The following is a 57,671-nucleotide window of genomic DNA, read 5'->3' as shown; positions in this document are numbered from 1 at the left end:
GGCTTAGTTGCTATTCAACATAAATTATAAGAGAGCTTTTGGCTCTCTTTCTTTCTGAGGAGGGAGATCATGAGTTATCTCAATTTTAAAGAATATAAAGAGTTAGGTGGCAGAGCTTCAGAAGAGAAGTTTGCCGATTTCTACATGAAGGCTGAGGCTCTATTAGAAAACATTACCAACAATTTCTATATTAGAAATGATATCACCGCAGATGTAGAGTTTCGTTCGAGTCGTTTCAAGAAGGCTCTGGTAGCTCAGATAAACTACTTTACGGAAATGGATGCTGATACCTTCGAATCGTTAAACAAGATGCCACAGAGCTTCCAGATTGGCTCTACGTCAATATCAAACGGCAGCCGCTATAATTCCAGTGGGGCAAATGAAAGTAAGTCGCTTGTTCCTGATGATGTATATGTTTTCTTGGAAGGAACCGGCTTGTTGTATCGAGGTGTTCGCTCATGTTGATACCTAAGCCACCAAAAGAAACGCTTGTTGATTCGATGGTATATAGATCATATAAAGGTCAAGGGGATTACAACAAGCCTGAGTTTGAAGGTGATCAGCTAGTAAACTATGTTCGTATTGATCGTAACCCGTCGTACACCTTCGGCACACAAGGTAAGCAGCTGCTGTTTAATGCTACTGTCTTTTGCTACGACGGTCTAACCGAACCGCTACCTATCTTTAAAGAACAAGATGTACTCGTTTTTGATGGTGTAGAGCATACAGTTACCAGCGCTGCTGTTTTCAAAGAGCCATTCGTTGACCAAGTTTATTCGTATGAGCTGGGGGTGATGTAATGAGTGGAGTAACAGTTAATTTGTCGGGTGTTCGTGGAAAGCTAAGCAAACAAGCTTTCGAAAGAGGACGTTACGCGTTTGGTAACCAGGCGCTGGCTGATATGAATCCTTTTGTTCCCAAAAAGGATAATCATTTGCGACAGTCAGGACATCTTTCCCATGATGGCAGTAAGATACTTTATGAAATGCCTTATGCTAGAAAACGGTTCTATGTCCCAGCAAAAAAATACAGTACTCCTGGTACTGGTCCACGTTGGGACAAGAAAGCAAGATCAATGAATCTGCCAGCTTGGAAGCGCGCGTTCTTGAAGGGAGCTGGGTTGTAATGGATTTTATCGACCGATTGAAAGACTCGATCAACTCTATACCTGATTTGCCAATTAAACTTAAGAAAGGATATCTATTAGATGACTCACTAGTTATATATCCTTTACCTGGTGGCAGCGTAATTACTGAATATTACGACAATGTAAAAGACCAACAACTGAATTATGAAATAGCTATGAAGTCTAAAGATGGCAACTTGATCGAAAAGACTTTATGGACTATTTCTGATTATGTAGAGAAACTAGAAGAAGTAAAAAGTAAGGATGAATCGTTTGATTTCGATTCGATCTCAATAGCGAACAAGCCATTTATCAGCGCTGCTGATGAACAAGGCTGGTTCGTTTTTTTGTTTGATGTTCAAGCAAATCTAACAACTTATTAGGAGGAAAACTAATGGCACGACAAAAGAACGCGAAACGAGAACACTGGCTTGCGCCTTATGTAGATGGACAAGAAACGGCGCCGGCAGTAGCTGCAGAAGACTGGGTTCGTTTAGCGAAATGGATCAATACAATCGGTGATGATTCCAATGAAGAAACCGAAGAAGAAGGGTTCTATGATGGTGATGGTACGCCAGAAACAACTGTAATGTCAGTCGCTGGAGCATACACACCAGAAGGTTATTACGATGCCGAAGATAAAGCACAGAAAATGATTGCTGACATGAAGTATCTTACCGGGACTGGGCGTAAAGTCTGGCACAAAGTGGTTCAAACTAACGGAGATACTTTTGTTGGTAAGGCAACTGTGACCGATATCATTGCCGGAGCAGGCGACGCTGTTACCTACGAAGAGTTTAGCTGCACAATTACATTTGACCAAGCGCCAACGAAAACCCCAAAGTCGTAGCCCCTGAAACTCGTAACGCAAAAGTATCAACGAGCAAAGGGGTACCAAAAGAAACAGATGAAACTAAGGGAGAGTAGTCTCTCCCTTTTCTAGGAGGATAGCCTATGCAAGGTTTAAAGATTAATGTCGAAAGAACGGGTTTTCCAATTGAATTAGGTGGACATAAGTTCTTTTTCGATTGTTCAACGGAGCATATTGAGGAGTATGAAGAGAAGTTTGCTGCTGTCGGACCTAAATTAGAGAAGTTAGAGCAAGGCGATGACACTATCGAAGATTACAAAAAAGCTTTAACGATAGGGTATGATGCAATGCTTGGAGAAGGCACGTTTGAAAAGCTCTATGACAGTGTGCCAGATGTCGTAGCATGGATCAATGCATTTTACACGTTGGCTGAAGGAATCGCTGAGAAGGTTTCTGAAGTCCAAAAAGAACAAAGTAGTAAATCCGACGAATTGAAAAAACAGTATTTGAAAAAGAAGAAAAAGAAAAGTAAGAGGTGATTGTTATGCGGTTAAATGATCCGCTGGTCACTTCTATTTTTTTTCATGATCAAGAGTACGCTATTGATTTATCATTCGATAATGTTCTGGATGTTTTCGATGTACTGTCTAGCGACATGTTGTTAGGAGACAAGATCGATACTGTAATTACTTTGCTATTTGGCGAAATAATTTTAGAAGCGTCCTTAAAAGCAGAGCTGTGGCTCTTGGTAAGGGATAATTTCATTCTTTTAGGTAATAGCAACGAGCCAGAACTAGATGAGCTAGGCAATCCTATGCCAGTAGTGCATGGAAAGCAAAGTTTAGATATACAACAAGACGCTAAGTACATATACGCGTCTTTCAGACAGATAGGGATCAATCTATTCGAAGAGCAGGGGAAACTGACTTGGGTAGAGTTTCAAGCACTTCTAGAAAGCCTTCCTGAAGACACGATCATTCAAAAAATCATTCAAATCAGGAATTGGACTCCTCAAAAAGGTGATTCTGCAGAATACAGGAAAAAAATGAGAGATTTAAAACGAAAATTCGCTTTAGATGGAGAGGAGGAAACGGATGGCTGATGGAACAGTATCCATTGATGTAAAGGTTGATGGTAAAAATGTTTCTTCTCTGAACAAAGACCTCGATAATTTAGAAGGAAAGTCAAACAAAGCTAGCAGAGGGATAAAAGACATGGTAGCAGCAATGGAGCTTGTAAAAGTCGCCAGTGCTGCTTTTAATGTTTTAAAGAATTCTGTAGGTGATGCGGTATCCCGATTCGATACTATGCAGAAATTCCCCAAAGTCATGAATGCCTTAGGATTCTCCGCTGAGGACTCAACAAAATCAATTAATAAGCTTTCCGATGGTATTGATGGGTTACCTACTAAACTCGATGATGTTGTTGCACAAACTCAACAGATGACAGCCGTAACAGGTGATCTAGATAGGTCAACTGATACAGTTTTAGCATTGAACAATGCATTTCTTGCTAGTGGAGCATCAACGGATGACGCTTCAAGAGGTATGCAACAATTTAATCAAATGTTGTCTACGGGAACCGTTGACTTTGAGTCTTGGAAAACGCTTCAAGAAACAATGCCGTTAGCTTTGCAGAAAACCGCCGAAGCTATGGGGTTTACTGGGAAAGCAGCACAACGAGACTTATACGCAGCGTTGAAAGACGGAACAGTGACATTTGACCAATTTCAAGATAAATTAATCGAACTTGGTACTGGTACTGGACAACTTGCATCATTGGCTAAAGAAAATAGCTTGGGAATTGCTACTTCTTTTGGTAATCTGCGTAACTCAATATCAAAGAATGTAGCGAACATACTTACCAAGCTGGATGAACTGATTAAAAGTGTCACCGGAAAGGCTATCGCTCAGCACATAGATAGTTTAAAAGCTCTTATAAACAGTGCAGGGAACACAATAGTAAAATCGATGGACGGGATTATCCCGTTCGTAAACAAAGTTAGGGAATCTTTTGCTAATCTAAACAACAATACAAGTTTTAGTATGATTGTAACAGCTTTAAAAAGTGTTGGAAAATCTATAGGAGATTTAGTAAATAACTCAGACATACAGAGAATAGCCACTGACTTTGAGTTTGTCGGATATATGATTGTTAAGATGTCCAAAGAATTATTCTCAAAAGTGGCACCTTCTATCGTTGGAGTTATTGAAGTGTTTAAAAAATTAGCTTCATATTTATTACCTACTCTTTCTAATCTTTCGGGAGTAATTACCACTATAGCAGTTACGTTAATGCGGGAATTCGCTGAGAGATTACCGATTGCTCTAGACATTTTTAAAGGTGTATTCTCAGGACTGGTTAACTTCATTGGACCATTAATGGTAGAACTATCGGCGAAGCTTTTAGAATTCACCGTAACTGTGTCACAAGCGTTTCTTGATAAAGTCATACCTGCATTACAAAAATTTGGGGATTGGGTTAAGAATAATCAGTCCTCGGTTGAAGCGCTAGGTGCTGTTATAGTTGGACTCGTTGCAGGGTTTGCTGCCTTCAAAGTTGTGTCTACAATAATTAAGCTTTTTAACGGTTTAAAAGTTGCGATTGTTGCAGTTAAAAATGCTTTCGCAATACTAAATGCAGTTATGAAGGCAAATGCAATAGGTTTAATAGTGGGAGCGATTGTAGCCCTTGTAGCAGGGATTATATATCTTTGGAAAACTAATGAAGGTTTTAGAGATGCAGTTATCAAAATCTGGAATAAGATCAAGGAAGCATTCCTTACAGCAAAGGAAGTCATAGTGACCGCATGGGAATCAATTGGCGATTTCTTCTCTGGTATTTGGGAGAGCGTTGTCGGGGGAGTAGATGGTGCTGTAACAGGCATACAGGAAAAATGGACAGCCTTCAAAGAATGGTTCTCGTTATTCTGGGAAGGGGTCAAGACTTTTGTTAGTGAAACATGGCAACTCTTAGTGAATGCAATACTTATGATCGTAGCTCCGTTTATCGGTATTCTCATGATGAACTGGCAACTACTAAAATCTGGCATGGATGAAATATGGGCAGGTATACAGATGGTTGCTCAGGGAGCTTGGGAACTGATTAAGAATATTATACTAGGTCCTGTCTTATTAGTATTGGACTTAGTGACAGGTAACTTTGATCAAATGGGTAGCCATTTATCCCAAATTTGGGAAAATATCAAAGGCGCAGCCTCTACAATTTGGGAAGGAATAAAATCGATTTTTTCTGGAATTGTCAGTGCGATAGTTGATTTTGCACAGGGGCATTTCGAGAATCTGAAAAATATTCTATCAAATATTTGGAATAGTATAAAGGCAACTGCAGCCTCGATATGGCAAAGCATAAAAAATACAGTAACTAATTTGATTAGTACATTGGTATCCACCGCTCAGAATATTTGGAATGGTTTTAAGAATACCTTATCGTCAATCATGCGTGGTATTCAATCGACAATCACATCAGTATGGAACTCCATAAAGTCATCAGTCATCAATATTATTAATGGATTGGTTTCTGGTGCGCAGCAAGCTTGGAATAACATGACTCATGCTGTTTCAAACGCAGTTAATCGCGTCATGAGCCTATTCAATTCTTTGCGAAACATTAACTTGCTTGATATTGGTAGAAATATTATTCAAGGTTTGATCAATGGTGTAACTGGTGGATTAAATAGTCTATGGAATACAATTTCGAATATAGGGAATGGGATCAGGAATACAATAGCAAATGTGTTAAGCATTCACTCTCCTTCTCGTGTGATGAGAGATGAGATCGGAAAGTATATCCCACAAGGAATTGCGGTTGGTATTGAAGCAGACGCAGATACTGCGTACAACGCTATTCGGAGCCTTGGAGAAGGTATATCTAAGTCAATTAGCCCTGAAATGGCTTTAGGTACTAGCAGAATGGGCTTAGCGACTACTGGTAGCCAGATAATCAATAATAGTTATATTACAAAAAAATCTAGTGTTAATCGTGTTTATGAACTTCACACGACTGTAGATTTAGATAGCAGAGAAGTTGGCCGTAGTGTTTCGGTATACTCCGAGAAAGAACTAAATAGAAGAAACACAATCAAAAACGTTTTGGCAGGTGAAACATAATGGCAGAGTTTAACGTATATTTCAATGGTGAGAAGTTGCCTATCCGAGTGTTAGGCGGTTTCACACGCGGCCCGATGGTCGGAGAGTACGAAAACAAGACAATAGACATATCAGACATGGACGGAACCGAGGTAATCTCTTCACGTATTAAGGAGGGGGTTATTGAGGTTCCGTTTGTTATTCAAGGAGACTTGCACACGGCGCATGATGAAATGATGCGGATTCTGAACGTGGACGAACCCAAGAAGCTGCAGTTTTCCGATCAGATGGATAGGTTCTACTTAGCCATTCCGCAAGGAAAGCCGGACGCCGAGGAACTCGTGCAGTGGTTTGAGAAAGGCTCTATCTCGTTCCTAGTACCGTCTGGTGTTGCCTATGCCGAAGAGGAAACGATTGTGACGAATGACCGGGAGGTCGTGACTGAGACGTTTGTTATTGATGGAGTACAGGGAACGGGTAGTTTGTTTGATGGACAGATCAAAACATCCTTCGCTCAAGAACAATATGATGAGCTTGTTGATCCTTCGAGGTACGTACGATCTGAGACTAACATAGTAGATTGTGGCGCTGAAATTCAGTTTAAGTTCAATGTGATTCAAATACTTGAAACAAAATATCCGAATCTTTTTTCTGGACTTACGACAATAAAAGAAAAAGAAGCAAGACTTCATGATTTTATGAAAAATGTTACCCTAATAAGTTCTTGTAGAGGCGGTGGTATGAACGAAGCAAATATAGCAAGCTCGTTAAAATATTACTTGATTCATATCTTAGCATCTGACAATAAATCAACATGGAGAGTTACGACAGGAGCTGTCGGGGCAAATGACTTTAATAATAAGCAAGTGAAGTTAACGGGGTCATATCCTAAACAAATGAATGATGGAAACTATGTTATTTACATTTCATCCAAAAAGAATGGAAATAGTGATAATGGGGCCATTTCAGATGGAATCACACCAGCATGGGTTGAAGTCAAAGATGTCAAATTAGAAATCGAATTAGAACTTCCGAGAAAACAAACGCTGATAATTAATAATGAAGGAACACATAAAACAGCGCCTGAATTTTCTTTCGATTTTGAAGAAGATAATGGCTATATTGGGGTTGTTCACCAGGATGGCATTATCCAATATGGATCACCGAGTGAAGTAGATGGTGTGACAAAGCAGAAATCAGTTGTTTTGCTGCAAGATCGTTTTGACAACAACAAAGGTTGGGAAATCAATAGCAATAAAGCGGTGACTATGCTCCCAATGACAGCAAACGGAGCTGTAAAGTGGGACCCGAATCAAAGTTTTGTTTACCCGACTGATTTTGGAACAGGAACTGGATGGCACGGGGTAACACTAACCCAAGCGCTACCAGAAGAAGCAAACAACTTTACGCTAGAATCCCTATCAAGGATACAGGATATTTGGGCTGAGAAAGCTGGCCGTTTAGAGTTCACTATTTCTGCTGCAGATGGCACGAGATTGTTCACAATACAGTTTAGAGATGACTCAGTGTCTTCTTCTCAAAATCAATTTTGGGCGTATGTAGGCAACCAGGAAGTTGACCGTGACACTTCAACTTGGCGATGGCGATGGTGGCTAGGTAGCCTAACAGTACGCAAAGCTGGCAACTTGTGGGAGTGGACCATTCAAAACGGCCATAATAAATGGACTAGGCAATACTTAGATGGTGGGTATGCAGTCTCTAACAAAAAGGCAGCACGTATTACAATCGCTTTTGCTGCCTTCGGAGACAAGAAACCAATTGCTTGGGAAGATGTTGCTAAAAATAAAAGCGGCATGGGATGGTCAGAATTACGCTTCGTCAAGGACAACGTTGATTATTGGGTAGACTTGCCGAACAAGATGAAAGCAGGCGACACAGTGGAAATTAGGAGCACTGAGGGTAAGATATACAAGTACTGGCAGAACCAGGAACCTATACAAGACATGTTAGATGCTGACATAGGCAATAACTATTTCTTGCTGCCCGTTGGTGAGAGTGAAGTACAGTTCCATTTTTCGGATTACATGAGTGAGCCGCCGCTGATCACCGCAAAATATAGGAAGACATACAGATAGGAGGCAAAAGATGCAGTTAATTATAATTGATCGTCAAAGCAAACAAGTACTAGACATTTTGAGCAATGAAGCGCCTTTTGCTACGCCATTTGATGACTCTTTCAGCGGTGGCGGACTAACAGACAGTTTAGATACAGGTATGGCCACATACTCATTTGAAGTCTTGAAGAAATATGCAGCCGCTGACCATCTAGTTAAGGGTAATGAGATTGCCTTTCGTGACAAGAAGGGTCAAGATAGATTATTCCAGATCCTGATTGTTGAATCGGAGCATGATAAAAAAGTTATTCATTGTGTAGATACAAATCTGACTTTAAATAATACAATTGTACGACCTTATGAAGCTGAAAAAGATTACCGAATAGCCGACTACATTAACCGTTTCTTGCCTAGCAAGAGCGGTTTTTCTATTGGGATTAATGAAATACCTCATCTATCAAGAAAATTAGTGTGGGAAGGACATGAGACGGTAACAAAGCGTTTGCGGTCTGTAGCTACACAGTTTGATAATGCCTATATCGGCTTTCGTGTTGTGATGCAAGGGTCACAGGTTGCAGCTCGTTTTATCGACATCTATAAGAGACGTGGGAAAAGTATTGGAACCACTTTAGAGTATTCTAAAGAAGTCAATAATATTTATAAAACGGAAGACTTATCAGAACTCGCGACAGCTTTGATTGGTATTGGTGGTATGAAAGAAGGCTCAGAGGATCAGGAGAGCATAACTTTTAAAGACAGACATTATCAATCAGCTGATAATCGGTTTGTAAGTCCAGCGGGTGATGATCGAGTGTACGATTTGATCATGGGACCTTATTGGAAAGAAAACAAACCGGGAATGCAGACCTATGAGGGGTATATTGAACGAACGTTTGAATATGACACACAGAGTCCGCAGGAGCTGTTTAATCGTGCGGCAAATCGCTTAGCTGAGTTATCACAGGGAGCGAATACTTATGAGGTAGATGTAGCGTTACTTGACGATGATATTGGTTTAGGCGATACAGTCCGAATTGTCGATCATGACTATCAGCCGGAACTCTTTTTAGAAGCGGATGTCTTAGAGCTGACGCAGCACTTGTCAAACGAGGGAAGAAACACAGCGGTATTTGGCAACTTCATTGAGAAAGAGTCTAAGATTGATGCAGCGTTAAGAATGGCTCAGGAAGCGATGAAACAAACGCAACTGCAGGCTCTTTACGAATGGAGAGCCTATGCGGATGATGATCAAGGGAACGGCTTCACTCACCGATACAGTGAAGAGAAGGAATACATGGCGATTCTCTTTGTTAGAAACAAACCTGTACCTTCAGACGATCCAGCGGATTATCTTGGTCATTGGACAAAAATTCGTGGTAGCAATGGAATTGATGGTGATGATGGTAAGACTTATTATCCTTGGGTAGTCTTCGCTGACGATGCAAATGGTAAAAATATTAGTTTAGATGGAAATGGGAAACCTTATGTTGGCATTGGAAATGGGACAAATCCAGTTCCTTCTATGAATCCGGCTGATTATAAATTTCAATTGCGATATGATCAAGAATTGTATAAGCAAGTTCAAGATCAGATTGATAGTGTACCTGTTGTAACAGTTGGGACGATCAGACCGGAGAATCCGAAACATGGGGATCAATTCTGGCAACAAGACTCAGAGGGGGCATTAACCGGGTACTTTAAGTATGTGGTTAAGGATGGTATAGGAACCTGGGAACCCCAAATGGTTGATCAGGCCTTGCTGAATATCTACGAGTTGAATGCTGTTAATATCAACGGCTCTGTGATCAACGGTTCAAAGTTTACAAGTGAGTTCACTGGTACAGATGATTACGGTCGTCCTATCAACGGAGTGTTATCAATTGATGGAGGAGTTATCAAGTCTGACTATCTTTATCCAAACGAGCCGGGGCGTACAGGATTAATGCGACTGTCTCATGAAGGTTTAGCGAGTGTTGTTTCCAGAGACGGACAAGGAACCGCAAACGCCGGCTTCAACCTAAACACTGTTGCGATGAGAATTTATTCCGATCAATACGACGTTAATTTGTCGAAAACTAATCTGTCTTTAGTAGATAGTATCGCTTTGCGTGAAGCTACGTTAGCGTACGACAAATTAACATTGTTAGATAAAGCTGGAAAAAAATACTTTAAAGGGGGCTTTGAAGGAATATCAGTTGAGCAACGGTTAGGTATAAGCCTTACAAAAATGACCGTTCCTGCTGGTGGCGGACTTCCAAGTATTCAAGCGTGGGAAGTTTTGTCGGCTGGATTCAATGACTATAACAATCCGAGCGAAACATGGATGGATATCAAAGCAAAAGTTAATTTGCAAAATAATGTGATGAACAATCTAAGTGTCTTGAATTTCAAGAATGGTAATTCAAGCGTTTCGTCAACGGGAAATCGAATTTATGTAACCAGTGATAACCATTTAGTTGTTGGTGGTAACTGGGGTACTTATTTAGCAGCTTTCAACACAGGGACACCAGTCACTGTATTGCATGCTGATAGAAATGCAGTACAGGTATATAAAAATTTGAACATGAACGGCTACTCCATAACCAATCAATCTGATATTCGATTAAAGAAAAATGTTAAACCGTCAGATATTGATCCTTTGAAAGAATTTGAATGTATTGAATTTTATGACTTTGACTGGGACCCTGAAAACCCGAGAAACAAAGGAAAGAGTACTGAAAAACAATATGGTCTGATTGCTCAACATGTACCGTTTTTATCTGAACACTCTTCATTTGAAACAGACAATTATTTGGTAATTAATCAAATGAAACAGATGAATTTAACTACCCATGCTGTAAAGGTTCTGATTTCGAAAAACGAAGAATTAGAGACGCGGCTTGGTGTTTTAGAAGAAAAATTGAACAAGTTTCTGGAAAATGGATAGTTGTTGTCTAAAAGAGTTGGCCGTGTGCCCGCTCTTTTTTTCATATGATTGAAAGTGCCAAAATAAGAAAAGGAAAGTGAGAAAAATGGATATGAAAATGTTGCTTTGGGCTGAAACGATGATGAAAGATGAATATGGAAAAGTATTAATTTGGTTGGGATTTATATTGGTTTTAATGGCAATTGATGTGGCGACAGGGTTCATTCAAGCCTATGTTAACCATGATTTGAAGTCAGGGAAAATGAGTACGGGATTGTTGAAGAAATTCGCATTGATGCTAGTTTTAGTTGCGATTGTGCCGCTAACTATTGTATTACCGAATCTATTTTCAGTTAGTGTCATTGTCGCAGTATACGTTCTGGAAACACTTAATGAAATGGTTAGTATTGTAGAAAATTTAAATAAATTAGGGATTGCGACAGCGATGTTTGACCCGATCATTAAACGTCTGCAGTCAAGTAGCCAAAAAAACCAGGAAGGAGAAAACAAATAATGGACATGAAAAAAGCAAAGGAGCTTTATGAAAAGTCTAACGATAAAAATGTTGGCTTACAGCCTCAGCCCGAACATCCTGAGAAGAAGGAGGAAAAATAAATGGGTCTAAATATTGAAGCTGGTTTAGCTGTAGTCCAGAAGTACATCAACAATTGTTATTACAGTATGTACGGTTCACGGTATTACACCGACGGAACGTGCGACTGCTCAGGTTCGGTATATCGTATTTTACGCGAATCAGGTGGTTTCAACTACGGCTACATTCCAAGCACAGAAACACTACATGACTATTTATTAAAACTGGGATATGAATTAATTGCTGAGAACAGTGACTTCCCAATGCAACGTGGTGATGTGATTATCTGGGGTCGTAAAGGTTATTCCGCTGGAGCAGGTGGACATACAGGTGTAGCGTTAGATAACCAGCAATGGATCGAATGTACTGGTTGGAAGATGACCACAATTATTGCCAATCATGACGAACGTTGGGTCATGGCCGGATGCCCGTACTTTTATGCGTATAGACTAAAAGGTGCAGCTACGAACTCTGATAAAACCACCAGCAATACAAACGCGAATCAAACTGAAGAAAAAGCGAAAATCAAGGAGGAAAAACTAATGTATATTTACTGGAAGCAAAACAGCGTGAAGAAAGAACAATTTGACGGATTCTTTGTTAATGGCAATAAGAGAATGCACATGCCAAATGGAACAGTGTTAACCGAATGCCGTGAACTTGTGAAAGAATGGGGATTCAACACCTTTGAGCCTAAATACTCTCATGATAACTTCAGAGTTGCCACTATTGAAAAAACTACTGATTTAGTTAAGTGGTAAAAAAATCCCCATCCGTCCGGGTGGGGTTGTACATATCATTTGAGTTTATCCGTTGTATATTTTATAATATCCTACAAGTATCACTCATCTAACATATAAGCGTCATGATACGAATAGACGGAGCGGCAGAGATCAGACATTTGGGGAAGTGTGCTGGTGGGCAGATGCCGCTCCGTTTAGTTTTGCATTTGAAACTCTCTATGAGAAGGGTTTATTCTAACTATCGAAAAAAACTTTATTTACATTTTCAGAAAATGGACTACAATAGTTTTAAGACTAGCTTAACACAAGTAGTCTCTTTTCTATCTAGGACAACTGTTTGGGAAGGCGGTTGTCTTTTTTCCTTTAACAACAATTGAATACTTATGGTTAACGGATACGAGTTTAGTTTGATCAATAATATCATTGATTTCTTTTTGACTGTAGCTTTTTGCTTTACGACTATGCATTGATTTATTTGAAGATTGACGGCTTCGTGTTTGAGAAGGTGTTGGTTTTAACATTTTAACCACTCCTATAGATTTTTTTAATGGTAAGTTGGCCTCAATTTGCTTTACTCAAACAAATACATATGTTAAAATCAAATTACTAAAAAGTTATTACTTGGTTTAGCTCAGTTTCTGACTAGAACAAGTGGACATATTGTCTTAGGGATGGCTACCACGAGTAGCTATCCCTATTTTTATCTTATATTCAGGTATTTTAGTAGTCCGAAATGTACTACAAATTTGGTGCTTTCATTAGGGATTAATGGAGCGTTGCTTCTGTAATGAAATTGTGTCATACCTTTAGATGTTCTAATACCCAAAATACCTAAATTATACATTTCGCTTAATACATCAATCAAGTTATCCGGTATCTCAGCTGATTTGTCTCGTGCAAATCTTTCGGTTTTAGTAGATGTCAAGGTTCTAACACCTCTTAGTTGAATAATGTTTAAAACTTGCATAATGGACTTTATTCTAGGGTTGATGCTTATTTCAGCTAATAAAGAATCGTAGAACCATTTTGAATATTCCGGTAGACAATCTTGTAACATTTTTAAAGTAATCTTTGTGTCTTCAGGATAACGTTTTTGAACAATAGTGAAGTATTTAACCAGTTCTCTAGGACGACCGAAACTGTGGTTAAGAAAATAATTTAGAACATTTTCTTCTCTAAAAAAAATAGTATCATATAGGGCTCTATCGGATAAAGAGGAATAGGAATCTACACTCTTCCTTACCTTATGAAGGATCATTTTTATCAGTGGATGATTCTCTGGTTTTTTTTGTCTTTCGGCATACCAATCGATTTCAACACCATAATCAGATGTCGTTTTAAACAGATTGTAGGATTTAGATAGTACTAAGTTTTGAATGTCAGATCTTAGAGCATGTATCACTCTGCACTTATTTTTACCTTCTCTAAATCTTTGGTTCAGTGATTCTGACGCATAAAGCATTTGCTTTATTAACTCTAAAAAGTCTTCTCTATTCATTTGTTCATCAAGCTGATCCATATCATCATAGATGATATAGTATTCATGCTTAGTTCCAAGTAATTTATAGACACAATCTTCAAGTTTTCTTATGAGTTCAGTATACTCAGCTCTGACTTTTTGAACCTTGCTACTTTCGATCAATTCGCCTGATGAAACTGCTTGAATATTTGCTGAGTGTATACTTTCACTTGCTTCCGTACCTGCCTTGATTGAACAACCTTCTTTAGTTTGGTAGAAATCTTCTGCCTTGGTCATTACCCAATTAGCTTCTTCTAATAAACTGTCTAATACTTTAAGTCTGTTCTTCTGTGATATCCTTAGCCATAACGATTTATTTTGCCTTTTTTTCAATAGAAAGCCAAACTCTCTTAAAAAAACGTATTTCCAAAAAATTACTAATTCTTCCCTGGTTATTGGGGATTTACTAAAAATAAGCAATTTCTCCTGAATGAAATCAGTAGAGTTAAGTTTTCTAATCAGTGCCTTATTTTCTATTTCTCTTTTTTTAGAAAAATAATTAGAAAGTATAGTTTTTCCGGTCCCTTTATATCCGCTTATGATAAAACAATTATCATCAATCAGCTTTCTTGTATGATAATTATCATCATAAAACAAAGAAAGAAAGTTTTTTTGTTCTGCTTCAGACCTACCATCGGTTTTACCAAAATCTATTTCCTTCAGACAAACAATTGACATTATAACTCCCCTAACTTAATTTATTGTCTGGGGTTAATTCTATCACATATAAAAGTAAAAATCCCGAAAAGATCAGACTGCTTGAAAGCTTGATCTTTTCCAACAGCCCACCTTCTAACGAGGTGGGTATTCTTGTCGAGCGTATAAGTTTACAATTCTATTCTTAGATAGTAGTATACAGAAGTATCATCACTAAAAAATTTGTCATTCCCCGCTTCGAAAGAGGCGGGGTTTGTTTGTGTATACAACTATTTACAATCAATCATTCAAACTGTACAATACAGTGAATGGTTTGGGCTAAACCTTTTGTTTCTGGCCATTCCCACGATGCCTGGGAGTGGCTTTTTTTTTCGAGCTAGTGGTACAATACCAGTAGAAGAGTTGGTTCCTCTTCGTCATTATTCATCTTGGCCACTCCTACCTTGTCAGGGGTGGCTTCTTTTGTCTCAAATGTGATATATTATGTGAGGAGAGTTAGTTGCTCTCTATCATTTTTCTTCATAACCACTCCCTAAGTCGTCAGGGGGTGGCCTTTTTTATGCTATACTACGCTTGAGGATGATTACACCTCAAGTCTCTTTAGTTGCTGCTTCCTTAATGCAGGGAAGTGGCTTTTTTATTTGAAATAGTGTTATACTAGCAGTGGAGAATATTCACACCTCCGTTGTTATCTACGTGGCCACTTCCTAACTTGGCGGGGAGTGGCCTTTTTTATATTATTATAACGTGTTATTTTAGGAGTTTGGCTAAGACTTTGGCTAAGTTAAATAATATATTTTTACTATCGAAAAAAATACATGAAGTGCCGAACCCTTGGTATAGAGCTTTTTTAATTTCTTTTAGTACTTAAAAAATTACGTAAGCTATTCTCTGAATCGAGCAATTACAGGTTCGAACCCTGTTATCCCAATAATAAGGTTCTCAATCAAAAAAGCTTTTAGCAGGATTTTATGCTAAAAGCTTTTTTCACCATTGCTCGAGTTGATTTAATAGATAGGTAGTACAAAAATGTTGCTGTTTCAGTGAACAAAGTAAAAAGCTCTTAGAACCAGCATTTAAGCAGGTCTTAAGAGCTTTCTTAATGTTTTAACGAATCACACGAAAACGAAGATCGTCAGCGAGATATTCTTTCTCACCAGGAGTCCCCTCTTTGGAACCAAAGACTAATTGAGAACGTAGTTCCCAGTTAGCAGGAATATCCCATTCTTTAGCAACAGCTTCATCCACAACTGGATTGTAATGTTGTAGATTAGCACCTAATCCTGCTTCTTCTAAAGCCGTCCAAGTATTTGCAGTGGCAATTCCGTTTGATTGTTCTGCCCAAACAGGGAAGTTTTCAGCATACAATTCGAATTCTTCCTGTAAATGCTTAACAGTATCTTTTTCTTTAAAGAAAAGTACAGTACCAAAACCACTTTTAAAGCCAGATAATTTATTTTGGGTATTTGGGAAGGCTTCAGGAGGTGTCAATGGCTTCAAAGCCTCCTCAACTATTTCCCATAGTCTTTCATGAGCATCGCCAAACAAAATTACTGCTCTTGGAGATTGTGCATTAAAAGCAGTGGGGCTTTGCTTTACTGCTTCTTTCACAATGTTAGAAATTTCCTCTTCTGATAAATTTACTTCCCGTCCTAAAGCGTAAAAGGAACGGCGATTTTTCAGTGTTTCTAAAAATGTAGTCATCAATAATTCCACCTTTTCTATAGTTATCACAATATGAACTATATCACCTTACAAAAAGTAAGGAAAGGAATATGCTCATGGAAGAAAAAGTAATTTTTCCTAAAAGCAGAGCGAAAAGATCGCAAATCTAAAAGACTATGGTAAACTTATTTTATGAATTAGTTGGAGGAAAGCAATGAAAGCAAAAGAATTAATTAAAACCATTCTCTATTTTGTCATTTTGGCAGCAATCTTATTTGCCCTTCGTCAATTTGTATTTACTCCAGTTGTAGTAAAGGGAGACTCAATGGATCCTACATTGATTGACGGTGAACGAGTAATTGCTTTAAAAAATACGAATGTGAAGCGATTTGACATTATTACTTTTCCAGCACCCGATGATCCAGGCAAGAACTATATTAAGCGAGTAATCGGTTTGCCAGGAGATAAAGTCGAATATCGTGAGGATCAATTATACATTAATGGAGATAAAGTTGATGAGCCTTATCTTGATGAGTACAAGAGTGAACTGACGGATAGCCAGCCCTTAACAGCTGATTTCACTTTGAAACAGCTATTTAATAAGGAAGAAGTGCCTAAAGGCGAACTATTCGTATTAGGAGATAACCGCCGAATATCCAAGGACAGCCGAATTATTGGTATGATCAATGAAAAGGATGTTATGGCCGATGTGAAATTTGTTTTTTGGCCAATTACTCGAATCGGAACTATTGACTAGCTGGAAAGCTAGTCTTTTTTTTTATTTTTTTGTTATAATAAGCGGAGACCATTCATTTATGAAATGAGGGAAAAAGATGTCTTTACAATTTCTATTGGGTACTGGACAGAATAATGCACAGGAAAAGATGGTTAACACTGCACGGAAGTGGTTAGATAAAGCTCCAGAAAATCGTGTTTTTTTCATTGTGCCTAACTATAATAAATTCGAGCAAGAAATTCAATTGCTGGAAACGATGAAAAGTCAGGATGAATACAGTTCCATTCGGGCACAGGTTTTTAGTTTTGAACGATTGGCTTGGTACTTTTTACAAAAACAGGGAAAAATTCCTGGCAATGTTTTAACAGATTCGGGTAATGCGATGATTTTAAGAAAAGTATTGCATGAACAGCGAGAAGAACTGGTTATTTTTCGCGGTGAAACCAACAAGACTGGATTCATTCAACAACTGGTCCAATTCTATCAGGAAATGCAGATTGGGAATGTAACTGTTGAGGACTTGGCTAAAGTAACTGGAAACAAGGATGAACAACTGAAGTTATCGGATTTGCGTTTGATCTATCAGGAGTATGAAACAGCTTTAACAAATTACCAGGTGAAAAATGAAGACCCATTATTGATGTTGCACAATTTGCTGCAGGATCAATCGATAAAAAATAGTTTGTTTATTTTAACCGGTTTTAGCCGCTTTAATGCCCGTGAATTGAATATTCTGTCTACTCTGATGAACTGCGGACATTTACTGGTGTCGTTAGAGTTGGATCGTGGATATTCCAACGAAGAACCGCATCCGTTGAATTTGTTTGCTGATTCAGGAAAAACTTATTTTCAATTGAAACAATTGGCTGATCAGCAGCATGTACCTGTTCATCACGATCAAAAAGCTGATGCGCAAGATACACAATTGAATCTTCTGAGTCAGTTCTGGCAAGGAAAAAAAATACCGAGTATAAACGAGGATTCTACTATTGCAATTTGGAAACAGCTCAGTCCGTCAGATGAAGTTCGTCATGTAGGCAATGAGATTCGCCGCTTGGTCTCGGAAGAAAATTACCGCTATAAAGACATTCAAATTTTGATTCGTAATTTTGATTGTTATAGCACTGTTTTGCCTTCATTATTTGAGCAATTAAATATTCCATTTTATTTAGATGAAACCCAGAAAATGATTAGTCATCCATTAGTGGAATTTTTACAGGCACTTTTTTTGGTTGATTCTTACAATTATCGAATTACTGATGTATTCCGATTGTTGCGAACAGAATTGTTGGTTCCTTTTAATTGGAAGGAACAACGTCAGATTAAGTTAATTGAATTGCGAGAGAAGATCGATCAAACAGAAAATGTTTGCTTAGCATACAATTTCCGCGGTAGTTTTTGGACGAAAGTTGAAGACTGGGTTTTTGTCGACTATGATTTTGAGGAAGAAACTTTCAATGATGCGACTGATTTACAGGTTGTTACCAATCAAGTTAGACATATGATTCAGGAACACCTGCCAGATTTCTTTTCCAGCATGAAGAAGGCTGAAAATGGATTATCTGCTGCTAAATATTTCTATCAATTCTTGGAAGATGCCGGAGTTAAACAACAGCTCCTATTCTGGCGGGATAAGGAAGTGGAAAAAGGAAATCTGGAAAAGGCGCGAAACCATGAACAAACGTGGCAGGCTTTAATGGATTTGTTAGATGAGTATGCGTTGATTTATGGCGAAAGCAGATTTAATTGGGAAGATTTTCAAGAAATATTTTTGGCAGGTTTAACCAATTTAACTTATGGAAAAATACCAACAGCAATTGATCAAGTGAAGGTCAACAACTTGGAATTGGCTCGGGCTGATCAAGCTAAAGTGACCTTTGCTATTGGCTTGAATGATCAAGAGTTCCCAGCACGTTTTGATGATCGCGGTCTTTTGTCTCCGGAAGAACGTGAAGGAATTAATGCCGAATTGGCTGAAGGAAAATTTTTACCGGAAAATAACAGTTCTAATGTTAATCGGGAACCATTTTTAGCTTACCATGTTTTTTTATCTGGTAGTGAAAAGCTGTATTTAACAGTCGCAACTACGATTGATGGTGAGAAACAATTGGCCATTTCGCCTTTTTTACGACGAATTAGCGAAAACTTGGGTATTCCAGTTAAAGCGTTTAGTGGATTGAACCTTACTACTCTACCAGAAAATTATGTTGGAACCTTAAGAACGCTGTTGTCGGATTTAATTCATTTAAATCGCCTTTCGTTAGATCAGACTGAACCCATGCGCTCCGGTTGGCGGCAATTAATACATTTTATTGAGACTACTGAATTGACCAGCTTAACTAAACGAGTTTTTTCGAGCTTAGAGGCTTTAAATATTCCTCAGTTTTTGCAGCCGCAAACGGCTGAAAAGCTGTATGGTAAAAATCTTTATGTGTCAGTTTCCCGAATTGAAAACTTCTATAATTGCCAGTATAAGTATTTTGCCCAATTTGGTTTAGGTTTGAAGGAGCGAACAATATATGGTTTAACACCCGCAGCAGCAGGTGACTTTTATCATGAAGCCTTAGACCGATTTTTCCGGATGATTCACCAGCAAGGGTTAGCTTTGATTGACTTAACAGAAGCGCAACGTACGGTTTTAGCTGATCAAGTACTGGAGGAAATCTTTGGAGAAGTGAAGTTTGCAATCTTATCCAGCTCGGCTCGCATGAACTATATACGCTATCAGTTGTCGCAAACAATTCAAAAAGTGAGTTGGGGGTTGGTTCAGCAAAGTTTAAAGACCAATCTGCGACCGCAACGTACGGAAGTCTTATTTGGTTCTTTAGCTGGAGAAAAAGGTATTCCTGGTATCCAGCTGCCTTTGAAGAATGGTGGTGAGCTAGCAGTTCGCGGGAAAATCGACCGCTTGGATCAAATTAAAGGCAATCATGCTGACTGGCTAAGTGTTGTGGATTATAAATCAAGCGATCGTAGTTTTAATATTGTGGATGCTTACTACGGAATTGCCATGCAATTAATAACTTATTTGGATGTAGCAGTCAGTGATTTTAATTTAACCAGTGATAAATTAATTAAGCCGGCGGGGGCTTACTACCTGCATGTACACAATCCAGTTTTAACTGATACGAAAAACTTGGAGCGAGAAACTTTAAAAGCCTATAAATATGACGGGTTATTTGTGAAGGATGCTGAGCTATTTAAAGAGATGGATTACAGCTTAGAAGAAAAGGAAAATTCTTTATTATTTCCATTGCGAAAAGACGCCAAAGGACAAATTTTACCAGCTGGACCTTCGAAAGATAAGTTTTATGATCAAGCTGAAATTGATTTATTGCGAGACTATAATCGCAAGAAAATCCAAGAGGCAGGGAATGAAATTTTATCTGGTGAGATTAAGCTTGATCCAACATTCAAAGACAGTAAGCGAGTTGCTTGCCAGTACTGCCCTTTCCGCAGCGTTTGCAAGTTTGATGTTATGTTAAAGGAAAATAATTATCATCGATTAGAAAAAATGCCTCGTGAAGAAGTATTGAAACGAATGGAGGAAGAATTGCATGATGAATAAACTTACGATCCCTCCAAAAGCACCCAACGAGATGTATACCGATGCCCAATGGCAAGCAATTTATGATCAAGGAGATAATCTCTTAGTTTCCGCTTCAGCGGGCTCAGGTAAGACAGCAGTGTTGGTTCGGCGAGTGATTGAAAAAGTGAAACGAGAACGTTTATCAGTAGACCAACTGTTAGTAGTTACTTTTACGGAAGCAGCTGCTAGTGAAATGAAGGAACGAGTTCAAAGTGCTTTGCAAGAAGCAATCAATGAAGAAACAAATCAAGACCTCAAGAATCATTTTACCCGACAGTTGACTCTTTTGCCGATGGCGAATATTTCAACCTTGCACTCTTTTTGCTCAAAGGTAATTCAACGATTCTTTTATTTGATCGATTTAGACCCTAGTTATCGCATGCTAACGGATGCCACCGAAACAATTCTACTAAAAGAAGATGTTTGGGATGAACTGCGAGAGGAATGCTACGAACAAAACGAAGAAATTTTCTATCGATTAACTGAAAATTTCTCTAACGACCGCAGTGATCAGGGTCTCGAAGATTTAATTCTAGCCATGTATGAATTTGCCCGAGCAAATCCGTCGCCCTTTGATTGGTTGGATTCACTACTAAAAAACTACAGTATCACTAACTTAGTTGATAGCAACCTTTATCAGGAAAGTTTGCGTCCACAGCTTGTTCAAGCTGTAGAGGATGCTAGTGAGCTTTATCAGGAAATGCTGGAGTTAAGTGAAGCAAGCAAAGAGTTGGAAAAAATATTTATTTTAGCTGAGACTGAGAAGCAATTTGCATTAGATTTACTTCAGACAATTAAGGAAAATCGCTTAGCTGATGCTTATCAATTAATGGAAGTCTTCAGTTTTCCAACATTCCCGACACCCCGTAAAAAAGAGGTGAAGGAACTATACGGCGAAACAATCGAGCGACTGAAAGACAAACGTCAAACAGCTAAAGATTTACTGACACAATTAAAAATCGGATTTTTTGCAGCCACTCCTGAAGAACATGTAGAACGACTGCAGGCTGTCCGACCACTTGTTGAAGAACTGGTGAGAGTTGAGAAACAATTTATTGAGCGTTATTCTGCTAAAAAAAGGGAAAAAGGTTTGCTGGATTTTAACGATCTAGAGCATTTTACGTTACAGATTTTACGGACTAAGGTGGATGATTCTTTTCCAGCTGAAAGTTATTATCGTTCTCGCTTTAACGAAGTTCTAGTGGATGAGTACCAAGATATTAATCAACTGCAAGAAACGATTTTACGAGCCTTAGCTTCAGAAAATGAAGACCGTGGGAATTTATTTATGGTAGGGGATGTAAAGCAATCAATTTATGGATTTCGCTTAGCTGATCCAACGCTATTTATTCAAAAATACCATGATTTTGCTCAACAAGACGGTGGTCGACGAATTATCTTAGCAGAAAATTTTCGTTCTCGAAAAGAAGTTCTAGATTTCACCAATTTAGTTTTTAAACAGCTGATGGATCAAGAGGTAGGACAAATTGCTTATGATCACGAAGCAGAGTTGATTAATGGCTTTACAGCTTTTCCAGCATCCGAAGATTTTAAAACGGAGTTGCTGGTTTATGAAAAAGACGAAGAAACTCCGGAATGGATCGAAGACAAAGCGACTGGTGAAGTCGTTATGGTTGCTGCTAAAATTCGTCAGTTAGTTTACGAAAGCTTCGAGATTTATGATAAGAAGCAAAAGAAAATGCGCCCGATTGATTACCGGGATATTGTTTTGCTGACGCCGACTAAAAGTAATAACTTAACAATTTTAGAGGTTTTTAAACAGTTGGAGATTCCTTTGTCAATCAACGATACGCAAAATTATTTTCAGTCGACAGAGCTGCGAGTGATGATTGCATTATTGCAGATCATCGATAATCCGTATCAGGATATTCCACTAGCAGCAGTGCTTCGTTCACCAATTGTCGGCCTGACAGAGGAAGAACTCGCACAAGTTCGTTTATTGCAGCCAAAGAAGGAATTTTATCTGGCTACGAAGCAATATATGGCGGAGAAAGACGATCGAACCAGTGAAAAACTAAAGAACTTTTATCAGCTTTTTCTTGATTGGCGAGAATTCTCTCGGCAAGAGGCATTGTCTGATTTAGTAATGAAAATTTATGATGAAACGGCCTATCTTGACTATGTGTTGGGAATGCCCGCCGGTCAGCAAAGATACGCCAATCTTCTAGCTCTGATTGAACGCGCAAAGGATTATGAACGAAGTAGTTTCAGAGGCTTGTATCAGTTTATTCGTTTTATCGAAAAAATGCAGGAAAAGGACAAAGATTTAGCTGAACCGCAGAGCGAAGAAATTACCAATGCAGTTCGGGTAATGACAATCCACGCCAGCAAAGGGCTGGAGTTCCCAGCGGTATTTGTCATGGATATGAGCAAAGCCTTCAATTTGGCGGACACTCGACGTAGCTATGCGTTTGATGAAAAATTAGGGCTGGGAGTAAAATATTTAACTCCTGAAAGCCGTATTCGTTTTTCAACCCTAGCTTTCGATGCTGTTCAACAGGTGAATTTACGTAAGCTGCTTTCCGAGGAAATGCGCAAGTTGTATGTTGCTTTAACCCGGGCGGAGCAAAAACTATTTTTGGTAGGCTCATACAGTAACCAAGAGGAGGCCTTGAAAAAGTGGTCAGCTACGGCTAATAACCCAGAATTAGTTCTACCAGTTTCTTCTCGTACCAAAGGGACCTTTTTTGATTGGGTAGGGCAGACATTGATTCGTCATCCTGAGATGGAAGGATATCAATTGGCAGGGACTACTGCTTCGCAACCAGAAGTTGCTCAACAACCAGCTAGATTTTCGATTTCTTTTATTTCGCCTAATTCAATAGAGAAACGGATTGCCAAATTTATGCCAAAGAAAAAGCAGCGTGAGATTGAAAAATTAATCGATGTGGATATTTCCGCCGTCAAAAAAAGATTGCTTTATCAGTATCCTTACCTAGAAGCAACCAAAACAACTAGCTACCAATCTGTATCAGAGCTTAAACGTATGTATGATGACCCAGATAACCGCGAGGCTATTTCTCTTGATTTCGGAGAAAAAGGATCCCCGGAACCGATCTACCGCTTTACTGAAGAAGGCTTAAGTAAACCAAAATTTTTGGAGACCAAAAGTCAACTTTCAGCAACAGAAATTGGAACGGCAACGCATCTTATTATGCAACTGATTTCGTTGGATAAACAACCGACTGAGGAAAGCATTCAAAGCTTAATCGATGAATTGGTTGCAGGCGAAACCCTAACTTCGGAATTAGCAGAAGCGATCTCTATTCAGTCATTATTAGTATTTTTTAATAGTGAGCTGGGACAAGAGGTTTTAGCGAACTCAACCCAAGCATATCGGGAGGAACCTTTTGCCATGCTGTTGCCAGCAAATGAAGTATTCAAAGAATATCAAGCTAAGGATGATTTGCTAATACACGGGATTATTGATGGCTACATCGAGTTTTCCGATTATTTAGTTTTGTACGATTTTAAAACGGATTATTACACAATTGAAAGAGAGCAGGACTTAATTGATCGCTATCGAGGACAATTATTCCTCTATAAAGAAGCGTTAGAAAATGCTAAAAATAAACCAGTGGGTTCCCTAAATATTGTTTTTCTGCGAGGAGAAAAGGTGATAGACTTATTAGAAAATCACTAGACCCAAGCAAACTATACTTATCATTTGTAAGTAATATGCTATACTTTCAATAACGAGGTGAGAAAAATGGAACAAATACAACAAACTAAATTTTCTCTATGTCCAAAATTTGAAAAAGGCTTTACGATTTTAGGGAAAAAATGGAACGGCTTGATTATCGATGTATTATTGGAAGAAGGCCCTCAACGTTTTGTTGATTTGGCCGCCAAGATTCCTCATGTAAGCGATCGTGTTTTAGCGGAAAGATTAAGAGAGTTGGAACAAGAAGGATTGGTCACACGTATTTCAGGTAATGAAGGCCAAAAACGTTTAGATTATTGTTTGACTAATAAAGGTAAAGCGTTGGACAGCGTGATGAAGGAACTTCATGAATGGGGAGAAAAATGGATTACTGAGCAAGAATGTAGTTGATAAAATCGTCATTTTCTTGTAGTATGAAATAGTCAATTAAATAGTTAAAAAGCGTTGATGGAAAAGAGTAATCTTTTAGGATCTTTTAAGGGAATATCTGCCACAGACTGGAAGCAGATTAGGAGATAAAAGGTGAAGTTCACTTCCGGAGTTTGTCGTAACTGACCGGCTGTGGCCGTTAAAAATGTGAGTGCGCCAAAAATTGGCGAATTAGGATGGTAACGCGAGACCTCGTTCCTTTACGGAACAAGGTCTTTTTTTTGTGGAAAGGAAGTAGAAAGATGAGTTTACAAAATCAATTAGAAGAATTGAAAACCCAGACTTTAGTGAAGATTTCCGATGCTGAAGAACTTCAGGCAGTTGAGCAGATTCGGGTTGAAACATTAGGTAAAAAAGGGCCAATAACAGAAGTTCTGCGAGGAATGCGCGATTTATCGCAAGACGAAAGACCAAAAGTTGGAGCTTTTGCTAATGAAATTCGCGATTTGCTGACTGAAGCAATCGAGGCTCGCAAAGTCGAGTTAACCGAAATTGCTTTAGAAAAGGCCTTGGAGGAAGAAACAATTGATGTGACTCTGCCTGGTAATCAAATGGTTCAAGGAACCCGTCATGTGATTACACAAGTGATGGAAGAGATTGAAGACGTATTTGTTGGAATGGGTTATCAAGTAGTAGAAGGTTATGAAGTTGAAAGCGATCATTATAACTTCGAACGTATGAACCTGCCGAAAAATCATCCAGCTAGAGATATGCAGGATACATTTTATATCTCTGAGGAAATTCTGATCCGGACGCATACTTCACCAGTACAGGCTCGCACAATGGAAAAACATGATTTTTCAAAGGGTGCTTTGCGAATGATTTCTCCTGGGAAAGTATTCCGTCGAGATACTGATGATGCGACTCATAGTCATCAGTTCCATCAAATTGAGGGACTTGTAATTGATAAAGGAATTACGATGGCTGACTTAAAAGGAACGTTGGAAGTCTTTATTAAGGAAATTTTCGGTGCGGATCGCAGGATACGTTTACGTCCAAGCTATTTTCCTTTCACTGAGCCATCGGTTGAAGTGGATGTTAGTTGTTTTAAATGCGGAGGCAAAGGCTGCAATGTTTGTAAATACACTGGTTGGATTGAGATTTTAGGCGCTGGTATGGTGCATCCTGATGTATTGTCAATGTCTGGTATTGACCCAGAAGTATATTCGGGTTTTGCTTTTGGTATCGGACCAGACCGTGTATCAATGCTGCGTTATGGGGTTAACGACATTCGAAACTTCTATCTAAATGATGTTCGTTTCTTAGAACAGTTCAAGGGGGAATAACAGATCATGCTTGTTTCATATAAATGGCTAAATGAATATGTCGATTTAAAAGGAATTACACCGCAGGAATTATCAGACCGTCTTTCCTTAACTGGTATTGAAGTTGAAGGTGTTGAAGTCCCTGAAAATGGACTTAAAAAGATTGTGGTAGGCGATGTAAAAGAGTGCATTCCACATCCTGATTCCGATCATTTATCAATTTGTCAGGTGGATATTGGGGAAGAAGAACTATCACAAATCGTTTGTGGTGCTCCGAATGTAAAAGCTGGAATTAAAGTGATTGTAGCTTTACCAGGTTCACGAATTGCTGGAAATGTCAAAATTAAAAAAGGTAAAATGCGAGGTCAAGTATCCAATGGGATGATTTGTTCTCTGCAGGAATTAGGCTATAGTGATTCGGTAATTCCTAAAGAATTTGCTGATGGTATTTACTATTTACCACAGGATGCGGTAACAGGTGAACCAGTCTTTTCTTATTTAGATATGGATGATGGTATTTTAGATTTATCGGTAACACCTAACCGTGCCGATGCATTAAGTATGCGTGGAGTGGCTTATGAAATTGCTGCAATTTATGGTAAAAAAGCAATATTTCCTGAAGTTGAACTAAAGGAGATGGCTAAAAAGGCAGCCGATCATATTAAAGTAGCAGTAGCTGACGAAAAGGATGCTCCTCATTATGAAATTCGTATCATTGAGAATGTTAAGATTGGTCCAAGTCCACAATGGTTGCAAAATCGTTTAATGAACGAAGGCATTCGTCCGATTAGCAATGTTGTAGACGTAACCAACTACATTTTATTATTGTTCGGTCAACCGCTGCATGCTTTTGATTATAACAAATTGGGTAGTCAAGAAATCTTGGTTCGCCGAGCGAATGATCAAGAAGTGTTGACTACTTTAGATGGCGTTGAACGTAACCTAAATCCAGAAAACATCGTGATTACCAACGGTGAAATTCCAGTTGCTCTAGCTGGTGTAATGGGTGGTTTGGATTCAGAAATTACCGATACTACAACGACTGTTGCACTAGAATCTGCAATGTTTGACACTGTTTCTATTCGTCGAACTTCTCAAGCTTATAATTTACGCAGTGAATCTTCTGCTCGTTTTGAGAAGGGGATCAATCAGGCAACAATCAGTTTGGCTGGCGATGTTGCTGCAGCAATGATTGCTGAGCTAGCTGGAGGAGCGGTATTGGAGGGTGGCGTTTTAGGCAGCAAAGTTGACCCGGAAAATGTCGCAGTCACTACCAATTTGGAAAACGTCAATCATTTTCTGGGAACATCATTAACAATTGCTGACATCAATGCAGTATTTGATGCTTTGGATTTTGCTTATGAAGAAATAAATAGTAATTATACTGTTAGTGTTCCTCCGCGTCGCTGGGACATTACGATTGAAGCGGATTTGATGGAAGAAATCGCTCGTATTTACGGCTATAACAATATTCCATCAACACTTCCAAGTGGACAAACGGTTGCTGGCAGATTGACTGATGCTCAAAAGAATACTCGTAAAGTTCGTTCTTTATTAGAAGCGAGTGGTTTGCATGAAGCAATCAGTTATGCGTTAACAACCGAAGAAAAGGCTGGGCAGTTTACAATACGCAAAAGCAAGTTTACTCGTCTGGATTGGCCAATGAGTGAAGAACGCTCAGTGTTACGTTTGAATCTAGTCAGTGGTTTATTGGAAGATTTATCCTACAATGCAGCTCGTAGAAATAATGATATAGCAATGTATGAAATCGGTCGAGTATTTTATCAAGACAATGATCCGAAAAAGGATTTGCCTTTGGAGGAAAAACACGTAGCAATTGCTTTAATGGGTAATTTTGTAGACAGAACCTGGGCGGAAAAAGCCGAACTGGTTAATTTCTATACTGCTAAAGGAATTGTTGAAGAATTAATTGATGGTTTAGGTTTGAGTGAAAAAATCAGCTATCAGGCCAGCTCAGCAATGTCAGATATGCACCCTGGACAAACGGCAGCCATCTATCTAGAGGATAAAGTGGTTGGTTTTGTGGGACAAGTTCATCCCAAAGTAACTAAAAACTATGAAATAAAATCAGCCTTTGTTGCTGAATTGAATCTGGATGCCTTACTAAACGTAGAAAAAGAACCATTAGTTTACTCACCAGTTTCTAAATATCCATCAGTTAGTCGGGATATTGCAATTTTAGTAGAGGAATCAATCTCGAATGCACAGATCAGTCAAGTTATTCGTGATTCAGCTAGCCGTTTCTTGTCAGATGTTCATGTTTTCGACGTATATCAAGGTGATTCTATCGAAACGGGCATGAAATCAATGGCTTACAGCTTAACCTTCGTTAATCCTGAAGCAACCTTGACTGATGAAGAAATCAATCAATGGATGAGTAAAGTAACCAAAAGCTTAGAGAAAGAAGTCTCAGCGGTTATCCGCTAGACAAACTAAAAGACCGGCTGTAAGAAATTCTTGCAAACCGGTCTTTTTAATTGTCTCATTTTAAGAAAAATAGGAAATACCCATGGCTTTTTTGACTTCAGACATTGTTTGTGCAGCCACAGCTTGGGCTTTTTCACTGCCTTCTTTCAGCATTGCCATAACTTGGGCAGGATCTTTGGCAAATTCTTCTCGACGAGTACGGATAGGTAGCAGTTCTTCTTCCAGTACTTCGATTAAGTAACGCTTAATCTTCACGTCACCAAGACCGCCCCGACGGTAATGAGCTTTAAGCTCTTGGATTTTTTCTTTATCCTTACCAAAAACATCTAGATAAGTAAAGACCATGTTGCCTTCCACCTGGCCTGGATCTTCCACATGAATATGATTTGGGTCAGTGTACATGCTCATGACTTTTTTAGCTACGGTTTCGGCCGAATCTGCCAAGTAGATACCGTTGCCAAGTGATTTACTCATTTTTCCGTTGCCGTCAATACCTGGCAAACGTCCCATCCCTTTATCTGGAAAAACGCCCTTAGGTTCAACCAATATTTCACCGTAAGTACTGTTAAAGCTGTGCACTATTTCTTGCGTTTGCTCCAGCATAGGTTTTTGATCTTCGCCAACGGGGACTAGGTTTGCCTTAAAGGCAGTGATATCCGAAGCTTGAGAGACCGGATAAATGAAGAATCCTGCTGGTACGCTATCGCCAAAGCCCTTTTGTTCGATTTCAGATTTCACTGTTGGGTTGCGGCGCACACGGCCAACACTGACCAAGTTTAAAAAGTACATGGTCAGCTCTGATAATTCAGGAATCTGAGATTGGATAAACATGGTTGTGCGGGCAGGATCCAAGCCAACTGCCAAGTAATCCAAGGCTACCTGTAAGATATTGGAAGAAACCTTTTCCGGATTTTTAGCGTTATCTGTCAAAGCTTGCATATCTGCAACCATGATGAATAATTCATTTTCCGGGTCACTTTGCATAGTTACGCGATTTTTAAGAGAGCCTACGTAATGTCCTAAGTGTAATTGACCTGTCGGACGGTCGCCTGTCAGGATAATGTTTGTCATTTGTTCCACCTTTTCATCGTATATTTAGTCTTCAACCTACCTTAAAATAGTACCTTTTTTTCGCCATTTAAACAACTGCTAATTCTTTAAAGCGATATTTGTCCAGGAGTGTCAATGTGACTAAACCTCACATCAATTGGTAATGTTTTGAAATTGTTTTTCTATAGCATGAGATTTTTTTCTTTACAAACAAAAAAAACTTAGCATATAATTAGAGCTAGGTCTGAAAAATTAGAATTAAATTAGGAAGAGTAGGGGTGTTCATACATGGCAATGGTCGAATTTAAAGAGGTTGAGAAGTATTATGGAAAGTTTCATGCCTTGAAAAATATCAATTTGGCTTTTGATAAAGGTGAGGTAGTTGTGGTGATTGGCCCTTCAGGATCCGGAAAAAGCACGATGCTTCGCTGTATCAATGGTTTGGAACAGATTTCATCCGGACACTTATTAGTAAATGGGAAAGATTTACATAGCAAGGATGTGAAGTTAAAAGACATCCGTAAGAACATTGGAATGGTATTCCAGCATTTTAATTTATATCCCAATAAAACGGCGTTAGAAAATATTACTTTGGCACCGATCAAGGTACTGAAGCAATCAGAAGCTGAAGCCAATAAAACCGCAGAAAAACTATTGAATCGGGTAGACATGCTAGATAAGAAGGATTCCCATCCATCCATGTTGTCTGGTGGTCAGCAGCAGCGGATCGCAATTGCTCGGGGACTGGCAATGAATCCTGATTTGCTTTTATTTGATGAGCCAACCTCTGCGTTGGACCCGGAAATGATTGGTGATGTACTGAACGTTATGAAGAAAATTGCCAAAGACGGCATGTCCATGATCGTAGTTACGCATGAAATGGGCTTTGCTCGTGAAGTAGCCGATCGGATTATCTTCATGGCAGAAGGCGAAGTCTTAGAGGATACTCGCGATGTTGAGGGATTCTTTGAAAAACCTAAAGAGGTTAGAGCACAACAATTTGTAAGCAAAGTAATTAATCACTAGGAGGATGACTATGTCAAAAGTGAAAAAAATTGTCTCCTTCTTTCTCTTAGTATTGGTAGTCTTTGGACTATCAGCCTGCAAAGGGGACAGTGTCGCAAACGAAAATATTGCAGAGCGGATCAAAAAAGATCCGGTTATTACCTGGGGAGTCAAATACGATACCCGGTTATTCGGAATGATGAACATTAAAACTCGAGAAGTTGAAGGTTTTGATATTGATATTGCCCGAGCAATCACTAAAGAAATTCTTGGTAAGGAAGGCAAAGCGGAATTCGTCGAAGTAACTTCCAAAACACGAATTCCTTTATTAAAAAATGGAAATATCGATGGGATTATTGCGACCATGACCATCACTGAAGAGCGGCTAGGTCAAGTTGATTTTTCTGATATCTATTTTGATGCCGGTCAGTCTCTACTAGTAAAAAAAGGAAGTCACATTAAAAGTATCACGGATTTAACAGATCAGGATACTGTTTTAGTGGTAAAAGGGTCAACTTCTGCGGTAAACATTCGTGAACACGCACCTCAGGCCAATATTCTGGAGCTTGAAAATTATGCAGAGGCATTTACAGCTTTGCAATCGGGCCAGGGAGATGCTATGACTACTGATAATGCAATTTTGCTGGGTATGGCTTCTGAGAATGATAATTATGGTTTGGTTGGTGGTACCTTTACTACAGAACCTTACGGAATCGCGATCAATAAGGGTCAAGAAGATTTTCTTAATGAAGTGGATAGTGCATTAAGAAAAATGCACGATAATGGCACCTATGATGAGATTTACGATAAATGGTTCCCTAATGATCCAGATGGAAAAGCAGCAAAGGGGGCTAAGTTTAATGGCTGAGTTATTTAGTAGTTATTCCAGCGAATTTTTTGAAGGGTTTAAATTTACCCTGTATGCCAGTTTTCTGGCATTAATTTTTAGTTTAATTATCGGTACACTGATGGCAATTTTGCAATTGTCACATAACAGTGTGATTCGGAACCTAGCAAAGGCCTATGTAGCTTTCTTTAGAAATATTCCATTGTTAATCATCGTGATGTTTTTCTATGTAGTAGCACCGATGTATTTTTACAGTTTTGATGGTTTTCAGGCTGGTACAATTGGCTTGACCATTTATACCTCAGCCTTTATTGCAGAAACAGTTCGTTCTGGGATTCAAACTGTACCAAAAGGACAAATGGAAGCTGGGCTGTCTTCAGGTTTTTCTTATGCGGAGACAATGCGTTACATTGTCTTACCACAAGCTTTTAAGATTGTGGTTCCGCCATTAGGAAATCAATTTATTAACCTGATTAAAAATTCTTCAATTTTGGCAATGGTAGCTGGATTGGATTTGATGTATCAAGGAGATCTGATTGCCAGCACAACCTTTAATACATTCGGTACGTATATCATTGTTGGATTGTTCTATTTAATATTAACCTTGCCATTGTCATATCTAATGAATTATTTGGATAAACATTGGGCAAGCGTCTAGAAAGGGAGGAAAGTAATGGACTTTAGCGGTGCATTTTCTTGGATCAATATCCGATTCCTTTTAGACGGGCTTTGGGTTACGATTCAAGTATCAATTGTTTCAATTATTTTTAGTATGATTTTAGGCGGGATTGCCGGAACGGTGCGCTACAGTGATATTCCAATTGTATCAAAGGTAGTTGGAGTAGTAGTTGATATTATCCGGAATCTTCCGTTACTCTTAATTATCTTTTTTACCTACTTTGCGTTACCACAAATTGGGATTAAGCTGAATATTTTTTGGGCAGCGGTGGCAGCTTTAACTATCTTTGAGTCGGCGATGCTGTCTGAAATCTTCCGGGCGGGTTTAAACGCTGTACCAAAAGGACAAACAGAAGCAGGCTTGTCATCTGGATTAACCTATGTCCAAACCTTGACAATTATTGTTATTCCACAGGCCTTTAAATCAATGCTTCCAGCAATTTTAAGCCAATTGATTTCCTTAATCAAGGACACTTCATTGGCAGTCATTATCTCATTGCCAGAACTGATGCATAATGCCAGAATTGTTTATGGTCAAAATACCAACTATGTCATTCCCATGTTTATTGTGATGACAGCGATGTATTTTGTAGTTTGTTATGCCTTATCTTTGGCTTCCCGTTATTTGGAAAACAGCAAGTATAATTATTAAACAATATCCAGAGAAAGCTACGAGCTTCTCTGGCTTTTTTTGCAGAAAAAGGTGCTAATAAAATTTATATCAGCACCTTCAATTTACTATTTATTATTGTCCATTTGTTCTTCAGTTTCCTCTTGTGTTTTTTCCATAGCAGGATCCTCATACATGGCACCGGCGACTGTTTTACCTAAGCGTTCGGTAAAATTGAAATCTTTTTCAGTAGAATTCTTAGGATGTTTTTTCTTCAAAATCTCGCTATTATTCTTAGTGGTAGGATCTTCATTGATATTTCCAGCAGAAGTTTTTCTTAGGTTTTCCGCTAATTCTTCTTTTTTCATTTGAATCACCTCTTGTCTTATTTTACCATCAAGGGATTATTCTACCAAAGAAAGCGGCTTCTTAAGGAAGAAGCCGATAAAAAATCTAGGACTTGAAAAAAACGCCTAAAAAGTACAAAATAAGATGAAACTTGTAAAAGATAGGATGAGAAATGTTGTCTAATGAATTACCCATCGGTTTTATTGATTCTGGTGTTGGCGGTTTGACCGTTGTAAAAGAAGCGATGCGACAATTGCCTAACGAGCATATTCTTTATTTTGGAGATACCGCACGCTGTCCTTACGGACCTCGTCCGGCCAAACAAGTAATTGAATTTACTTGGCAAATGACTCAGTTTTTGATTAAGCAAGGAATAAAAATGTTGGTAATTGCCTGTAATACAGCAACAGCAGTCGCATTAGAAGAAATAAGAGAAAAAGTGGATATTCCCGTCATTGGCGTAATTCAGCCTGGATCACGCTCAGCTTTGAAGGTCAGTAAAACTGGATTAATTGGTGTAATTGGCACTGAGGGAACGGTAAAAAGTGCGATGTATGAACAGGAATTACAGGAGAAATCTCCTGAAGTCAAAGTTCACAGTCTACCTTGCCCTAAATTCGTCGCCTTGGTAGAGAGTAATCAATCGGCTAGTCCAGTTGCCAAAAAGGTTGTGGCTGAAACTCTTACACCTTTCTTATACGATAAACCTGACACTCTAATTTTGGGCTGTACCCATTTTCCATTATTACGCCCAATCATCCAAAATGTGATGGGCAGTGAGGTAACACTAATTGATTCTGGTGCAGAAACAGTCAATGATTTAAGCACATTGTTGGATTATTTTAGTTTGAATAACTATGATCGTAAAGAAGCAAAAACCTGTAAATTTTATACAACGGGTTCGCCTAAGATGTTTCAAGACATTGCTGGTGAGTGGTTAGGACTTAAAACATTAGAGGTTGGACATATACATTTGGGAGGGAAATAAATGCGACATGACGGTAGAAGTCAACAACAAGTAAGAGAAGTGACGATTGAAATAAATGTTTTTAAACATCCAGAAGGTTCTGTAATTATTTCTTTTGGAGATACTAAAGTTATTTGTTCCGCAACTGTAGAAGATTCTGTTCCCCCCTTTTTGCGAGGTAAAGGAACCGGTTGGGTAACTGCTGAGTACAGTATGTTGCCTCGAGCAACAAATACTCGTAATCGCCGAGAAAGCGCTAAAGGCAAACTTTCAGGAAGAACTATGGAGATTCAGCGATTAATCGGTCGAGCATTACGAGCTGTTATTGATCTGGCTAAATTAGGTGAGCGCAGTATTGTGATTGACTGTGACGTGATCCAAGCTGATGGTGGAACCCGCACAGCTAGTATTACTGGCGGCTTCGTTGCTTTGCGCTTGGCAATTAATAAATTATTGGCAGCTGGTGAATTAACTGAGGATCCAATTAAAGAACATCTAGCAGCAATCAGTGTCGGTATTTTACCAACGGGTGAGGTAGTAACTGACTTAGATTATGTCGAAGATTCCTCAGCTGCCGTTGATATGAACATTGTAATGACTGAATCCGGTCGTTTCGTTGAGATTCAAGGAACTGGTGAAGAAGCAACTTTTGATGATAATGAACTAAATGCTTTGATTTTACATGGTAAAGCTGGAATAGAAGAATTGATTAATTATCAAAAAGAATCGCTGTATACTAGTGAATCTGAAGAGGCTCCAGAGAAAACAATTGTTGTAGCTACCGGTAATCCAGGAAAAGCGAAGGAATTTGCCGCTTTATTTGCAACAGCCGGCTATCAGATCAAAACATTAGCAGATTTTCCCAATTTACCAGATGTTGAGGAAACGGGTACAACCTTTGAAGAAAATGCACGTTTGAAAGCTGAAACTATTGCTCAGATCCTTCAACAGCCAGTTTTAGCAGATGATTCAGGCTTGGCTGTAGATGCCTTAAACGGGATGCCAGGAGTTTATTCAGCACGTTTTGCTGGGGAACATAAAAGTGATGCCGCCAATAATGCAAAGCTGTTACATGAATTGACAGAAGTATCAGATGAAAAGCGTACGGCACATTTCCATTGTACATTGGTTTTCGCTGCACCAAATAGAGAAAGTTTAGTTGTGGAAGCTGATTGGCCAGGGCGGATTGCACGTATTCCGCAGGGAGATAATGGTTTTGGCTACGACCCGTTGTTTTTTGTTCCCAAATTTAACAAAACAGCAGCTGAAATGACGGCGGCTGAAAAAAATGAAGTGAGTCATCGAGCAAAAGCAGTGAAAAAAATGGAAAAAGTATGGCAAAATTGGTTGGAGGGATAAGCAAATGAAATATTTGGTAGTTAGTGACAATCATGGGGATCGTCAGATTTTAGTCGATTTATTGGATCGTTATGATGGAAAAGTAGATGCCATGTTCCATTGTGGCGATTCAGAATTGGAGGCTAAAGATGTCCTTTGGGATTCCTTTATCGTAGTGGCTGGGAATTGTGATTACGATCCTGGCTATACACAAGAGCAGGTAGTAACAATTGGACAAGATCGTATTTTCATGACGCATGGTCACCGCTCAAATGTTCGGTTTGGTTTAACGATGCTTTCACTACAGGCACAAGAAGAAGACGCGACTATAGCCTTGTTTGGTCATATCCATCAAGCAGTTGCTGAAATGGATAAAGGAATTCTTTTCGTGAATCCTGGAAGTATTTCTCAGCCGCGGGGACCGATTCAAGTACCCAGCTATGCACTTATTAACAGCACAGAATCAACCTATACTGTCCAATATTATAATCGGGCACATCGACCGATAGAAGAGCTGTCAGCAGAATTTGTAAAATAGTTTCTAATTTTTGCTTAACATTGAGCGAAAAAGCCCTTACTTTTTAGATATTTCAGTAAAATAGAATTGGAAAGTAGAAACGGAGGCTGTTGTATGATTAGTCGTGCAATCGAAGAATTAATGTCTGAAAAGAAAGACGCAATGATGATTCCGGCTGAAAATGTAGCGAATGTCATGGTTGGCAATCCTTTAGAGCATGCTTTATTAGTACTCTCAAAAGTTGGATATTCAAAGATTCCGGTACTTGATAAAGGTGATCGCTTTATTGGTTTACTAAGCCTAAATGATGTAGTCAACAAAATGATGGATCTTAACGGAATAGACACTAAAAATTTAAGTAAGTATACTGTAGCAGATGTTATGAATACTGAAATCGATGTGGTAAAAGAAAATTGTGAATTGGAAGATATTATGCATTTGTTGGTAGATGCTGCGTTTATCCCCGTTTTAGATGATGACGGCGTATTCAAAGGAATTGTAACACGGCGTGAGATTTTAAAAGCTGTTAACCATACCTTCCATGAGTTAGATAAGAAACGACCTGTCTCTGGAAAATTCGTGTTGCAGCCAACAGCATCAAAATAGATCAAATCAAGAAGCAGCCAATTTAAGGTTGCTTCTTTTTTGAGCTTATTTAGTCCGTAAGAAAACTAAGGAATGAACGACTTATTTTGTTTTGCATGACACGATAAATACACAATGGTTGACTTTTTTTCAACAAATGAGTATTTTGTTTTTAGTCGTTAAAAGAAATCATTACGATTTAATCCATAAGAAGACTAATTGAGAGGAAGTATAAGGGTGGCAAAAAAATTAAAAATTGTGAAAGCTCAGAAGCAGCGAGCAATCATTGGAAAATATGCAGAACAACGTCAGACTCTAAAGAGAGTAGGCGATTATGAAGGCTTAGCTAAGTTACCGAAAGAGTCAAATCCAAATCGGTTAAAGCAAAAAGATTTAATTGACGGACGCCCTAGAGGCTATATGCGTAAGTTTGGTATGTCTAGAATTCATTTCCGCGAGTTAGCTCACAAGGGGCAAATTCCAGGTGTGAAGAAAGCTAGCTGGTAGTTAAACAATTATTAATTAAAAAGAAGGTGACTTACACTATTGTTTCCAAGTCACCTTCTTTAGTTAGATCTTAATTGGATTATTAGGAATGGTAAAGCCATGCTCCGTAAGCTCCTTAACATAAGCAGCTAAGAATTCTTCCTTTAACAGCAGCTGTTTACCATTGGTTACATACATGACGGTTCGAATAGCAAAATTACCGTTACCCAGATCCACCATCCCAAAAAGATTAGGGCCATCAAAAATATCCTTTTTATAGTTTTCGCCTAAACGGTTATTTACTGTTTGAATTAATTGGTTTATTTCTTCATAGCCTTCATTAGGCTGAATCCTTACGTCAATTAAGACTTGCATATGAGCCCGAGACAAATTACTGATCGTCGTGATGTTTCGGTTCGGGATAAAATGTACAGTTCCGTCAGCAGCCTTTAGCTGAACCATACGAATACCCACGGAGGTCACTGTACCTTCAATTTGCAAATTCACAAGTTTTATATAATCCCCTACATCAATTTGTTGCTCCAAAATGATAAAGAAACCGGTAATGATATCGTTCATAAAACCCTGAGCACCAAGACCAATAGCAATCCCAGCAATCCCAGCACCTGCCAGAAGTGATCCTACTGGAATACCAATCGTATCTAGGACTGAATAAAGAAAGAAAAAAAACAAGGTATAAGAAAAGATATTAGCAGACAATGTATGAATCGTTTCAATTCGTGTAGTGTTACCTGCAACCTTCCGCTTTTGTCGTTCAAAAGATCGGGTAATTAAGAAATTCCCGGCCTTTTTTATAATGCCAAAGAGTACTAAGATAATAATTAAAGTAATTCCTTTTTGAATGAAGGTCGAAAAGACAGTATCCCAATCAATTGATTGCCAATAGCGTTGCCAGGTTGATAATTTTTCAGTGGCTTGATCGACTACATCAAGGCCTGTAGAGTCGGTTGTTTGTATTGCTAAAAAAAGCATAAAGGACTTCCTTTCTTTTGCTGAATTTTATTCTAACAAGTTTTAAAAAATATGTCGATAGTCACGCTAAAGATAAATATCCAGAAAATTCCAAAAAGTATGAAAATATTCATGACAAGCTTCCAACAAAGTGGTAGACTAACTTTTATATAAGAAGGAGATGGTAGAATGGTTAGCATAAAATGGGAAGAGCTGGGGTTTAACTATATGAAAACTCCTTATCGCTATATCTCAAATTGGAGAAATGGTGAATGGGATGAAGGCCATTTAACTGAAGATAATAAAATTACGATTAGTGAAGGCTCAACTTGTCTGCATTATGGACAAGAATGTTTTGAAGGATTAAAAGCTTACCGACGCAAGGATGGTAAAATTAATCTTTTTCGCCCAGATGAAAATAGCAAACGCTTGAATCGCAGTGCTGAAAGAATGTGCATGCCTGGGGTTCCAGAAGAAAAATTCATCGATGCAATCAAACAGGTTGTTTTGGCTAATGAAGAATATGTGCCTCCTTATGGAACTGGAGCAACTTTGTATATTCGTCCATATCTGATCGGAATAGGCGATAACATCGGTGTAGTAGAAGCTCCTGAGTATTTGTTCTCAGTCTTCTGTATGCCAGTAGGGCCTTACTTTAAAGGTGGAATGGCACCAACTAACTTTATTGTGTCTGAATACGACCGTGCAGCGCCTCAAGGTACTGGTGCAGCCAAAGTGGGGGGGAATTATGCCGCGAGCCTTCTACCTGGGTATCAAGCTCATAAGGGGAATTATTCTGACTGTATCTATTTAGATCCCGCGACTCATACTAAGATTGAGGAAGTTGGCTCAGCCAATTTCTTTGGGATTACGAAAGACAACAGGTTTATTACACCAATCTCTCCATCAATTCTACCAAGTATCACTAAGTATTCATTGTTGCACTTGGCAAAGGAACGATTTGGTATGGAAACTGTTGAAGGAGATGTGTATCTAAACGAATTAGATCAATTCGCGGAAGCAGGGGCGTGCGGTACAGCAGCAGTTATCTCGCCAATTGGCGGTATTCAAAACGGAGATAATTTCCACGTCTTTTATAGTGAAACAGAAGTTGGCCCAGTAACTAAAAAGCTTTACGAAGAATTAGTCGGTATTCAATTTGGTGATGTGGAAGCACCAAAAGGATGGATTTACGAAGTGAATTAAGCAAACATAAAAAGATCCTAACAATCAATTCCCGAGTAAAATATCGGTGAGAGATTGCTAGGATCTTTTTTATTTCTAAAATTTCGCTTAGCTCAAGTGAACACCCTTGTCGACATAAATAATGTCGCCAACGATTCCACTTGCTAATGGGCTGATTAAGAAGGCACAAGATTGACCAACTTCGTCGATTGTAACGCTGACTTTATCAGGAGTACGTTCCTCTGAAAGTGAAAGCAGAGATTGATAATCCTTTACACCAGTTACTGCTAAGGTTTTAATTGCACCTGCTGAAATGGCATTTACTCGAACTCCTTTAGGTGCTAATTCAGTCGCTAAATAGCGAACTTCAGCTTCTAAAGCAGCTTTAGCAATTCCCATCATGTTGTAGTTAGGAATTGAACGCTCTGATCCCATGTAAGTCATAGTAACAATGCTGCTGTTAGGATTCATGATCGGTAAAGCATATTTAGTCAATGCTAATAGGGAATAAGCACTTACGTCTTGAGCTAAGCTGAAACCGTCTCTAGAAATTTCGGAAACACTTCCTGATAGCTCCTCTTTATTAGCATAAGCAATCGAATGAACAAAGCCATCGATGTTTCCTACTAAGTCTTTAATCGTATTCATAGCAGTTTCAATATTCTCATTTTTAGAAACGTCCAGTTCAACCATTGGTGCATCTTCACCAACTAGTTTAACTAATCCCTTTTTCATGCGTTCGTTTTGGTAAGTATAAATGACTTCTGCTCCTTGATCGGCAATAGCTTTCGCACAGCCCCAAGCAATACTTCGTTTATTAGCGACACCTGTCACCAGTATTTTCTTTCCAGTTAAAAATGACATGCGGTTGACACACTCCTACTTAAATTTTCGTATGAACACATTATGTTGGAAATTTGTTTGATTGTCAAACTATTTTTTCATCAATCTAATAGTGCTTGAAAAAAAAGAGATTCTATGATAGTTTGATAATCAAACAAATAAGATGCCGAGGTGCAACCATGGAAAAATTAATGAATGTTGAAGAAATCATGGAAATTATTCCCAATCGTTTCCCAATTTACTATTTAGATGCTGTAGTAGAATTTGAAGACCAAAAACATATTACTGCTGTAAAAAATCTAACAATGAATGAAGACTTTTTTCAAGGATATTTTCCAAATGAACCAATGATGCCAGGAACACTGATCGTTGAAGCGCTAGCCCAGGCAGGTTCATTGCTAATTTTAAAATCTGAAGCTTTCCAAGGGAAGACAGCCTACATTGGTGGAATCAATAAAGCCGTTTTTCATGAAAAAGTAAAACCAGGGGATTCTCTCTATTTGAACTTTGATATCGAAAAAATGAAGGGAGCAGTCGGTACAGCGAAAGCATGGGCGACAGTAGGGGATACTACCGTAACTGATTGCGAATTTACCTTTATTGTAGGAGATAAAGAACAAAAATAGCGCAAATAAGCCGAAGTCAGATGAATCCATCGACTTCGGCTTATTAAAAACTTAAAGATTATTTTTTAGGTTCTTGTAAAATTTTTATCTCGTTGATCTTCACAGGTTCGACTGGAGTAGAATTTTCACCTTGGCTGTTAGCTTCGGTCTCAGCTCCTGCAATCTTGTCCACAATATCCATACCTTCAGTCACTTGACCAAATACAGCATGTTTGCCATCCAAACCGGGTGTACCACCATTTTTGTAAGCTTCGATCATTTTTTCTGGTGTATACTGAATCGCTAAACCATCACTTTGATCATCTTTATTCTGTACGATGAAGAACTGACTACCATTAGTATTTTCACCAGCGTTAGCCATCGAAAGTGCTCCGCGAATGTTGTAAAGACTTGGTGAAATTTCATCCTCAAATGGATCGCCCCAAATACTTTCACCACCGGTTCCATCGCCCTTAGGATCGCCACCTTGAATCATGAAGTCATTTACTACACGATGAAAGGTAGTTCCATCATAATAGCCATCCTTAGCATGAGTAACGAAGTTTTCTACTGTTTTGGGTGCTTCTTTAGGAAACAGTTTAATCTTGATGTTTCCTGCAGTGGTATCCATTTCCACTAAGTATTCATCGTCAGTTACTTCATTGGAAAGCTGTGGAAGATCTACTTTACTTAGGTCGACGCTCGATTTCTGCGTTGAGCTGGCGGTACTTTCTGAAGAACTATCACTGGCGTTATTACCAGAGTTGCAGGCAGCAAAAATTCCGATCGATAGGATTAATGAACTGCTTAATAATATTTTTTTTAGTTGCATAAAAATCTCCCTTCAAATTCTTTCCTTTCTATCATAACAAAAAAAGTCGCCGCTTCCTATGAAAATAATTTGATTTTTCCTATAAAAAAAGAGGAGATCGAAATCTCCTCTTACATCTAAACAATTAAATATGCAGTTTCTTATAAGTTGGCGAATTTTTCCAACAATCGAATCATCTGACAAGTGAAACCATATTCGTTATCATACCAAGCAACAGTTTTAACCAGTTGGTAGTCTCCAGCAGAAGTTACTTCTGTTTGAGTTGGATCGAAAATTGAACCTTGAGTTGTGCCAATAACATCGCTAGAAACAATTTCGCGATCATCGTAGCCAAATGAAGGGTTGTCAACTGTATGTTTTTTGATTGCTTCGTTAACTTCGTCAGCAGTAACCTTTGTTTTTAATACTGAAACCAACTCGGTTAGTGAACCGTCAACAACAGGAACACGTTGTGCATGTCCTTGCAATTTGCCCTTTAATTCTGGAATAACCAAGCCGATTGCTTTAGCAGCACCAGTTGAATGTGGAATAGTATTATCAGCAGCTGAGCGAGCAGCACGCAAATTACCACCCTTAACCGGTCCGTCTAACAACATTTGTGTTGAAGTGTAAGCATGAACAGTAGTCATGGTACCAACTTCAATTCCAAAGTCTTCATTTAAGAAGTAAGCCATTGGGGCCAAGCAGTTAGTTGTACATGAACCAGCTGAAATAATCTTGTCGTCTGGAGTTAAAGTGTCATCATTTACATTATAAACAATAGTTTTCATTTGACCAGCCGGTGCTGATATAACTACACGTTTCACGCCGGCATCCAAGTGAGCTTGTGCTTTTTCTTGAGAAGTATAAAAACCGGTACATTCTAAAACGATGTCTACACCGTTTTCTTTTGCCCAAGGAATTTTGCTTGCATCAGGTTCTGCGTAAACGCGAGTTTCTTCACCGTCAACTACAATTGAATTTTCTGTTGCAGTAACAGTTCCTGGATAGGTGCCATGAGTTGAGTCGAACTGTAATAATTGAGCCAACATTGTAGGGCTTGTTAAGTCGTTAATTGCTACGACTTCAATATCATCTGATACTTCTTTGATACGACGGAAGGCTAAACGACCAATACGTCCAAAACCATTAATACCTACTTTTACTGTCATAACCAAAAGTTCCTCCTTTGTTTTAGAGAAATGAAGTACGAAACGCACTTATTCCTTACACGTTTATTTTGCATCGGATGTTTTTTTTTGTCAAAAGATTGCACTTCAAATTGGTAATCGGTTCACTAGCTGCAAGCTTCTATTATGTATAGGAAGCGTAAAAATTTATTAGATTCGCCGCCAGCAATGGACAATAGGGAGAAATACCGCTAAAATAAGGAGACTTTGTTTGTGTGGAGATTCAGTAGTCAGAAAATAAATGATACGAGGAGGACGAAAAATGTCTATGTTTTTAGATCAGGTAACAATTGACGTTAAAGCCGGCAAGGGCGGCGACGGCATGGTTGCTTTTCGTCGTGAAAAATATGTACCGGATGGTGGGCCTGCTGGTGGTGATGGCGGACGTGGCGGAGATGTCATTTTAGTCGTTGAAGAAGGTTTGCGTACCTTGATGGACTTTCGCTTCAATCGTCATTTCAGAGCAACTCCTGGTGAAAACGGGATGAGTAAAGGGATGCACGGTCGTGGAGCCGAAGATACTTTTGTTAAGGTGCCTCCAGGAACAACCGTTCGAGATGCTGAAACAGGTGTATTGATTGGCGACTTAATTGAAAATGGTCAAGAACTGCGGGTAGCTAAAGGTGGACGTGGCGGACGGGGAAATATCCGTTTTGCCTCGCCAAGAAATCCAGCACCGGAAATTGCTGAGAATGGTGAACCAGGTCAGGAACGCAAGATTGAGCTGGAATTAAAAGTGTTGGCTGATGTTGGTTTGGTTGGATTTCCTTCAGTAGGTAAATCAACTATATTGTCAGTAATATCTTCTGCTAGACCTAAAATTGGTGCTTATCATTTTACGACCTTAGTACCTAATCTGGGCATGGTAACTACCAATGATGGTCGTAGTTTTGTGGCTGCTGATTTGCCCGGACTAATCGAAGGAGCTTCTCAAGGTGTCGGTCTAGGAACCCAATTCCTACGACACATTGAGCGTACTCGAGTTATTCTGCATGTTATTGATATGAGCGGCATGGAAGGCCGAGATCCTTACGAAGATTATGTGGCAATCAACAAAGAGCTAGGCTCTCACAACCTGCGTTTATTGGAACGTCCACAAATTATCGTAGCTAACAAAATGGATATGCCAGAATCTGAAGAGAATCTGGTGAAATTCAAGGAGCAGTTGGCGAAGGACAAAGAAGATGAATTTGCGGATGATTTGCCAATCTTTGCAATTTCTGCTATCACAAAACAAGGAATGGACAACCTTTTAAGTGCAACAGCTGATTTGTTGGAAACAACTCCAGAATTTCCGCTGTATGAAGAGGAAATTGAAGAAGAAACCGTTCAATACGGTTTCCAAAGCGAAGATCCTGGCTTTACGATTACCCGTGATCCAGATACAACTTGGGTATTGTCTGGTGAGAAGCTGGAAAAATTATTCAAGATGACTAATTTTGATCATGATGAAACCGTGATGCGTTTTGCCCGTCAATTACGTACGATGGGTGTCGATGAAGCACTGCGTGCCCGTGGAGCTAAAGATGGTGATATCGTAAGAATCGATAAATATGAATTTGAATTCGTTGAATAAGGAGCAGAATTTCTGCTTCTTTTTTGTTTTCATGTATTTAGTTAACATAAAAAAGTTATTGTGTTTCGAAAAAGAGTGACTAGTTCACAAAAGCTCTATTTACTGATAAACTTGGATTAATCATAAAGGAGCTGATTTTTGTGGAAAAACGAGTAATAATTATGAACTTTGAGATTCCGTCTCAAGCATATGAGGCTTTTTCAAAGGTCAAGAAATTGCAGGCAACCCAAGCTTTCAAAGGAGAACAGATGGCAGTGGTTCATCATTCAAATGACGGTGCGCATCAATTTCAAATTGAAGATTTCTTGGACTTTACCGGCAATAATAAGAGTGCTACTGGTGGTCTAATTGGGATGCTGGTAGGAATTCTAGGTGGCCCAATTGGTATTTTATTGGGTTGGTTTACTGGCGGTATGATTGGTGCTTCACGAGACGTTAAAGAAATTCGAGATGCTCAAGGTGTATTTTCCTTTCTAATCGATAAAATTAAGGAAGACGATACGGGATTACTTTTAATTTCGGAGGAAGATGACAATCGCGCATTAAATCAATTGGTAATGAATGAGCTAGGTGGAGAAATTACCCGTTTAAGCTATGAAGAAGTTGAAGAAGACGTTAAGAAGGCTCAAGAAATGGCTAAAAAAGAAGGTAAACAGACTGCTGATAGCACAAATGATGAGAAATAATCCGATTTCTGTTTGCAGAAAGTCTGACTTTCTTCTAGAATAAAGATAATTTGATAGAAAGTCAGGATGATTATGGAATTAGAATTTTTAGGGACCGGAGCAGGTGTTCCGGCTAAACATCGAAATGTCAGCAGTATTGCTTTAAAATTATTAGCAGAACGAAATGCCATCTGGCTATTCGACTGCGGCGAAGGTACGCAAATGCAGATTTTGCGTACCAGTATTCGTCCGCGCAAAATTGAAAAGATTTTTATTACGCATTTGCATGGAGATCATATTTTTGGTTTGCCAGGCTTATTAAGTAGTCGTTCTTTCCAAGGAGGCGACGAAGAACTGGAACTTTATGGGCCAGCTGGTGTCGAGTCTTTTGTAAAGACTGCGTTACAGGTTTCTCAGACACGCCTTTCATACCCGATTAAATATATTGAGGTAAAAGAAGGCATTGTTTTCAAGGATAAACAATTTTCTGTGGAATGTCGTCTGCTGGATCATGGAATTGACAGTTATGGTTACCGTGTTATGGAAGCTGATCTTGAAGGAACACTTCAAGTAGAAAAGTTGGAAGCGCTAGGCATTCCGGCTGGTCCAGTGTATGGAAAGATCAAGCAGGGTAAAACGATCACTTTAAAGGACGGCCAGGTGATTGACGGTAAGGACTTCATTGGTGAGAAGAAGCGTGGTCGAGTTGTTACCATTTTTGGAGATACCCGCTATACGCCCGTTTCTGTGGAATTGGCCAAAAATAGTGATGTTATGGTTCACGAGAGTACTTTCAAAAGAGACGAAGAAAAAATGGCCCACTCTTATTATCATGCGACTACCAAGCAAGCAGCTAAAATCGCTAAACAAGCGCAAGTGAAGCAGCTGATGTTAACGCATATTTCAGCTCGTTATCTAGCTAGGGATGTTCAAGAGCTAGAAAAGGAAGCGCAAGATGTGTTCAAAGATACAAAAATAGCTAAGGATTTTGATATTATAGAAATTCCTTTGAAGGAGTGAAGAGAATGGATTTAACCAATAAAGTGGTAGTGGTTACCGGAGGTTCGGCCGGATTAGGCGAACAAATTTGTTACGAAGCTGCTAAGAAAGGGGCGATTGTCGTTACTTGTGCCCGTCGAATTCAGTTGATTGGGCAAGTAAAGGAACGCTGCAAAGAATTAAGTGGCAAGGAAGCTTTTGCTTTTCAATTAGATATCTCTGACCCAGACAGTGTTGACGGTGTTTTAGAAAAAATTGCTGAAGAAGTCGGCAATGTTGATGTGTTGGTTAATAATGCTGGTTTCGGCTTATTCAAGGACTATTTTGAAATTGACTTCGAGACAACTCGAAAAATGTTTGAAGTGAACGTTTTAGGAATGATTTACTTCACTCAAAGAATTGCAATGGAAATGGTTGAACGCAAAAATGGCCATATCTTTAATGTTGCATCCATGGCTGGAAAAATGGCTACGGCAAAATCCACTATTTATTCAGCTACTAAATTTGCGGTTTTAGGCTTTTCAAATGCATTACGCCTAGAATTGAAACCTGCCAATGTATATGTAACTACTATTAATCCTGGTCCAATTGAAACCAACTTTTTTGATCTTGCTGATCCAAGCGGTAGTTATTTAGCTAATTTGGGTAGTATCGTTTTAGATCCGCAAAAACTGGCAAAGGCAATTGTTAAACGTATGGGTGAACCAACTAGAGAAATTAATCGGCCACGGGCGATGGAAGCAGCGTCACGATTGTACACGCTATTCCCACATGTTGGTGATTTTTTAGCTAGTAGTATATTCAATAAAAAATAAGGGTGAGCAGTTTGAAAAGACAGTGGAAGGTTATTTTAGGATTTGTGTTAGTCCTGATCATCGTAGTATTCGCGGTGTTAAACAATCAAGAGGTACCAGTGAACTTTGGCTTTAGCAAACTGTACAGTCCACTGATTTTGGTTATTATTGGTTCGGCAATTATAGGTGCTTTAGTGATTTTTCTTACCTCTAGCGCGACGATGTTTCAACAAAAGCGTCAGGTAAAACAGCTGCAAAGTCAAATTGACGAGTTTGAAACCAATAATCAGGAAAAATTGGCAGAAGACAAGGCGCGTTATCAACGAGAAAAAGAAAATGAACTTGCGGCATTAAAAGCAGAGTATGAACGCTTGTTGAACGAAAAGGATGTCTATATACAGCAACTGACCGGCGAGGAAGCTCCAAAAAGTGACCCCAATAATCCACCTTTGGATTATTACGATTAAATGAAAGAGAGTGATTCTCTAAAAAATGAGGATCATTCTCTTTCATTTCTTTTTTTGTCTGGAAAATTTTGCTATACTGATACGGTTGGGAAGTGATGTTTTGAAAAAATCAAACTTTAAGTGGCAACTAAAAGAAAACACTTCTGTCTCTCATGAGTTTTCAGAAGAAATTATGGGGATGGGACATAGCCAAACCTTCGCTAATCTGTTATGGCAGCGAGGTATTCAAACGAAAGAACAATTTGAGGGCATGATCTATGCCAGTGTTGATAATTTGAATGACCCTTTTCTAATGCATGATATGGAAAAAGCGGTAGAGCGGATTCAGGCGGCTATTTTGGAAGGTGAAGCGATCCTAATCTACGGGGATTATGATGCAGATGGGATTACCAGTACCTCAATTATGAAAGAGACCCTTGAAATGTTGGGAGCGGATGTGAGGTATGTCTTACCCAACCGCTTCATCCACGGGTATGGCCCGAACAAAGAATTGTTCGAAGAAAAGATCAACGAAGGCATTCAATTGATTGTGACAGTCGATAATGGTGTGGCGGGAAACGAAGCAATTGCTTATGCGAATTCACGACAGGTAGATGTAATCGTGACAGATCACCACGAAATGCCGCCAGTTTTACCAGAGGCATACTGTATTGTCCATCCAAGACACCCTGAAGGAGCATATCCCTTTGGTGAATTGGCTGGAGCAGGGGTAGCCTTTAAGTTGGCAACGGCTTTGCTGGAAGAGCCACCTTTGGAATTGTTAGACTTAGCTTGTATCGGAACAGTTGCGGATCTAGTATCAATGACTGGAGAAAATCGGACGATTGTTCAGCTAGGGCTGGAAATAATGAAGCAAAATCAACGTATGGGTTTAAATCACCTGTTGAAGGTTAGCGGAGTCGATGTTCAGAAGTTGGATGAAGTTAGCATCGGTTTTGGGATCGGTCCACGCTTAAATGCGATTGGGCGGTTAGGCGATCCTAATCCAGCAGTAGAACTCATGACTACTTTTGATGATGCCTATGCTCGTGAACTAGCGAATAAATTAGACGAGATTAATAATGAGCGAAAACTAATTGTACAAACGATTACTCAAGAAGCAGCTGACATGCTTTCGGAAGATGCACCAGTTCATGTATTAGCTAAAGAAGGTTGGAATCCTGGTGTATTGGGAATTGTGGCAGGAAATGTTTTAAAACAAACTGGGAAGCCAGCGATTGTTTTATCTATTAATGAAGATGGAACAGCAAAAGGCTCTGGTCGTAGTAATGAATCTCTAGATTTATACGGTATGCTGACGACTATGCGCGAAAATTTCACACACTTTGGTGGTCATGAGGCAGCAATTGGTGTCACTTTACCCAGTGAAAACTTGTCAAGCTTGAAACAGCAAATTGCCATTTATATTGATGAAAATCAGATCGACGTTCAACAGGGAGCCACCCTGTCCATCGATCAAGAGCTTTCCTTTAATGAAGTGAATTTAGCTTTTGTCGAAGAGCTAAAACAGTTGGCACCTTTTGGAACAGATAATCCAGCACCACATTTTTTATTGGAGGAAGCAAAAGTTGCCCAGTTGAAAACTATTGGTGCTGAGCAGCAACATGTGAAATTCATGCTGACAAATGGCGACAAACAGTTAGATGTCATTGGTTTCGGCTTTGGTTTGAAATCTGAAGAATTACAACAGGAGAATACTCGTTTTGTCGGTGACTTAGAAGTTAACGAATGGAACGGACAAAAGAAAGTTCAAATGAAGCTGCTTGATTTTGCAACAGAAGGCTTACAGGTTATTGACCGTCGAGCGAAGCATAGCTGGAATCAGCCCGTAGAAACAGTTAGTACGCTGTATTTGGCTTTTCATGAGAGAAGTCGGGAGGTGCTTTCAAGTTCGTTGCAACAACATGTGCAGGTCTATCAAGAAACACGTCTTTCTGAGTATGCGGAATATCGGCAGTTAGTAATTGTTGATTGTCCAAGCGATCAAGAAACCATCAAGTCTTTAGTGAACCATGGTAAGTTTGAACGAGTTTACCTGTTTCTTTACAGTGCTGATGAAGCGTATCTGAACGGAATGGCAAATCGTGATCAGTTTAAAAGTTTGTATCAATTTTGCATCAAACAACAGCGTGTGGACATTCGCTACAAGTTGAAAAATATTTCAAATTATTTAAGAATATCAGAAAAGCTGTTAGTCTTTATGATTCGCGTGTTTTCTGAATTGAAATTTGTTACAATAGATGACGGTGTTTTGGAAATCGTGCCAAACCCGCAAAATCAATCGATTGAAGAAAGCGACAGCTACAAAGAGCGTTTGAAGCAAATCGAGAGTGAAGAATTTTTATTGATGAGTGACATTCAAACTATAAGAAATTGGCTGAAAAGCTAGGAGGAAATGCAAGATGGATTTAAAAGATTATATTGCCAGTATTCCTGATTACCCGCAAAAAGGAGTTATCTTTCGTGATATTTCACCTTTAATGGCGGATGGAGCTGCTTATCGTGAAGCAACTCGACAAATTGTTGAGTATGCCAGCAAAAAAGAAATCGACATGGTAGTAGGGCCTGAAGCACGTGGATTTATTGTAGGATGTCCGGTAGCTTTTGAACTAGGGGTAGGTTTTGCGCCAGTCCGTAAGCCAAATAAATTACCAAGAGCAACAATTGACGTTGAGTATGATAAAGAATACGGCACAGATATCTTGTCGATCCATAAAGATGCAATCCTACCTGGCCAACGTGTGCTCGTAACAGATGATCTATTAGCAACGGGAGGTACAGTCAAAGCAACTATTGACTTAGTTGAAAAACTAGGCGGAATCGTGGTTGGTTGTGCATTTTTAATCGAATTAGAAGAATTACACGGCAGAGACAAGATTGAAAAATACGATATCTTAACCTTAATGGACTATTAAAACGAAAAAAGCTCGAAAATCAAATGATTTTCGAGCTTTTTTATGCGGATTTGTGATAGTGATGATCGTAGTAATCATAAGATTCTATATAGTAAACCTCTTCAGGTTCTCCATTGTCGTAATAGTCGTCTTCCCAATAGTCTTCTTCTTGCTCGTATTTTTGGGCGTATTTTTTTTCGTCCCATAGCATGAACCAAACGATGAACAAACCAGAGAAGACAACAATCGTAGCTAAGGAACCAAGTTTGCCGATCAACAATCCAACTAACAAAAAACCAATGATTAAGCCAAATCTTCTTACTGCTTTCATAAATAATTCACCCCTAATAGAATATGCGAACAAATGTTTGTATATGTATTATACGAATGTTTGTTCGATTTGTAAAGAAAAAAATTAACCGGATAAAATCCGATTAATAAACGTGGTTTCGATACAAACCGACAACCTTGCCGAGGATAGAAACATTATCTAAAATGATTGGTTCCATCTGGTCATTTTCAGGCTGCAAACGAATATGATCTGTTTCGTGATAGAATCTTTTACAAGTCGCTTCGTTTTCATCGGTCATGGCAATGACAATTTCACCATTAATAGCAGTTGCTTGTTTTTTGACAATAACGTGATCTCCATCATAGATGCCAGCGTTAATCATACTTTCACCGCGAATTGTTAGCATGAAAAGGCTGCCCTCTTCACTAGATAAATCTGGTGGTACTGGGAAGAAATCAGAAGCTTCTTCAACAGCTAAAATTGGTTCACCAGCTGTAACAACTCCCAGCATGGGAATTACCTGAGGTTGAGCACCAATTTTTTCAAGCCCGGTAATCGTTAATTCAATCGCTCGGGGCTTTGTTGGATCTCGTAGAATCAAGCCTTTTTTCTCTAAACGAGCTAAGTGTCCGTGAACAGTGGAGGTAGACGAAAGGTTCACTGCTTCACCTATTTCACGAACAGTTGGGGGATAGCCTTTATTTTCAACGCGTTCATGAATAAAACGCAGAACTTCTAATTGTTTTGTTTCGGTTCGTTTTGCCAATGCGCTCACCTTCTTTTCTTTTTTTTCAGTTTAGCATAATTTTTTTGATAAATCAAACAAGCGTTCGCTTTTTTTGCTTTTTTTTCCTAGACATTTTAAGGTATAATAGGGAACGGAAGCGAGGTGCATAAAATGATTTCGGATGAAAAAATTGCTCGTATCAATGAATTGGCAAAAAAGAAGAAGTCTGAAGGACTGACAAATGCTGAAGAAAAGGAACAAAAGGTTTTACGAGAAGAATATTTATCAACTTTTCGCAGCGGCATGCGCCATCACATTGAAGGAATGAAAATCGTTGATCCTGATGGAAAAGACGTCACACCAGACAAGCTGAAGAAAATTCAGCAGCAAAAAGGCTTACACAATCGAAAATAATTTGAATATTTGCTATTTCTGATTGAAAACGATAATTAAATCGGTTACAATGAATGTGGAATAAAAGTATTTATCACCGAAAAGGAGGACGAATTATTTTGTTTGATAAAATTGATCAGTTAGGTGTTAACACGATCCGTACATTAAGTATTGAAGCAATACAGAAGGCTAACTCTGGGCATCCAGGTTTACCCATGGGGGCTGCGCCAATGGCATACGCTCTTTGGACTAAGCATCTAAATGTAAATCCGGCTACGTCATTAAACTGGCCTAACCGAGATCGTTTCATCCTATCTGCAGGTCATGGTTCTGCAATGTTATATAGCCTGTTGCATTTAGCAGGTTACCAGGTAACGATTGATGATTTGAAAAGCTTTCGTCAGTGGGAAAGTAAAACGCCAGGACATCCTGAATTTCAACATACAGATGGTGTCGAAGCAACAACTGGACCATTAGGACAAGGTATTTCAATGGCAGTAGGTATGGCAATGGCTGAAGCACATTTAGCTGCAACTTATAACCGTGACAGCTTCAATATAATGGATCATTACACTTATACAATCGTCGGTGATGGAGACTTAATGGAAGGTGTTTCTCAAGAAGCTAGCTCAATGGCTGGACATATGAAACTTGGTAAATTGGTTGTTTTATATGATTCAAATGACATTTCTCTAGATGGACCAACGAATAAAGCCTTTACTGAAAATGTAGGTGCGCGTTATGAAGCATATGGCTGGCAACACATTCTTGTAAAAGATGGTAATGATTTAGAAGCAATCAGCAAAGCGATCGAAGAAGCAAAGGCTGAAACTGAAAAGCCGACTTTGATTGAAGTTAAGACTGTAATCGGTTTTGGTGCACCAAAAGAAGGAACTTCTGCTGTTCATGGAGCTCCAATTGGGGACGAGGGTATCACAGCTGCTAAAGCAGTTTATGGTTGGGAATATCCTGATTTTACAGTGCCTGATGAGGTTGCTGAACGCTTTAAAGCAGATATGCTTGATAAGGGTGCTGAAGTAGAGGGTCAATGGAATGACATGTTCAAGAACTACGAAAATGCGCATCCAGAATTGGCGAAACAATTCAAAGACGCTTTTGCTGACAAATTACCAGAAAACTGGGTAGAAAGTTTACCAGTCTATGAAGAGGGTTCAAGCCAAGCGAGCCGCGTATCAAGTAAAGAAGTTATCCAAGCAGTTGCTAAAGCTGTACCAACAGTTTGGGGAGGCTCTGCTGACTTATCTGGCTCTAACAATACAACAATTGCAGATGAAGAAGAATTTCAACCTGGTTCTTACCAAGGTCGTAACATTTGGTTCGGAGTTCGTGAATTCGCTATGGCTGCGGCAATGAACGGGATTCAATTGCACGGTGGCACTCGCGTTTATGGCGGAACATTCTTTGTATTTACTGACTATCTTCGTCCAGCAATTCGTATGTCTGCAATCCAAAACTTACCTGTGACCTATGTGTTAACTCACGATTCTGTTGCGGTTGGGGAAGATGGACCAACTCACGAGCCAATCGAACAATTAGCTAGTGTACGATGCATGCCGAATGTTCAAGTGATCCGTCCTGCAGATGGCAATGAAACTTCTGCTGCTTGGAAAGTTGCATTAGAATCAACTGACAAACCAACTTTACTTGTCTTAAGTCGTCAAAATTTGCCAGTATTGCCAGGAAGTAAAGAGATTGCAGTAGAAGGCGTTGCTAAGGGCGGGTATGTCATTTCTAAAGCTGCATCTGACACACCAGATGGTATCCTGATTGCTACTGGTTCAGAAGTGAATCTAGCGGTTGAGGCACAAAAAATCTTGAAAGAACAAGGTAAAGATGTTTCAGTGGTCTCTCTGCCTAGCTTTGATTTATTTGAAGCACAAGACGAAGCTTACAAAGAATCTGTACTGCCAAAAGCAGTAACTAAACGAGTAGCAGTGGAGGCTGCTTCATCATTTGGTTGGGAACGTTACATTGGCTATGCAGGTAAAATGATTAGCATTGATCATTTTGGTGCTTCAGCGCCTGGTGATTTTGTTTTAGAACAATTTGGCTTCACAGTAGAGAACGTAGTTTCTACTTACAACGAGCTGTAAGAATTAATAAAATGATCAAGTGCAGAGATTTATTTCTGCACTTTGTTTTTTTGTTACACATATTACGCTGATTTAACAAATGAGTGAAGAAGCTATGTTTAAATTGTTTAAGAAAATATTATAGCGTATAATTTTATTGTGACCAGATCTGAAGAATTGAAGCAAGGGATATTTGGAGGTAAATAATGAGCCAATTTAAGACTCGCAGTGAAAGACATACATATGAAAAGCAGCAACGACAAAAGAGAGTGAAACGTATCATGCCTGTATTGGGTACAGCTTTGGCTGTAACACCAGTGGCAATGGGAATGAATACTGTCAAAGCTGCCGCAGCTGAAACAGGGCAAACGCAAGACCAAGGAGCCTTTATTGAGCAACTAGGTGCCTCAGCTATGCAAGTATCTGCATCAAATGACTTATATGCGTCAATTATGATCGCGCAAGCACTAGTTGAAACGGGTTTCGGCTCTTCAACTTTATCTGCAGCACCTTATTATAATCTTTTTGGTGTGAAGGAATACAATGGCGGACCAAGCGTTTATATGAATACACAAGAATACCTAAACGGGCAATGGGTAACTATGTCAGAGCCTTTTGCAGTATATGGCAGTTATGCAGAATCATTTTTAGATCATGCCAATATTATGCGTAATTCTTATTATGCAGGAGCTTGGAAGAGCCATACATCAAGCTATCAGGATGCAGCTGCCTATTTAACAGGTCGCTATGCAACTGATCCAGGCTATGCTGGTAAGCTGATTTCCTTGATTCAGATGTACAACTTGACACGTTTCGACACTCCTGGAGCTGGTACTGCCGTTCAAACATCCGCAGTTGCTGAAGCACAAACGCAGCAAGCTCAGGCGGCTCAAACGCAAACTCAAGGAACTACCCAAGCTACTGGACAATCTTATACTGTTCAAAATGGTGATTCTCTTTGGGCAATCGCCCAGCATTTTGGAATTAGTGTAGATCAGTTGTTAGCAAACAATGGACTAAGTTTGGATTCCACTCTTATGCCAGGACAACAATTAGCAGTATAATCTGAAAGAAGCTGAGAAGCTTCTTTTTTTTGCAAACTTTATCTTACCAGTTAAAATTAATCAGTTTTTTAGTTACTTTTTTTAAAGATATCTGCATAGTATTGATTTCAAATTTCAGCTTGTCCCAAATCAATGTTGAGTGCCAGAAAAGTACATGAAAGAAGACGATAAAATAAAACTAAACATTGTGGGTAAAGCAATCATCTCTGGTCCTTTTTAGAGATAGATTCAAAGTTCAATACAGGGAAATTTGATGAGAAGTTTTATAGTAGGCACCTAAATTTTATTTAAATGGTGACTCTGTGTCTGTTGGTACCTTAGAATAAAACAACTGAGAGGTATTCATTTTGAATTAGTAATACACAGGAAAAAGTCCGGCCAGTAGATGAGGCAGTTCACTTAAACATTATTCTAGCATGAGGACTTAACAAGAAACATCAAAAAAACTTGACAGAATGATTTTTGCATAGTACATTAGTAATGAAATCGATATCATATAGTTTGGAAAATTTTTCTTTCTAAGTAAAAAAAGTTACCGAAGTTAAACGTAATAGTAAAGTCGAATTTTTTAAACATTAAAATGGTATCGATATCACAAAAATCACACAGGAACTTTTTATGAATGATTTTGAGAAATATGATTCTCAAATATCCGTTAATAAAAAACGGATCGAAGTAAGACTTTTTGTGGTATCGATATCACTGAGTGGAGGACAATCATGGAAAAAGAAAAGAATTGGTGGAAAAAGGAAATCATTTATCAGATTTATCCGAAGAGTTTCAAGGATTCTAATCATGATGGAATCGGTGACTTAAAAGGAATTATCGAAAAGCTGCCTTACTTAAAAGAACTAGGAGTAACAACTCTGTGGATTTGTCCAATTTTCTCTTCGCCGATGGTGGATAATGGGTATGACATCGCCGATTTTGAAGACATTAATCGTCAGTTTGGCACGATGGAGGATGTGGATCTTCTGCTGGCTGAGGCTAAGAAATTTGATTTGAAAGTAATGCTGGACCTAGTGATTAATCACACGTCGGATGAACATGTTTGGTTTCAGAAAGCCTTAGCTGATAAGGATAGCCCTTATCGCGATTATTACATTTTCAAGGAAGGTAAGGAGCCGCCGAACAATTGGCGTTCGATCTTTGGTGGTTCAGTATGGGAAAAGGTACCTAATGAAGAGTGCTATTATCTGCATATTTTCGACAAACGTCAGCCAGATTTAAACTGGGAAAATCGTGAGATGCGCGAAGAGTTGTATGCTATGATTAATCGTTGGCTGGAAAAAGGAATCGCGGGTTTCCGTATTGATTCTATTACTTTTATCAAAAAGGATCAAGATTATGGTAGTCTGCCAGCAGATGGAGTAGATGGATTAGTTTCCTGTAAAGAAAAAACCCGAAATCGTCCAGGAATTGAGATCTTTCTGCACGAGCTAAGAAGGGAAACTTTTGATAAATACAATTGCGTTACGGTTGGCGAAGCGCCAGGTGTTAGCTATGAAGAATTTCCAACCTATGTCGGAGAAGACGGGTATTTTTCAATGATTTTTGATTTTCATTATGCCGACATTGATGTGGAATCAGGTTCTGATTGGTTTAAACGAACGAATTGGACTACAGTCGAGTTTAAGGACCTGCTGATGCAATCACAAGCAGCACTGCAAAATGCCGGTTGGGGAGCGAATTTTATTGAAAATCATGATCAACCTCGAGCTTTGTCAAAATTCGTTGCACAAGAATTCCAATCAGCAAATTCTGCTTTAGGTTTAGGGGCCATGTACTTTTTCTTGAGAGGAACTCCCTTCATTTATCAAGGTCAAGAACTAGGGATGGTGAATGCCGAAAGAACATCTATTTCACAGTTTGATGATATCTCAAGCATTGATAACTATGCTCGCAGTATAAAAGAAGGTTTTTCTGGAAAAGAAGCATTACGCTTTGTTAATCAAAGAAGTCGCGATAATTCTAGAACACCTATGCCTTGGAACGATAGTCAGTATGGTGGTTTTTCAGATCAAAAGCCTTGGTTGTCGATGACAGAAGAATATCCTAAGGTAAACGCCATAGGTAATTCAGTTTTCAAAGGGTATAAAAAAATGATCTCTTTACGACAGCAATCAGCTATTTCGGATATTTTACAAGTTGGTGATATTGCATTTATTGATAATCTGCCTGAAGCTGTAATTGGCTATCGACGAATAGCCAAAACAGGAAGTCTGATTTCTTATACGAATTTCAGTTCTGAAAAGGTTGTGTTTGAGTTAGAGAAACCAATCAACAAGCTACATTTTGATTCGCATAACAAAACATTTTCAGGAACAAAGATTGAATTATTGCCTTACCAAAGTATTTTGATTAGCGAATAAAAAGGGAGTGTACAACAATGGCGATGGATTACAAAAAAATTGGGGATGAGATTGTTGAAATTGTTGGGAAGGACAATATTCTATCAATGACTCATTGTGCTACTCGTTTAAGATTGGAAGTGAAGGATCGGGCGGCGATTGATGATAAGAAGACCCAAAATGTTGATCAGGTGAAAGGTGTTTTCTTTAATGCTGGTCAGTATCAAATCATTTTAGGAACCGGGACTGTCAACAAAGTTTATGACGCATTAATTCAAGATGATGATGAACTGAGACAAAGGGAAACTAGCCTGGAATCAATTAAGCGTGAAGGGAATCCCGTCAAACGAGGAATTCGAACTTTAGCTGACATTTTTATTCCAATTATTCCGGGCATTGTAGCAACGGGGTTATTTTTAGGGCTTAAAGGTGTAATATTAAACGAAAACGTACTAGGTTTTTTCGGAACATCGACTGCTCAAATTCCTGAATATATTTTAACTTTAATGAATGTTCTGACGGATACAGTCTTTGTTTTCCTGCCAGCTTTAATTTGCTGGTCAGCCTTCAAAAAATTTGGTGGTACTCCAATCATTGGTTTTGTAATTGGGTTAATGTTGGTGTCGCCGATGTTGCCAAATGCCTACTCGGTGGCTGATATTAATAGTGGCATCGAACCACTGATTGCTTTTGGCTTTATTCCGATTGTTGGTTATCAAGGAAGTGTGTTGACAGCTTTAGTAGTAGGTATTTTAGGTGCTAACTTAGAAAAGCGTTTACGCAAGGTAATGCCTGCTTCACTGGACCTGATGTTCACTCCTTTTGTTGTTATCATGGGTATGCTGTTAATGGGATTATTAGTGCTAGGTCCATTGTTGCATTATGTTGAAGCTGGCTTAGTCGTTTTAGTAAAAGCATTGATTCATATTCCTTTCGGATTAGGCGGACTGGTTATCGGCTTTTTG

Annotated in this window: 53 protein-coding genes and 1 other annotated feature (2 of these 54 running past the window's edge); of the genes, 42 read left to right on the top strand and 11 right to left on the bottom strand. The window is 38.9% G+C overall.

Features of this window, described 5'->3' with window-relative positions:
- From IGI46_RS14060 to IGI46_RS14000, 13 genes are all read left to right on the top strand, one after another.
- On the top strand, positions 1 to 30 hold the 3' portion of the coding sequence (locus IGI46_RS14060) for a major capsid protein (RefSeq protein ID WP_429973662.1). It extends 972 nt beyond the left edge of the window; the window shows 30 of its 1,002 coding nt (coding positions 973–1,002); its start codon lies beyond the left edge, outside the window; it ends in the stop codon at positions 28 to 30.
- Between the two features lie 39 nt (positions 31 to 69).
- A complete protein-coding gene (locus IGI46_RS14055; RefSeq protein WP_429973661.1) occupies positions 70 to 465 on the top strand; it encodes a hypothetical protein in 396 nt (131 codons plus the stop codon).
- Positions 459 to 800 carry a putative minor capsid protein gene (locus tag IGI46_RS14050; protein ID WP_429973660.1) on the top strand — a complete coding sequence of 114 codons (342 nt, stop codon included), beginning with the start codon at positions 459 to 461 and terminating at the stop codon, positions 798 to 800. The genes IGI46_RS14055 and IGI46_RS14050 overlap by 7 nt, the downstream gene beginning before the upstream one ends.
- Entirely contained in the window at positions 800 to 1,126 is a 327-nt protein-coding gene (locus IGI46_RS14045; protein ID WP_429973659.1) for a minor capsid protein, read from the top strand. Before IGI46_RS14050 ends, IGI46_RS14045 begins: the two co-directional genes overlap by 1 nt.
- The gene (locus tag IGI46_RS14040; RefSeq protein WP_207702669.1) at positions 1,126 to 1,509 is read left to right on the top strand and encodes a minor capsid protein; all 384 of its coding nucleotides are present in this window, start codon (positions 1,126 to 1,128) and stop codon (positions 1,507 to 1,509) included. Before IGI46_RS14045 ends, IGI46_RS14040 begins: the two co-directional genes overlap by 1 nt.
- An 11-nt stretch (positions 1,510 to 1,520) precedes the next feature.
- Complete coding sequence (locus IGI46_RS14035) at positions 1,521 to 1,976, top strand: phage tail tube protein (protein WP_429973658.1); 456 nt, start codon at positions 1,521 to 1,523, stop codon at positions 1,974 to 1,976.
- A gap of 104 nt (positions 1,977 to 2,080) precedes the next feature.
- Positions 2,081 to 2,476 (top strand): hypothetical protein, encoded by a 396-nt coding sequence (locus IGI46_RS14030; RefSeq protein ID WP_429973657.1) that lies wholly within the window; start codon positions 2,081 to 2,083, stop codon positions 2,474 to 2,476.
- Between the two features lie 5 nt (positions 2,477 to 2,481).
- Complete coding sequence (locus tag IGI46_RS14025; RefSeq protein WP_429973656.1) at positions 2,482 to 3,039, top strand: Gp15 family bacteriophage protein; 558 nt, start codon at positions 2,482 to 2,484, stop codon at positions 3,037 to 3,039.
- On the top strand, positions 3,032 to 6,067 hold the full coding sequence (locus IGI46_RS14020) for a phage tail protein (protein ID WP_429973655.1): 3,036 nt from the start codon (positions 3,032 to 3,034) through the stop codon (positions 6,065 to 6,067). The genes IGI46_RS14025 and IGI46_RS14020 overlap by 8 nt, the downstream gene beginning before the upstream one ends.
- Positions 6,067 to 8,142, top strand: a complete 2,076-nt coding sequence (locus IGI46_RS14015; RefSeq protein WP_429973654.1) for a distal tail protein Dit — start codon at positions 6,067 to 6,069, stop codon at positions 8,140 to 8,142. The genes IGI46_RS14020 and IGI46_RS14015 overlap by 1 nt, the downstream gene beginning before the upstream one ends.
- A gap of 10 nt (positions 8,143 to 8,152) precedes the next feature.
- Positions 8,153 to 11,047: a phage tail spike protein gene (locus IGI46_RS14010; RefSeq protein WP_429973653.1), complete on the top strand. Its 2,895-nt coding sequence runs from the start codon at positions 8,153 to 8,155 to the stop codon at positions 11,045 to 11,047.
- Positions 11,048 to 11,132: 85 nt separating this feature from the next.
- On the top strand, positions 11,133 to 11,540 hold the full coding sequence (locus IGI46_RS14005) for a phage holin family protein (protein WP_429973652.1): 408 nt from the start codon (positions 11,133 to 11,135) through the stop codon (positions 11,538 to 11,540).
- A 101-nt stretch (positions 11,541 to 11,641) separates the two neighbouring features.
- Entirely contained in the window at positions 11,642 to 12,379 is a 738-nt protein-coding gene (locus IGI46_RS14000) for a peptidoglycan amidohydrolase family protein (RefSeq protein WP_429973651.1), read from the top strand.
- Positions 12,380 to 12,681: 302 nt separating this feature from the next.
- On the opposite strand, the gene IGI46_RS13995 is transcribed toward IGI46_RS14000, so the two are convergent.
- The 3 genes from IGI46_RS13995 to IGI46_RS13985 all read right to left on the bottom strand — a co-directional run bounded on the left by IGI46_RS13995 (position 12,682) and on the right by IGI46_RS13985 (position 16,241).
- A complete protein-coding gene (locus IGI46_RS13995; RefSeq protein WP_429973650.1) occupies positions 12,682 to 12,882 on the bottom strand; it encodes a hypothetical protein in 201 nt (66 codons plus the stop codon).
- A 179-nt stretch (positions 12,883 to 13,061) separates the two neighbouring features.
- Positions 13,062 to 14,558 (bottom strand): P-loop ATPase, Sll1717 family, encoded by a 1,497-nt coding sequence (locus IGI46_RS13990; RefSeq protein WP_429973649.1) that lies wholly within the window; start codon positions 14,556 to 14,558, stop codon positions 13,062 to 13,064.
- Positions 14,559 to 15,644: 1,086 nt separating this feature from the next.
- Positions 15,645 to 16,241, bottom strand: a complete 597-nt coding sequence (locus tag IGI46_RS13985) for a nitroreductase family protein (protein WP_429963691.1) — start codon at positions 16,239 to 16,241, stop codon at positions 15,645 to 15,647.
- 175 nt (positions 16,242 to 16,416) lie between these two features.
- On the opposite strand from IGI46_RS13985, the gene lepB reads away from it, so the two are divergent.
- The 6 genes from lepB (at position 16,417) to pheT (ending at position 28,354) form a co-directional block, all read left to right on the top strand.
- A complete protein-coding gene (gene lepB, locus IGI46_RS13980; protein ID WP_429963690.1) occupies positions 16,417 to 16,959 on the top strand; it encodes a signal peptidase I in 543 nt (180 codons plus the stop codon).
- A 76-nt stretch (positions 16,960 to 17,035) separates the two neighbouring features.
- Positions 17,036 to 20,506, top strand: a complete 3,471-nt coding sequence (locus IGI46_RS13975) for a PD-(D/E)XK nuclease family protein (protein ID WP_429963689.1) — start codon at positions 17,036 to 17,038, stop codon at positions 20,504 to 20,506.
- Entirely contained in the window at positions 20,496 to 24,191 is a 3,696-nt protein-coding gene (addA, locus tag IGI46_RS13970) for a helicase-exonuclease AddAB subunit AddA (protein WP_429973648.1), read from the top strand. The genes IGI46_RS13975 and addA overlap by 11 nt, the downstream gene beginning before the upstream one ends.
- Positions 24,192 to 24,257: 66 nt before the next feature.
- Complete coding sequence (locus tag IGI46_RS13965; RefSeq protein WP_429963688.1) at positions 24,258 to 24,602, top strand: winged helix-turn-helix transcriptional regulator; 345 nt, start codon at positions 24,258 to 24,260, stop codon at positions 24,600 to 24,602.
- A gap of 45 nt (positions 24,603 to 24,647) precedes the next feature.
- Positions 24,648 to 24,844: a binding site (T-box leader), on the top strand.
- A 39-nt stretch (positions 24,845 to 24,883) separates the two neighbouring features.
- On the top strand, positions 24,884 to 25,927 hold the full coding sequence (gene pheS / locus IGI46_RS13960) for a phenylalanine--tRNA ligase subunit alpha (protein ID WP_429963687.1): 1,044 nt from the start codon (positions 24,884 to 24,886) through the stop codon (positions 25,925 to 25,927).
- A 6-nt stretch (positions 25,928 to 25,933) separates the two neighbouring features.
- The gene (gene pheT / locus IGI46_RS13955; RefSeq protein WP_429973647.1) at positions 25,934 to 28,354 is read left to right on the top strand and encodes a phenylalanine--tRNA ligase subunit beta; all 2,421 of its coding nucleotides are present in this window, start codon (positions 25,934 to 25,936) and stop codon (positions 28,352 to 28,354) included.
- Between the two features lie 60 nt (positions 28,355 to 28,414).
- Here the strand turns inward: pheT and trpS are convergent, their stop codons facing one another.
- A complete protein-coding gene (gene trpS, locus IGI46_RS13950; RefSeq protein ID WP_429973646.1) occupies positions 28,415 to 29,425 on the bottom strand; it encodes a tryptophan--tRNA ligase in 1,011 nt (336 codons plus the stop codon).
- 267 nt (positions 29,426 to 29,692) lie between these two features.
- On the opposite strand from trpS, the gene IGI46_RS13945 reads away from it, so the two are divergent.
- From IGI46_RS13945 to IGI46_RS13930, 4 genes are read left to right on the top strand one after another with little or no spacing between them, the layout of a single operon-like run.
- A complete protein-coding gene (locus IGI46_RS13945; protein WP_429963684.1) occupies positions 29,693 to 30,430 on the top strand; it encodes an amino acid ABC transporter ATP-binding protein in 738 nt (245 codons plus the stop codon).
- A gap of 10 nt (positions 30,431 to 30,440) precedes the next feature.
- The gene (locus IGI46_RS13940; protein WP_429973645.1) at positions 30,441 to 31,277 is read left to right on the top strand and encodes a transporter substrate-binding domain-containing protein; all 837 of its coding nucleotides are present in this window, start codon (positions 30,441 to 30,443) and stop codon (positions 31,275 to 31,277) included.
- On the top strand, positions 31,270 to 31,914 hold the full coding sequence (locus IGI46_RS13935) for an amino acid ABC transporter permease (RefSeq protein WP_429973644.1): 645 nt from the start codon (positions 31,270 to 31,272) through the stop codon (positions 31,912 to 31,914). The genes IGI46_RS13940 and IGI46_RS13935 overlap by 8 nt, the downstream gene beginning before the upstream one ends.
- Positions 31,915 to 31,929: 15 nt before the next feature.
- Positions 31,930 to 32,586, top strand: a complete 657-nt coding sequence (locus tag IGI46_RS13930; protein WP_429973643.1) for an amino acid ABC transporter permease — start codon at positions 31,930 to 31,932, stop codon at positions 32,584 to 32,586.
- An 86-nt stretch (positions 32,587 to 32,672) separates the two neighbouring features.
- On the opposite strand, the gene IGI46_RS13925 is transcribed toward IGI46_RS13930, so the two are convergent.
- Positions 32,673 to 32,912: a hypothetical protein gene (locus tag IGI46_RS13925; protein ID WP_429973642.1), complete on the bottom strand. Its 240-nt coding sequence runs from the start codon at positions 32,910 to 32,912 to the stop codon at positions 32,673 to 32,675.
- 152 nt (positions 32,913 to 33,064) lie between these two features.
- Between IGI46_RS13925 and racE the strand changes: the two genes are divergently transcribed.
- From racE to rpsN, 5 genes are all read left to right on the top strand, one after another.
- Positions 33,065 to 33,880: a glutamate racemase gene (gene racE / locus IGI46_RS13920; protein WP_429963679.1), complete on the top strand. Its 816-nt coding sequence runs from the start codon at positions 33,065 to 33,067 to the stop codon at positions 33,878 to 33,880.
- Positions 33,881 to 35,218, top strand: coding sequence for a ribonuclease PH (gene rph, locus IGI46_RS13915; RefSeq protein ID WP_429973641.1), 1,338 nt, complete (start codon positions 33,881 to 33,883; stop codon positions 35,216 to 35,218).
- 4 nt (positions 35,219 to 35,222) lie between these two features.
- Positions 35,223 to 35,735, top strand: coding sequence for a metallophosphoesterase (locus IGI46_RS13910; RefSeq protein ID WP_429963677.1), 513 nt, complete (start codon positions 35,223 to 35,225; stop codon positions 35,733 to 35,735).
- Between the two features lie 93 nt (positions 35,736 to 35,828).
- Positions 35,829 to 36,320 carry a cyclic-di-AMP-binding protein CbpB gene (gene cbpB / locus IGI46_RS13905; protein ID WP_429963676.1) on the top strand — a complete coding sequence of 164 codons (492 nt, stop codon included), beginning with the start codon at positions 35,829 to 35,831 and terminating at the stop codon, positions 36,318 to 36,320.
- 216 nt (positions 36,321 to 36,536) lie between these two features.
- Entirely contained in the window at positions 36,537 to 36,806 is a 270-nt protein-coding gene (gene rpsN, locus IGI46_RS13900; RefSeq protein WP_429973640.1) for a 30S ribosomal protein S14, read from the top strand.
- Between the two features lie 63 nt (positions 36,807 to 36,869).
- Here rpsN and IGI46_RS13895 read toward each other — a convergent pair whose 3' ends face one another.
- The gene (locus IGI46_RS13895; RefSeq protein WP_429963674.1) at positions 36,870 to 37,778 is read right to left on the bottom strand and encodes a mechanosensitive ion channel family protein; all 909 of its coding nucleotides are present in this window, start codon (positions 37,776 to 37,778) and stop codon (positions 36,870 to 36,872) included.
- Positions 37,779 to 37,946: 168 nt separating this feature from the next.
- Between IGI46_RS13895 and IGI46_RS13890 the strand changes: the two genes are divergently transcribed.
- The gene (locus IGI46_RS13890; protein WP_429973639.1) at positions 37,947 to 38,963 is read left to right on the top strand and encodes a branched-chain amino acid aminotransferase; all 1,017 of its coding nucleotides are present in this window, start codon (positions 37,947 to 37,949) and stop codon (positions 38,961 to 38,963) included.
- 87 nt (positions 38,964 to 39,050) lie between these two features.
- Here the strand turns inward: IGI46_RS13890 and fabI are convergent, their stop codons facing one another.
- Positions 39,051 to 39,806, bottom strand: a complete 756-nt coding sequence (gene fabI, locus IGI46_RS13885) for an enoyl-ACP reductase FabI (protein WP_207703123.1) — start codon at positions 39,804 to 39,806, stop codon at positions 39,051 to 39,053.
- 158 nt (positions 39,807 to 39,964) lie between these two features.
- Here fabI and fabZ point away from each other — a divergent pair, with 158 nt between their 5' ends.
- The gene (fabZ, locus tag IGI46_RS13880; RefSeq protein ID WP_429973638.1) at positions 39,965 to 40,411 is read left to right on the top strand and encodes a 3-hydroxyacyl-ACP dehydratase FabZ; all 447 of its coding nucleotides are present in this window, start codon (positions 39,965 to 39,967) and stop codon (positions 40,409 to 40,411) included.
- Between the two features lie 58 nt (positions 40,412 to 40,469).
- On the opposite strand, the gene IGI46_RS13875 is transcribed toward fabZ, so the two are convergent.
- Complete coding sequence (locus IGI46_RS13875) at positions 40,470 to 41,222, bottom strand: peptidylprolyl isomerase (RefSeq protein ID WP_429973637.1); 753 nt, start codon at positions 41,220 to 41,222, stop codon at positions 40,470 to 40,472.
- 140 nt (positions 41,223 to 41,362) lie between these two features.
- Positions 41,363 to 42,373, bottom strand: coding sequence for a type I glyceraldehyde-3-phosphate dehydrogenase (gap, locus tag IGI46_RS13870; RefSeq protein ID WP_429963671.1), 1,011 nt, complete (start codon positions 42,371 to 42,373; stop codon positions 41,363 to 41,365).
- 280 nt (positions 42,374 to 42,653) lie between these two features.
- On the opposite strand from gap, the gene obgE reads away from it, so the two are divergent.
- From obgE to IGI46_RS13835, 7 genes are all read left to right on the top strand, one after another.
- Positions 42,654 to 43,967: a GTPase ObgE gene (obgE, locus tag IGI46_RS13865; protein ID WP_429973636.1), complete on the top strand. Its 1,314-nt coding sequence runs from the start codon at positions 42,654 to 42,656 to the stop codon at positions 43,965 to 43,967.
- Between the two features lie 140 nt (positions 43,968 to 44,107).
- On the top strand, positions 44,108 to 44,653 hold the full coding sequence (locus IGI46_RS13860) for a DUF1269 domain-containing protein (protein WP_429973635.1): 546 nt from the start codon (positions 44,108 to 44,110) through the stop codon (positions 44,651 to 44,653).
- A gap of 72 nt (positions 44,654 to 44,725) precedes the next feature.
- On the top strand, positions 44,726 to 45,652 hold the full coding sequence (gene rnz, locus IGI46_RS13855) for a ribonuclease Z (protein WP_429973974.1): 927 nt from the start codon (positions 44,726 to 44,728) through the stop codon (positions 45,650 to 45,652).
- Between the two features lie 5 nt (positions 45,653 to 45,657).
- Positions 45,658 to 46,446: an SDR family NAD(P)-dependent oxidoreductase gene (locus IGI46_RS13850; RefSeq protein ID WP_429973634.1), complete on the top strand. Its 789-nt coding sequence runs from the start codon at positions 45,658 to 45,660 to the stop codon at positions 46,444 to 46,446.
- Between the two features lie 11 nt (positions 46,447 to 46,457).
- The gene (locus IGI46_RS13845) at positions 46,458 to 46,892 is read left to right on the top strand and encodes a lipopolysaccharide assembly protein LapA domain-containing protein (RefSeq protein WP_429973633.1); all 435 of its coding nucleotides are present in this window, start codon (positions 46,458 to 46,460) and stop codon (positions 46,890 to 46,892) included.
- A gap of 100 nt (positions 46,893 to 46,992) precedes the next feature.
- Positions 46,993 to 49,281, top strand: coding sequence for a single-stranded-DNA-specific exonuclease RecJ (gene recJ, locus IGI46_RS13840; RefSeq protein ID WP_429963666.1), 2,289 nt, complete (start codon positions 46,993 to 46,995; stop codon positions 49,279 to 49,281).
- 13 nt (positions 49,282 to 49,294) lie between these two features.
- The gene (locus tag IGI46_RS13835) at positions 49,295 to 49,807 is read left to right on the top strand and encodes an adenine phosphoribosyltransferase (RefSeq protein ID WP_429963665.1); all 513 of its coding nucleotides are present in this window, start codon (positions 49,295 to 49,297) and stop codon (positions 49,805 to 49,807) included.
- Positions 49,808 to 49,847: 40 nt separating this feature from the next.
- Here the strand turns inward: IGI46_RS13835 and IGI46_RS13830 are convergent, their stop codons facing one another.
- A complete protein-coding gene (locus tag IGI46_RS13830; protein ID WP_429963664.1) occupies positions 49,848 to 50,117 on the bottom strand; it encodes a hypothetical protein in 270 nt (89 codons plus the stop codon).
- Between the two features lie 103 nt (positions 50,118 to 50,220).
- Complete coding sequence (gene lexA / locus IGI46_RS13825; RefSeq protein WP_207703112.1) at positions 50,221 to 50,844, bottom strand: transcriptional repressor LexA; 624 nt, start codon at positions 50,842 to 50,844, stop codon at positions 50,221 to 50,223.
- A gap of 132 nt (positions 50,845 to 50,976) precedes the next feature.
- Between lexA and IGI46_RS13820 the strand changes: the two genes are divergently transcribed.
- The 5 genes from IGI46_RS13820 to IGI46_RS13800 all read left to right on the top strand — a co-directional run.
- Positions 50,977 to 51,219 carry a DUF896 family protein gene (locus IGI46_RS13820; protein WP_207703111.1) on the top strand — a complete coding sequence of 81 codons (243 nt, stop codon included), beginning with the start codon at positions 50,977 to 50,979 and terminating at the stop codon, positions 51,217 to 51,219.
- 98 nt (positions 51,220 to 51,317) lie between these two features.
- On the top strand, positions 51,318 to 53,312 hold the full coding sequence (tkt, locus tag IGI46_RS13815; RefSeq protein WP_429963663.1) for a transketolase: 1,995 nt from the start codon (positions 51,318 to 51,320) through the stop codon (positions 53,310 to 53,312).
- 185 nt (positions 53,313 to 53,497) lie between these two features.
- Complete coding sequence (locus tag IGI46_RS13810; protein WP_429973632.1) at positions 53,498 to 54,355, top strand: glucosaminidase domain-containing protein; 858 nt, start codon at positions 53,498 to 53,500, stop codon at positions 54,353 to 54,355.
- A 719-nt stretch (positions 54,356 to 55,074) separates the two neighbouring features.
- Complete coding sequence (locus tag IGI46_RS13805; protein WP_429973631.1) at positions 55,075 to 56,727, top strand: alpha-glucosidase; 1,653 nt, start codon at positions 55,075 to 55,077, stop codon at positions 56,725 to 56,727.
- Between the two features lie 17 nt (positions 56,728 to 56,744).
- Positions 56,745 to 57,671 carry the 5' portion of a PTS transporter subunit EIIC gene (locus tag IGI46_RS13800; RefSeq protein WP_429963660.1) on the top strand. It continues 504 nt past the right edge of the window, so only the first 927 of its 1,431 coding nucleotides appear in the window; it begins with the start codon at positions 56,745 to 56,747; the stop codon falls past the right edge of the window.

This window comes from Enterococcus sp. AZ163 (assembly GCF_050498925.1).
Classification (GTDB): domain Bacteria; phylum Bacillota; class Bacilli; order Lactobacillales; family Enterococcaceae; genus Enterococcus_A; species Enterococcus_A ferrettii.
Note: the sequence above shows the minus strand (reverse complement) of the source record. Positions and strands in the feature narration are given on the sequence as shown.

Excerpts from the sequence above, each read along its gene's own strand:
- IGI46_RS14050 (WP_429973660.1), top strand. The coding sequence starts at position 459 with ATGTTGATACCTAAGCCACCAAAAGAAACGCTTGTTGATTCGATGGTA.
- IGI46_RS13945 (WP_429963684.1), top strand. The coding sequence starts at position 29,693 with ATGGCAATGGTCGAATTTAAAGAGGTTGAGAAGTATTATGGAAAGTTT.
- IGI46_RS14035 (WP_429973658.1), top strand. The coding sequence starts at position 1,521 with ATGGCACGACAAAAGAACGCGAAACGAGAACACTGGCTTGCGCCTTAT.
- lepB (WP_429963690.1), top strand. The coding sequence starts at position 16,417 with ATGAAAGCAAAAGAATTAATTAAAACCATTCTCTATTTTGTCATTTTG.
- IGI46_RS14020 (WP_429973655.1), top strand. The coding sequence starts at position 3,032 with ATGGCTGATGGAACAGTATCCATTGATGTAAAGGTTGATGGTAAAAAT.
- IGI46_RS14055 (WP_429973661.1), top strand. The coding sequence starts at position 70 with ATGAGTTATCTCAATTTTAAAGAATATAAAGAGTTAGGTGGCAGAGCT.
- IGI46_RS14015 (WP_429973654.1), top strand. The coding sequence starts at position 6,067 with ATGGCAGAGTTTAACGTATATTTCAATGGTGAGAAGTTGCCTATCCGA.
- IGI46_RS14010 (WP_429973653.1), top strand. The coding sequence starts at position 8,153 with ATGCAGTTAATTATAATTGATCGTCAAAGCAAACAAGTACTAGACATT.
- IGI46_RS13925 (WP_429973642.1), bottom strand. The coding sequence starts at position 32,912 with ATGAAAAAAGAAGAATTAGCGGAAAACCTAAGAAAAACTTCTGCTGGA.
- IGI46_RS13810 (WP_429973632.1), top strand. The coding sequence starts at position 53,498 with ATGAGCCAATTTAAGACTCGCAGTGAAAGACATACATATGAAAAGCAG.
- pheT (WP_429973647.1), top strand. The coding sequence starts at position 25,934 with ATGCTTGTTTCATATAAATGGCTAAATGAATATGTCGATTTAAAAGGA.
- IGI46_RS14000 (WP_429973651.1), top strand. The coding sequence starts at position 11,642 with ATGGGTCTAAATATTGAAGCTGGTTTAGCTGTAGTCCAGAAGTACATC.
- addA (WP_429973648.1), top strand. The coding sequence starts at position 20,496 with ATGATGAATAAACTTACGATCCCTCCAAAAGCACCCAACGAGATGTAT.
- IGI46_RS13890 (WP_429973639.1), top strand. The coding sequence starts at position 37,947 with ATGGTTAGCATAAAATGGGAAGAGCTGGGGTTTAACTATATGAAAACT.
- IGI46_RS14045 (WP_429973659.1), top strand. The coding sequence starts at position 800 with ATGAGTGGAGTAACAGTTAATTTGTCGGGTGTTCGTGGAAAGCTAAGC.
- IGI46_RS13850 (WP_429973634.1), top strand. The coding sequence starts at position 45,658 with ATGGATTTAACCAATAAAGTGGTAGTGGTTACCGGAGGTTCGGCCGGA.
- pheS (WP_429963687.1), top strand. The coding sequence starts at position 24,884 with ATGAGTTTACAAAATCAATTAGAAGAATTGAAAACCCAGACTTTAGTG.
- obgE (WP_429973636.1), top strand. The coding sequence starts at position 42,654 with ATGTCTATGTTTTTAGATCAGGTAACAATTGACGTTAAAGCCGGCAAG.
- racE (WP_429963679.1), top strand. The coding sequence starts at position 33,065 with ATGTTGTCTAATGAATTACCCATCGGTTTTATTGATTCTGGTGTTGGC.
- IGI46_RS13830 (WP_429963664.1), bottom strand. The coding sequence starts at position 50,117 with ATGAAAGCAGTAAGAAGATTTGGCTTAATCATTGGTTTTTTGTTAGTT.
- trpS (WP_429973646.1), bottom strand. The coding sequence starts at position 29,425 with ATGACAAACATTATCCTGACAGGCGACCGTCCGACAGGTCAATTACAC.
- IGI46_RS13910 (WP_429963677.1), top strand. The coding sequence starts at position 35,223 with ATGAAATATTTGGTAGTTAGTGACAATCATGGGGATCGTCAGATTTTA.
- IGI46_RS14030 (WP_429973657.1), top strand. The coding sequence starts at position 2,081 with ATGCAAGGTTTAAAGATTAATGTCGAAAGAACGGGTTTTCCAATTGAA.
- IGI46_RS13935 (WP_429973644.1), top strand. The coding sequence starts at position 31,270 with ATGGCTGAGTTATTTAGTAGTTATTCCAGCGAATTTTTTGAAGGGTTT.
- fabZ (WP_429973638.1), top strand. The coding sequence starts at position 39,965 with ATGGAAAAATTAATGAATGTTGAAGAAATCATGGAAATTATTCCCAAT.
- IGI46_RS13990 (WP_429973649.1), bottom strand. The coding sequence starts at position 14,558 with ATGTCAATTGTTTGTCTGAAGGAAATAGATTTTGGTAAAACCGATGGT.
- IGI46_RS14025 (WP_429973656.1), top strand. The coding sequence starts at position 2,482 with ATGCGGTTAAATGATCCGCTGGTCACTTCTATTTTTTTTCATGATCAA.
- IGI46_RS13820 (WP_207703111.1), top strand. The coding sequence starts at position 50,977 with ATGATTTCGGATGAAAAAATTGCTCGTATCAATGAATTGGCAAAAAAG.
- IGI46_RS13805 (WP_429973631.1), top strand. The coding sequence starts at position 55,075 with ATGGAAAAAGAAAAGAATTGGTGGAAAAAGGAAATCATTTATCAGATT.
- gap (WP_429963671.1), bottom strand. The coding sequence starts at position 42,373 with ATGACAGTAAAAGTAGGTATTAATGGTTTTGGACGTATTGGTCGTTTA.
- IGI46_RS13940 (WP_429973645.1), top strand. The coding sequence starts at position 30,441 with ATGTCAAAAGTGAAAAAAATTGTCTCCTTCTTTCTCTTAGTATTGGTA.
- IGI46_RS14040 (WP_207702669.1), top strand. The coding sequence starts at position 1,126 with ATGGATTTTATCGACCGATTGAAAGACTCGATCAACTCTATACCTGAT.
- IGI46_RS13985 (WP_429963691.1), bottom strand. The coding sequence starts at position 16,241 with ATGACTACATTTTTAGAAACACTGAAAAATCGCCGTTCCTTTTACGCT.
- rnz (WP_429973974.1), top strand. The coding sequence starts at position 44,726 with ATGGAATTAGAATTTTTAGGGACCGGAGCAGGTGTTCCGGCTAAACAT.
- IGI46_RS13975 (WP_429963689.1), top strand. The coding sequence starts at position 17,036 with ATGTCTTTACAATTTCTATTGGGTACTGGACAGAATAATGCACAGGAA.
- rph (WP_429973641.1), top strand. The coding sequence starts at position 33,881 with ATGCGACATGACGGTAGAAGTCAACAACAAGTAAGAGAAGTGACGATT.
- IGI46_RS13835 (WP_429963665.1), top strand. The coding sequence starts at position 49,295 with ATGGATTTAAAAGATTATATTGCCAGTATTCCTGATTACCCGCAAAAA.
- IGI46_RS13930 (WP_429973643.1), top strand. The coding sequence starts at position 31,930 with ATGGACTTTAGCGGTGCATTTTCTTGGATCAATATCCGATTCCTTTTA.
- IGI46_RS14005 (WP_429973652.1), top strand. The coding sequence starts at position 11,133 with ATGGATATGAAAATGTTGCTTTGGGCTGAAACGATGATGAAAGATGAA.
- IGI46_RS13995 (WP_429973650.1), bottom strand. The coding sequence starts at position 12,882 with ATGTTAAAACCAACACCTTCTCAAACACGAAGCCGTCAATCTTCAAAT.
- IGI46_RS13965 (WP_429963688.1), top strand. The coding sequence starts at position 24,258 with ATGGAACAAATACAACAAACTAAATTTTCTCTATGTCCAAAATTTGAA.
- fabI (WP_207703123.1), bottom strand. The coding sequence starts at position 39,806 with ATGTCATTTTTAACTGGAAAGAAAATACTGGTGACAGGTGTCGCTAAT.
- cbpB (WP_429963676.1), top strand. The coding sequence starts at position 35,829 with ATGATTAGTCGTGCAATCGAAGAATTAATGTCTGAAAAGAAAGACGCA.
- IGI46_RS13895 (WP_429963674.1), bottom strand. The coding sequence starts at position 37,778 with ATGCTTTTTTTAGCAATACAAACAACCGACTCTACAGGCCTTGATGTA.
- IGI46_RS13875 (WP_429973637.1), bottom strand. The coding sequence starts at position 41,222 with ATGCAACTAAAAAAAATATTATTAAGCAGTTCATTAATCCTATCGATC.